The sequence below is a fragment of the Achromobacter sp. genome (assembly GCF_032102605.1).
Lineage (GTDB): Bacteria > Pseudomonadota > Gammaproteobacteria > Burkholderiales > Burkholderiaceae_B > Achromobacter.
Map to the genome: position 1 here is coordinate 1 of NZ_DAMDGT010000017.1, position 42,651 is coordinate 42,651.

Below are 42,651 nucleotides of genomic sequence, written 5' to 3' on the forward strand. Positions count from 1 at the left end.
GAAGGGGCAGTCCGGAGCGAAGGCTCCGGACCGCAATCGTAGCCCCGCGCACCCCCGGCCGCCGACGCGCCGGGCGTCTAAAGAACGCCGACCTCTGCCAGCAACCTCACTAACACGATCCGTGTCAGACACCCGCGAAGACAATCGGCAGACCGCGGCGGTGGCGCTGGGGATGTCAGACATCTGGCGAACGATGACTCAGGACCTCAATCGCTGCCCCGCCCACAACAGGCCGCCGACGTGCCGGGGCGTCTCAAGAACCCCAGCCTCCAAAACCTAACGGCCAACGCCCAAAACCATCACCCCTCAGCCGCCGAAGCCACCACCCACTTCTCCCACCCGATCTTCCTCAACTTGCAAGCCGGACACTCCCCGCACCCGTAGCCCCAATCATGCCGAGCCCCCCGCTCCCCCAGATAGCACGTATGGCTTTCCTCGACGATCGTCTCCACCAACGCGTCGCCGCCCAGCGCATAAGCCAACGCCCAGGTCTCCGACTTATCGATCCACATCAGCGGCGTCTCGATCGTCACCCGCGACCCCAACCCCAATCCCAGCGCCACCTGCTGCGCCTTGATCGTATCGTCGCGGCAATCCGGATACCCGGAAAAATCCGTCTCGCACATCCCGCCCACCAGCACGTCCAACTGCCGCCGATACCCCAGCGCCGCCGCCAGCGTCAAAAACAGCAGATTGCGCCCCGGCACAAACGTATTCGGCAGCCCGTTCGCCTGCATCTCGATCGCGCGGTCGCTCGTCATCGCCGTATCGCCCACCTGCCCCAGCACCTTCAGGTCCAGCAGATGGTCCTCGCCCAGACGCGGCGCCCAGTCCGGGAAATTCGCGCGGATCTCGCGCAGCACATTCAGCCGGGCCGACAGCTCGATGTGATGACGCTGGCCGTAATCGAACGCCACTGTTTCAACATGGGCATAGCGGTCCAGCGCCCAGGCCAGGCAAGTGGTGGAATCCTGGCCGCCCGAAAACAGCACGAGCGCGCGACGTTGATGATTTTGCATAAAGGGGGCTTCTGGAATAACGAAGGGATACCTGGCACTTTAACCGAGCGAACCGCCTCCCCCGTAAGGATCGCTGCGTAAAATCGACCGATCATTTTCAAGGTTCACCGCAACGCCCGCTTCGACTTCCCCTTCCCTACAGCCGTCAGACGGATCCCCGCACGATGAACGCCAAGCGCACGCAGTCCGATTCCGCAGAACCCTTGCGTCACGATATCCGGCTCCTGGGCCGACTGTTAGGAGAGGTCATCGAAGAATGCGAAGGCAAGCGCGTCTTCGACACCATCGAGACCCTGCGCCGCACCGCCGTCAAATTCCGCCGCGAAGGCAACGACGCCGACAGCAAACTGCTGGAACAGCGCGTCAAGCGCCTGCAAGGCAGCGACCCAAACTCCGTCGCGCGCGCCTTCAGCTACTTCCTGCACCTGGCCAACATCGCCGAAGACCGCGACCAGAACCGCCGGCAGCGCGCCCGCGCCCTGACTGACGGCACGCCCGCGCGCGGCAGCCTGCGCGAAGCCATCCAGATCCTCGGCGGACAAGGCGTCGGCGTCGCGCGCATCCGCCGCCTGCTGGCCGACGCCTGCGTCATGCCCGTCCTGACCGCCCATCCCACCGAGGTCCAGCGCAAAAGCACCCTGGACGTGCACCGCGAAATCGCCACCGCCCTGACCCAGCGCGACGCCCCGCTCACTCCCGAAGAACTGGCCGAACTCGACACCGCCCTGCTCGGCCGCGTCGCCACGCTGTGGCAGACCCGCATGCTGCGCTACACCCGCCTGACGGTGGCCGACGAAATCGAAAACGCGCTCTCGTACTATCGCAGCACCTTCCTGCAGGTCATCCCGCGCCTGTACGGCGACCTGTCCAAACTCCTCAACCGCGAAGCCGCCAAGCCCTTCGCCGCGCCACCCCCGCCGCTGGAACCCTTCCTGCGCATGGGAAGCTGGATCGGCGGCGATCGCGACGGCAACCCCAACGTCGACGCCGCCACGCTCGAACGCGCCCTGCTGCGCCAGGCCACCGTCCTGTTCGAACACTACCTGCAGGAAGTCCACGCCCTGGGCGCCGAACTGTCCATCACCACGCTGCTCATCGCCGCCGACCCCCAATTGCTGGAGCTGGCGGACAACAGCGGCGACGACTCCCCGCACCGCAGCGACGAACCCTATCGCCGCGCCCTAGTCGGCGTCTACGCCCGCCTGGCCGCCACCGCCTTGCGCCTCACCGGCCAGGACCTTGCCCGCCGCAGCACCGTCGCCGCCCCCGCCTACGACGCGCCCACCGAACTGTCCGCCGACCTCGCCACCATCGCCGCCTCGCTCGCCGCCCACCACGGCGCGCCCGTCGCCAAGCTGCGGCTCTCCGGCCTGCAACAGGCTGTCGAAGTCTTCGGCTTCCACCTTGCCACCGTCGACCTGCGCCAAAGCTCCGACGTCCACGAAAGCGCCCTCGCGGAACTGTTCTCGCGCGCCGGCGTCATGCACAACGGCAAGCCACTGGACTACCTGGCGCTGACCGAAGAAGAACGCGTCCAGCTGCTGCGCACCGAACTCGCGCAGGCGCGCCCGCTGGCATCCCCCTGGATCGCCTACAGCGAAGACACCACCCGCGAACTCGCCGTCCTGCGCGCCGCCGCCGCCGGCCGCGCGCGCTACGGCAAACAGGCCGTGCGCCAGACCATCGTGTCGCACACCGAAACCCTCAGCGACCTGCTCGAAGTCATGGTGCTGCAGAAAGAAGCCGGCCTCATCGCCCCCACCGGCCAGGACATCTCCGCCGAAGACGGCCTCATGGTCGTGCCCCTCTTCGAAACCATTCCCGACCTCCAGCGCGGCGCCGACATCATGGCCGCCTGGCTGGACCTTCCCGAAGTCCGCCAGCGCGTGAAACTCGCGCAGAACGGCGCACAGGAAGTCATGCTGGGTTACTCCGACAGCAACAAGGACGGCGGCTTCCTCACGTCCAACTGGTCGCTCTACCAGGCCGAACGCGCCCTCGTCGACGTCTTCTCCAGCCGCAACGTCCGACTGCGCCTCTTCCACGGCCGCGGCGGCTCCGTCGGACGCGGCGGCGGCTCCAGCTTCGACGCCATCCTTGCCCAGCCCCCCGGCACCGTCGCCGGCCAGATTCGCCTGACCGAACAGGGCGAGGTCATCCAGAGCAAATACAAAGACGCCGAAGTCGGCCGCTGGCACCTTGAACTGCTGGTCGCCGCCACCCTCGAATCCAGCCTCGCCCCACGCGCCGAAGCCACCAGCGCCGAAGACGCCCACATGGCCCACCACGGCCCCGCCATGACCTTCATGTCCGACACCGCGCAGCGCACCTACCGCGGCCTCGTCTACGACACCCCCGGCTTCGCCGACTACTTCTTCGCCGCCACCCCCATCAGCGAAATCGCCGGCCTCAACATCGGCTCCCGCCCCGCCTCCCGTAAAAAAGGCCAGCGCATCGAAGACCTGCGCGCCATCCCCTGGGGCTTCTCCTGGGCCCAATGCCGCCTCATGCTCACCGGCTGGTACGGCATGGGCTCCGCCATCGAGGCCTACCTGGAAACCGGCGCCCCCGACGCCCCCCGCTCCCGCCGCGGCCGCCTCGCCCAACTGCGCGAAATGGCCCGCGACTGGCCCGCCTTCCGCACCCTCCTGTCCAACATGGAAATGGTGCTGGCCAAATCCGACCTGGCCATCGCCGCCCGCTACGCCCAGCTCGTCCCGCAACGCGCCCTGCGCGAACGCATCTTCGGCTCCATCAGCGCAGAACACGGCCGCACCCTCGCCATGCTCAAACTCCTGACTCAGCGCGAACTGCTGGCCGACAACCCCACCCTGCAAATCTCCCTGCGCGAACGCTTCGCCTACATCGACCCGCTGAACTACCTGCAAATCGACCTGATCCGCCGCCACCGCGCCGCCGCCAACCGCTCCAACGCCGCGACGGACACCCGCGTGCAACGGGCGATTCATCTGACGATCAACGGGATTGCGGCGGGGCTGCGGAATTCGGGGTAGCCACCCATATGAATGCAACCCAGAGGGTCGCCTCCGGCGCCGCCAGCATTGCCGTGGAGACGGCTGGCAGCGGCGCCCCCATCGTGTTCCTACACGCCAACATCTGTGACAAGCGCATGTGGCACGCGCAGATCGCAGCCAGTGGGACGCACTATCAGGCGATCGCCTACGACCGGCGCGGCTTTGGGCAAACACAGGCCCAAGCGGAAGACCATTCGGCAGTGGCGGACCTGCTTGCCGTCATCGATGCCACGGTTGGCTCCGCTCCCGTAATCCTGGTTGGGTGCTCACAAGGCGCCAACATCGCATTGAATGCAGCACTGGCGCACCCCACAAGGGTTAGTGGCCTGATGCTGATTGCGCCTGCTGTGAACGGAGCCCCCGAGGCCGTCTACAGCCCCGAATCGCAGGCGATGCTGGAGCAGCAACAACCGGCGGAAGCATCGCGTGACCTCGCGCGGCTCAACGAGATAAAGGCGCGATTGTTCCTGGATGGTCCGCTGGCTTCTCCCGGACGCGTGACCGGCCCCATGCGACGCCTGTTTCTAGAGATGAACGCCATTGCACTGGCCGCTGCGCCATCGGGGGCCAATCGCGACACTGGACGCCCTTTTGATCGTTTGAAGACCATCGGCGCGCCTTCATCCGTCATATGGGGGAATCTGGACTTCCCGCATATCCAAAGCCGCGCGAAGCGGGTCGCGCAACTGCTGCCAAACGCTGAAGCGCACGAATTGCAGGACGTCGCCCATCTGGCGGGTTTCGAACAGCCGGACAAGGTTACCGACCTGATCAGACAGTTGGTCAAGCGTTGCAATTGATCGCATAGCGTCCAAAAAGTCTATCGGTGGAGCGATTCCACGGGGAGCAATCCACGGCGCGGTACGTCCCCCAACGACAATGACCGCAGGCGCGCAGCGTCCGCGCCTCGCCGCAAGACACCGCGTAAGCCCCACAAGGCCGCCCGCGCGGCCGCCGTGGGGCGGGCCCCGCAAGACATTCCAATCCCGCGCCAACGCCAAGAAGAACCTCAAGAACCCCGTCTGCCCCAGCGACCGGCAAGGTCTAGTCATCAGAGCCCGGCGCGTCGGCGGCCGGGGGTGCGCGGGGCGTGTAGATGCGCCCGAGGGAATCGGAAGGAGCGGCCGCAGGCCGGGACGACGATGACGAAGGGGCAGTCCGGAGCGAAGGCTCCGGACCGCAATCGTAGCCCCGCGCACCCCCGGCCGCCGACGCGCCGGGCGTCTCAAGAACGCCGCCCTCGGCCAGCAACACCTCGGCAACGCGATCGGTGTCAGACACCTCGGCCAGCACTCCCCACACCGTCCACCCCACGAACACCCACCCCCCCGATTTGTCCACCCCCCGCGACTTTTAGTACTATCCCCAACAGAAATTCTATACACGCACAAATGTTCGTATATAGAACACAAAGATTTTTCTGGCCAAGCAAGCACAGAAAGGCACCCTTGGACGAGACAGAGTTCCCTTGGCGTGCCCGCCTGCAAGCAGCAGCCGCAAGCACCAAGCGAGCCATCATGGACACTCCCCTCAAGAATCTCGCCATCATCGGCGCAGGCGCCATGGGCAGCGGCATCGCCGCCTTGTTTGCCTCCAAGGGACTCAACGTCGTCCTGATCGACCCCATGGAAGGCGCCCTAGAGCGGGCTCTGAAAACCATCGACCGGCAGTTGAATGTCTACGCTCCCGGCCAGGTCCAGGAAGCCATCCAGCGCATCCGTCTTGAGCCCGGCCTGGAAGCCGCCGCCACCAGCGACCTCGTCATCGAAGCCGTCCCGGAAAACCTGGACCTCAAGCGCGGCATCTTCGCCAAGCTCGACTCCCTGTGTCCCGCGCACACCCTCTTTGCCACCAACACCTCCGGCCTGTCCATCAACGCCATCGCCAGCGCCGTCCTGCGCCGCGATCGCTTCGTCGGCACCCACTTCTTCACCCCGGCTGACGTCATCCCCCTCGTCGAGGTCGTCCGCAACGACGACACCTCCGAAGACACCGTCGCCAAAGTCATGGCCACCTTGCGCTTTGCCGGCAAGCGCCCCGTGCTCGTGCGCCAGGACATCCCCGGCTTCATCGCCAACCGCATCCAGCACGCCCTCGCGCGGGAAGCCATTTCCCTCCTGGAAAAAGGCATCGCCAGCGCCGAAGACATCGACGAAGTCGTCAAGTGGAGCCTCGGCATCCGTCTCGCCCTATCCGGCCCGCTGGAACAGCGCGACATGAACGGCATCGACGTCCACTACGCCATTGCCAGCTACCTGTACAAAGACCTCGAAAACCGCACCGAACCGTCCGACCTGCTGAAAAGCAAAGTCGAAAGCGGCCAGATCGGCGCCAAGAGCGGCCAGGGCTTCTACACCTGGAGTCCCGAACGCCGCGAACGCGTCCTGCGCGAAAAAAGCGCCGCGCTCGGCGAACTGGCCGCCTGGCTCACCGGCAAGGCCGGCGGCTCCTGAGCAGGTTCTCCCGAATCCACAAAACAAGGCGCGGCGGCCACGACCGACCGCGCCACCGGGCCACGAGCCCAACCACACAAAGAAAAGCAATCGTCCCGCCCGCGCCCGTCGCCACCCGATGCGCCGCGGTAAAGGACATCAGAGAACCCGCCTTACGGAGTTGTTGGAGGCACCATGAATAAACTGGCTTCATTCTTTACCGAGCTGATGCGCAAGTATCTGCCCGATCCCTTCGTCTTTGCGATCGCGCTGACCTTGCTGACCGTACTGCTGGCCATGGGCATCGAAGGCCAGGGCATCGGCGACATCACCCGCGCCTGGGGCAAAGGCTTCTGGAGCCTCCTGGCTTTCACCACCCAGATGGCCGTCATCCTGGCCATGGGTTACGTGCTGGCCACCGCGCCGCTGACCGACCGCCTGCTCAACCGCATCGTCAGCCACGTCCACAAGCCGCACACCGCCATCATCGTCGCCACCCTGGTCGGCGGCATCGGCAGCTACCTGAACTGGGGCTTTGGCCTGGTCATCGGCGGCATCGTCGCCAAGAAACTGGCTCTGAAGGTCAAGGGCGTTCACTACCCCCTGATCATCGCCGCCGCCTATAGCGGCTTCACCATGTACGGCCTGGGCCTGTCCGCCAGCATCCCCGTGCTGGTCGCCACCCCCGGGCACCCCACCGCCAAGCAGATGGGCACCATCCCGCTGACGGAAACCATCTTCTCCGTGCCCATGCTGATCACCAGCCTCGTCATCATCGTCACGCTGCCGCTGCTCAATGCCTGGCTGCACCCCAAGAAGGGCGAGGCGATCGTCGAGGTGGACCCCAACATCGACCGCGACGCCAACGCGTCCAACGCGGCCGAAGACATGCTGGAAAAGGGCACCATCGCCTCCAAGCTGAACAACAGCCGCATCCTCAGCCTGCTGATCGGCGCGCTGGGCGTCGCCTACGTCGTCTTCCACTTCATGGACGGCGGCTCGCTGGACCTGAACCTCATCAACTTCATCATCCTGTTCCTGGGCATCATCCTGCTGGGCACGCCGGCCGCCTACGTGGCCAAGCTGACCGAAGGCATCAAGACCATCTCCGGGATCATCCTGCAATACCCGTTCTACGCCGGCATCATGGCCATCATGGCGGCATCGGGCCTGGTCACCACGATCTCGAAAGTCTTCGTCGACGTCGCCACGCCGGAAACCCTGCCGTTCTGGGGCCTGATCAGCTCGTTCGTCATCAACTTCTTCGCGCCGTCCGCAGGCGGCCACTGGGTCATCCAGGGTCCCTTCATGATCGACGCCGCCAAGGAAATCGGCAGCGCCCTGAATCAGACCACCATGGCCGTCATGCTGGGCAACGCCTGGAACGACCTGGTGCAGCCCTTCTGGATCCTGCCGGCGCTGGCCTTGTCCAAGCTGAAGCTGCGCGATGTGATGGGCTACACCGTCATCATGATGCTGTGGGTGGGCGTGATCCACATCACCGCCGTGCTGGCCTGGGGCTATCTGACTCATTGAGCTCCCCGTACGCGCTGGCGCGCGCGCAGGACTATCGTCGTAGCTGTGTTTTCTTGAATTGAACGGAACGGAAACTGATATGAGCAAACCGACCGCATATCTCGTCACCGGCGGCAGCGCCGGGATTGGGGCCGCCATCATCCGCATGCTGCTCGATGCCGGCCACAAGGTCGTCAACATCGACTACAAGCTGCCCGAGAATCCGCCGGCGGGGTTGGTCTCGTATCAGGCCGACCTGACAGACGAAGCGCGCACCCAGGAAGTCGCCCGCGAAGTCACCAGCGCCTACAACATCGTCGGCCTGGTGAACAACGCCGGCGCGACGCGTCCCGGCACGGCCGACACGGCCACGCTGGCGGACCTGGACTACGTGGTGAACCTGCATCTGCGCACCGCGCTCATCCTGGTGCAGGCCGCGCTGCCCGCCATGCGCGAGGCCGGCTTCGGCCGCATCGTGAACATGTCGTCCCGCGCCGCGCTGGGCAAGCCGGACCGCGTCGTCTATTCGGCAACCAAGGCCGGCCTGGTCGGCCTGACCCGCACGCTGGCCATGGAACTGGGCGGCGACGGCATCACCGTCAACGCCATCGGCCCCGGCCCCATCGCGACGGACCTTTTCACCAAGAGCAATCCGGCCGGCGCTCCGCAGACAGAACGCATCATCAACAGCATCGTCGTCAAGCGCCTGGGCACGCCCGAAGACGTGGCACGCGCCGCGATGTTCTTCCTGTCGCCCGACAACGGCTTCGTCACCGGACAGATGCTGTATGTCTGCGGCGGCACGACGCTCGGCGTCGCGCTCATCTGAGCGACACCGCCATGTCCGCCCGGATCGCCCCCGTGCTTGCCCGCAGGCCTTGCCTAGCGGCGCAGCAGCGCGTGGTTGATCTGGTCGGCGGCGTGGCGCAGCGGCGGCAGAAAGGCATCCAGCATCGCCTCGCGCGAAAACCGGTTGGCATGGCCGCTGACGTTCATCGCGGCGATCACGCGGCCGCTGCGGTCGATGATGGGAACGGCCACGGACTGCAGGCCCGGCTCCAGTTCCTGCGCCACGCAGGCGTAGCCGTCGGCGCGCACGCCGGCCAGCACGCGCTTGATCTCGGCGATGTCGGTGACCGTGTCGGCGGTGTAGGCCTGGATCTGGCTCATCGCCAGCACCCGGTCCAGCTCCGCCTCCGGCAGGCCTGCCAGCAGCACGCGGCCCATCGAAGTCACCCATGCCGGCAGGCGGCTGCCCACGGCCAGGTTGATCGTCATCACCTTGTGGGTGGACAGGCGCAGGATGTACACGATGTCCGCGCCTTCCAGCACCGACACGGAACACGATTCACGCGTCTGCTCGGCCACTTCTTCCATGTAGGGCAGCGCCAGGTTCCACAGCGGCGTGCCCGACAGATAGGCATAGCCCAGTTCCAGGATGCGCGGCGTCAGCGCGAACTTGCGGTCGTCGACCGTGACGTAGCCCAGATGCTCCAGCGTCAGCAGGATGCGGCGCGCGCCGGCGCGGGTCAGTCCCGTCACGGCCGCGACTTCGGACAGCGTCATCTGCGATCGGTCGGGGCCGAAGGCCCGGATCACCGACAGCCCGCGTGCGAAGGATTGCACGTAGCTGTCGCTGGGTTGCTGGGGATCTTGCTCGGCCATCCGTCTGGTCCCAAGAGTAAAAGGCCCGCCGCGGGCGGGCCCTGCGTCGCCCCTGTGCGGGCGACTACGAACGATGGAGAGTGCGGCGTCCGGGCACGTCTTGACGCCCTCGCATTCCCCATGAAACGATGTTCTTCAGAAGAACGAAAGTTCTAATGAAGAACAAATTATGACACGCCACCTATGAGCGAACATCATGATCTCTAAGCTTGTTGCAAGCGCGGCGGCCGCCCTGGCGGACGTACCCGACGGCGCCACCGTCATGATCGGCGGCTTCGGCACCGCCGGCCAGCCCATGGAACTGATCGACGCCCTGCTTGAGCAGGGCGCGAAGGACCTGGTCATCATCAACAACAACGCCGGCAATGGCACCACGGGCCTCGCCGCCCTGCTGGGCGCCAACCGCGTGCGCAAGATCATCTGCTCGTTCCCGCGCCAGGCGGACTCGCAGATCTTCGACGGCCTGTACCGCAGCGGCAAGCTGGAGCTGGAACTGGTGCCGCAGGGCAACCTGGCCGAGCGCATCCGCGCCGCCGGCGCCGGCATCGGCGCGTTCTTCACGCCCACCGGCTACGGCACCCCGCTGGCCGACGGCAAGGAAACCCGCGAAATCAACGGCCGCCAATACGTGCTGGAATACCCGCTGCACGCCGACTACGCGCTCATCAAGGCCGAGCGCGGCGACCGCTGGGGCAACCTGGTGTACCGCAAGACCGCGCGCAACTTCGGCCCCATCATGGCCAGCGCCGCGCGCGTCGCCGTGGCCCAGGTGCGTGAAGTCGTCGAACTGGGCGAACTCGACCCCGAAACCGTCGTCACGCCCGGCATCTTCGTCCAGCGCGTCGTGCAGATCGCAGGCCAGCCGGCCGCCAAGGAGCAGCAATGAGCACCAAACTGACCCGCGACCAGATCGCCGCCCGCGTCGCGCAGGACATTCCCGAAGGCGCCTACGTCAACCTGGGCATCGGCTTGCCCACGCTGGTGGCCAATCATCTGCCGGCCGGCCGTGAAGTCATTCTGCACACCGAAAACGGCATGCTGGGCATGGGCCCCGCGCCGGCCAAGGGCAAGGAAGACTACGACCTGATCAACGCCGGCAAGCAGCCCGTCACCGAACTGCCCGGCTGCTCGTTCTTCCACCACGCCGATTCGTTCGCCATGATGCGCGGCGGCCATCTGGACATCTGCGTGCTGGGCGCCTTCCAGGTCTCGCAGCATGGCGACCTGGCCAACTGGCACACCGGCGCGCCCGACGCCATTCCGGCCGTCGGCGGCGCGATGGACCTGGCCATCGGCGCGAAGGACGTCTTCGTGATGATGGAACTGCAGACCCGCGAAGGCCAGAGCAAGCTGGTCGAGGCCTGCACCTATCCGCTGACCGGCGTGCGCTGCGTGTCGCGCGTGTACACGGACGTGGCGGTGTTCGACATCAACAAGGACGGGGTGACGGTCACCGACATCTTTGGCGACACCACCCCCGACGATCTGCTGCGCCTCACCGGCCTGCCGCTGAAGTTTTCCCGCTGAGTTTTCAGCCGCCAATTTTGCCGATACGCCGCCCTGTTCATCGGGGCGGCCTCATGGAGAGTCCATCATGTTGTTCATGGTTCAAATGCAGGTCAATCTGCCCGTCGACATGCCCGCCGAACGCGCGGACAAACTGAAGGCCGACGAAAAAGCACTGGCGCAGCAACTGCAGCGCGACGGCAAGTGGAAGAGCCTGTGGCGCGTCGTCGGCCGCTACGCCAACGTCAGCATCTTCGACGTTGAAAACAACGACGAACTGCACACGCTGCTGTCCTCGCTGCCGCTGTTCCCGTACATGGATATCGAAGTCACCGCGCTGGCGCGCCATCCCTCGGCGATCTGACAGGAGCATCGCATGCCCTACATCATCGAAACCTTCGACAAGCCCAACCACCAGGAAGTGCGCCAGCAGCACCGCGCCGCGCACCTGGAATACCTGGACGCCAACAAGCAGCTGCTGCTGGCGTGCGGCGCCAAGCTGCAGGACGACGGCAAGGACGCCGGCGGCGGCCTGTACATCGTGGACCTGGAAACGCGCGAAGCGGCCCAGCAGTTCATCGACGCGGATCCGTTCGCCCAGGCCAACCTGTTCGACCGCGTGACCATCACGCGCTGGCGCAAGGCCTACGTCGACGGCGTCTGCCACCTGTAATACCCGCGCGGCCGCCCATCGCGCGGCCGCGGCTTTCCCCAAGGAATCCCACATGTCTTATGCCGATCTCAGCCAGGCACGGCTGTTCTACGTCATCGATGGCCCCGCCGACGCGCCGGTGCTCGTGCTCTCCAATTCGCTGGGCACCTGCTCCGACATGTGGGCTCGCCAGATCCCCGAACTCACCAAGCACTTCCGCGTGCTGCGCTACGACACCCGCGGCCATGGCAAGTCCTCGGTGCCGGAAGGCGAATACAGCTTCGAGCAGCTTGGCAACGACGTCGCGGAGTTGCTGGCGCACCTGAACATCAAGCGCGCGCACTTCTGCGGCCTGTCCATGGGCGGCCCCACGGGCCTGTGGCTGGCGCTGGCTCGCCCCGAACTCATCGGCAAGCTGGTGCTGTGCAACACCGCCGCGCGCATCGGATCGGCCGAAGGCTGGAGCGCCCGCATCGCCGCCGTGGCCGACCAGACCCTGGAAAAAATGGCGCCCACGCTCGTCGAACGCTGGCTTACCGACGGCTACCGCGCAGCCGAGCCGGGCTTGACGCAGGTGCTGATCGACATGCTGCGCCGCACGCCGGACGCCGGCTATTCCGGCAACTGCGCCGCGCTGCGCGACGCCGACTTCCGCGAACAGGTCTCGTCCATCAAGGCCCCCACGCTGGTCATCGGCAGCACGCACGACCTGGCCGCCACGCCCGCGCAAGGCCGCGAACTGGCCGCCGCCATCCCCGGCGCGCGCTACGTTGAATTGAACACCTCCCACATCTCTAACTGGGAGCAACCGGAAGCCTTCACCCGCGCGGTCGTCGACTTCCTGACGGAGTAAGCCGCATGCAACGCTGGAAGCAACGGCCCGAAGGCTCCAACTGGGGCGACTTCGGGCCCGACGACCAACTCGGCCGCCTGAATCTCATCACCGAAGAACAGGTCCTGAAGGGCGCGCGCGAGATCCGCGCCGGCAAGACCTTCTGCCTGTCCCTGCCGCTGGACCTGCCGGGCGGCAACGTCCTGAATCCGCGCCGCCATCCGCCGCGCCTCAGCCCCACCACGCTGAAAGACACGCCGTACCTGAACTTTCCGCTGAAGAACGTCAATCCCGATGCGCTGGACGTGCTGAGCGATGACCAGGTGCTGCTGTCCATGCAGTATTCGACGCAGTGGGATGCGCTGGCGCACGTGGGCGCCCTGTTCGACGCCGACGGCGACGGCAAGCCCGAGCTGCGCTACTACAACGGCTACCAGGCCGGCGTGGACGTGGTGGGCCCGGCCGACGGCGACCACACCGGTTGCGGCTGCAACAGCGGCGGCCCGTCCGCGGCGCTGAAGCTGGGCGTCGAAATCCTGGCGCAGAAAGGCATGCAGGGACGCGGCGTGCTGGTCGACCTGTTCCGCCACTACGGCCCGGGCCGCACCCTGATCGGCCACGCCGAGCTGATGCATGTGCTGGAAACGGACGGCATCACGGTCGAATCCGGCGACATGCTGGTGCTGCGCACCGGCTACGCCGAAGCCGTGGTCGCCATGAACGGCACGCCTGACGCTGACGTGCTGCACACCTACGGCGCCGCGCTGGACGGCACCGACGACGCGCTGCTGCAATGGATCACGGACAGCGGCATCGCCGCCATCTGCGCCGACAACTACGCGGTCGAGGCCTATCCCGCCCGCGAAAAGACCGGCGCGCGCGCCATGCTGCCGCTGCACCACCACTGCCTCTTCAAACTGGGCCTGCCGCTGGCGGAACTCTGGTACCTGAAGGACCTGGCGGACTTCCTGCACGCGAACGGCCGCCACCACTTCATGCTGACGGCCCCGCCGCTGCGGCTGCCCCACGCGATCGGTTCGCCGGTCACGCCGATCGCGACGGTCTGATACGAGCCGCCAAAGCCGGCCTGCGTCCGGTGTCTGACACCGGCACATAGGCTAAGTCTCGGGTGTCCCGCATGCGCCGGCGGCACAAAAAAGCGCCAGACATCCGTCTGGCGCTTTTTTCATGCCCGGGCGCTCAGCCCTTCAAGCAGGTGCTCATGAACGTCTTGCGCGCATCGCCAGTCAGCTTCTGGTCGCCCGCCTTCGCGTTGCAGTCCTTCATCTTCTGCTGCTGCGGCGTCAGTTGCTTGGCGGGCTCCTCGCCCTTCAGGCAACTGCTCATGTAGGCCTTGCGATCATCGCCCTTCTTGCCTTCCGCCGACTTGTTGCAATCCGCCATGCGCTGCTGCTGCGCGGTGGGCGTCTTGGTGGTGGAGGGAGTGGCGGGGGTCTGCGCCTGGGCGCCGGCAAAACACGCGGACAACAGGATGGCCGAAGCCAGTTGGCTGGTACGGGAAAGCATGAGTTCCTCCCTTGAGCGCCCGTGGGCGTGGCGACACGCGCAACGCGGGCGGCACGGTCCGCCGGCCAAGGCGCCGGCCCGGTCATCATCGGATAATCCGCGCCGCTTCGCAATGTCAGCCGCAACCTGTTACCCATTCATCCATCTGGCCCGTTGTATCGGTGGGCGAAAGGGAGTGAGATACGCGTAACCCGCTCCGGACGCAGTCCGCGCTCCGGGTTCCAGGAGACCACCATGAAACACTACGCCCTTGCCGCGCTTGCCCTGCTGGCGGGTCTGTCCGGCGCTGCCGACGCGCAAAACCTGGCCTACGGCATCACCCTGGGCAACGTCCAGGCGGTGCGCGACACCACGCGCAACGTGTCCACCATCAGCGGGTTCCTGGCCAACCAGTCCGACCGCGCGGTCACCAGCGTGCTTCTGACCTACGTCCTTTATGACGCGCAGGACCGGGAAGTGGGCAGAGTGCGCGAAGACGTCGTGGGACCATTCGCCCCCGGCCAGATCAAGGTGGTCAAGGCCATCACGCCGCTGGAATTCGCCCGGGTGACGGCGCTGGACGTCGCCGCCCGGTAGGATCCGGGATCGTCCACCGGGACGAAAAACCCTGACCCGATCAGGGTTTAGACAGGCGGCTATCAGGCCAGTTATGGGAAAATCCAGACTGCCGGCTCGATAAAAGGGGCTTCCACACGAAGCCCCTTCTTGCGTCTGCCGGCGCGCCAGCAAGCCTGGCCTCGATACTAGGAAGTGAAGATCATGTTTCCCAAAAGACTCTCCGAAGGCTACCAATCTTTCCTGGACGGCCGCTTCCAAACTGAAAGCAGCCGCTATCAAAAGCTGGCCGAAATCGGCCAAAGCCCGGAAATCCTGATCATCGGCTGTTGCGATTCGCGCGTCTCGCCCGAAGTCATCTTCGACGCCGGGCCCGGCGAAATGTTCGTCGTGCGCAACGTGGCCAACCTCGTCCCGCCCTGTGACCCCGACTCCGAATCGTCGTACCACGGCACCAGCGCCGCCATCGAATTCGCGGTCAACGGGCTGAACGTCAAGCACATCGTCGTGCTGGGCCACGCGTCCTGCGGCGGCATCCGCTTCTTCTTCGACGACGCCAAGCCGCTCAGCAAGGGCGACTTCATCGGCAAGTGGATGTCGCAGATCGAGCCCGTGGCCGAACGCATGGCCCCCGGCACCGAAGACCGCCAGGCCAGCCTGAAGCGCCTGGAATTGGCCACGGTCGAGCACAGCCTGAACAACCTGATGACGTTCCCGTCCATCCGCCGCCGCGTCGAAAAGGGCGAGCTGGAACTGCACGGCACGTACTTCGGCGTCGCCACGGGCGTCCTGTTCCTGCGCGATCCCGAAACCGGCGAATTCAATCCTTGCCTGGAGACGGGGATCACGGGATAAGCGGCGGGCCGGGCCCATTGCCGGGCCCGAACGCGCGGGCCGGGTGGTTCAGACCCGATAGGCCTGCGCCAGCCGTTCGTAATTGTTTTTCAAGATGATGCCCGCGTAATACACGTGTTCGCGCATCAGATCTTCCGCCCGCGCGCCGTCGCGGGCGATGATCGCGCTGACGATCCGGTGATGATCGTCGTGCGAGCGCAGGATGATCCCGTGGTCTTCCCACAGGATGATCCTGTCCGACGCATAGGGAATCGCCTGCGCCTGCGTGGCGAAGCGCTTTACCCACGGATTGCCCGCCGCCTCCAGGATGCCGTTGTGCAGCGTGATGTTCACCTGCTGGTACGGCAGGTGGTCTTCAGGCAGCAGTTCGCCCTTCGCCAGGATGCGGTCTCCCTCGTCCAGGCAGTTCTTCAACACCGCCACCGCATCGTTCGATAGCCCGCGCAGCGCCGCCTGCCGGCAGGCCAGCCCCTCGAGCGCGGCCCGCACCTCGTACGCCGCCACGATTTCCCCGATGTCGTATGCCCGCACGGTATAGCCGCGCTTGGGCAGGTGCTCGAGCAGCCCCTCGTTGCCCAGCGTGGCCAACGCCGCGCGCACGGGCGTGCGCGACACCCCCAGTTTTTCGGCCAGGGGGATTTCTTCCAACCGCGCGCCCGGGCTGAATTTGCCGTGCAGCACCCAGTCCCGCAGCGTGTCGGTGACGTGTTGAGATAGCGTGTCCATGCGCCAATTGTATACATGAAGGATACATGCGACATCCTCCGCAACCCGGGGATTAGGACTTTCCTTAGTGCGACTGGCGTAAATCAAACGATGTTCAGGGTAAGCCCCTATACCTGCACCCTATCCATGTATACATAATCGCAAAAAATCAGACCAGCGGCCTACGCCATCCCTACGCGTTCGGCACGCCCAAGAGGAGACAGCATGCCCAATGTATCCACACCGGCTGCGACCGGCCCGGCGTCCCGCCTTGCCCTGGTGACCGGCGGCGGCGGCGGCATCGGCGCGACGATTTGCCGGGAACTGGCCCAGGCCGGGTTCCACGTCGTGGTGTCGGACGTCGACGCGCAGCGCGCGCGCCGCGTGGCGGACGAACTGGGCGCGCCGCACGCGGCGCACGGTTTCGACGTCAGCGACGAAGCCGCCGTGGAAGGCGCTTTCGACCAGATCGAACGGGAACATGGCCGCATTGCCGTGCTGGTCAGCGCCGCTGGCCTTCTGCTGTTCCAGGAAAACGGCGAACGCCCGCTGATCAAGGACACATCCCTGGACATCTGGGAACGCAGCTTCGCCGTGAACGCCCGTGGCGTGTTTCTGTGCGGCCGCGCCTATCTGCGCAGGCGCGAAGCGGCGCCGCTCGCGCACGGCCGCATCGTCACGTTCACGTCGGTAGCCGCGCAACTGGGCGGCTACCGCTCCAGCGCCTCGTACATCGCCGCCAAATCCGCCGTGCTGGGCCTGACCAAGGCCATGGCGCGCGAAGCGGCTCACCTGGGCGTCACCGTCAACGGCATCGCGCCGGGCCTCATCGACACCGACATGTTGCGCAGCACCGTGACCAGCAGCGGCGCACTGGCCGCCGCCGCGCAGGCGATCCCGCTGGGCCGCATCGGCACCGTGGAGGACGTGGCCGCCGCCGTGCGGTTCCTGACCTCCGAGGAAGCGGGCTACATCACCGGCAGCGTCATCGACGTGAACGGCGGGTACCGCATGCAGTAAGGGTTTCGGGCGGCGTGGCCGTCAACGCAGCAAAGCGTCATCCAACAAAGACGCGCATTCAATAAGAACGGGAGACAAAGCATGAACCAACGTAGTCGCTACGCGGCCGCCGCCGCGCTGTGCGCCTTCGCCTTCGCGGCGGGCGCGCAGGCCCAGCAGGAGCCGGGGATCACGGACAAGACCATCAAGATCGGCGTGTTCGCGCCGCTGTCGGGCAGCGGCATGGCCTATGGCTTTGACGTGCTGAACGCAGCCAAGATGTGGTACGCCAAGGTCAACAAGGAAGGCGGTGTGAACGGCCGCCAGATCGAACTCGTTGTCGAGGACGACCGCTGCAACGCCAACGACCTGGTCGCTGCCGTGAAAAAGCTGAACGAACAGGACAAGGTCTTCCTGCTGAATGGGGGATCCTGCTCGGCCGCGGTCGTCGCCTCGCGCGAATACATCGAGCGCGAAAAGGTGCCGCTCGTCATGCTCAACGCATCCGGGGACGGCGCGCTCTACCCGCCCTCCAAGTACATCTATGGTGCCTTCTCGATTTCGCAGCATGCGGTCGGCGGATCGATGGTGCAGTTCGCGTCGGAACACCTGAAGGCGAAGAAGATCGGCTACATCAACCATGACGACGCCTATGGCGGCTGGAACCTGGAAGCCGCCCAGGCCCAGGCCAAGCAGCTTGGCGATCCGGCCCTGCAGGTGCAGTCGGTCAACCCGAACATCACCGACGTGACCGCGCCCATGCTGAAGATCCGCGCGGCCAATCCCGATGTGCTGCTGCTGACCACCTATGCCCGTCCCGCCGCGCTCATCATCAAGAAAGCCCACGAACTCGGCTGGAACAAGCCCATCGTGCTGGCGGTCAACGGCACCGCGGACCTGAAGCAGCTCGTTGAAAACGTGGGCAACAAGGACGCCTTCAAGAACGTCTACATCCAGGATGTGCTGTCCGACCTGCCCGGCGGCCCGAAGCTGACCTGGGTGTACGACATGTACAAGCAGTCCTACCCCGACCTGGCCGCCAAGCCGGGCCACCCCCAGACCTACATGCCCTACGGCCTTCCGCCCGCCATGGCGGTCGTGAACGCGCTGAAGGCCGCCGGCCCGCAGCCCACGCGTGAAAAGGTGCTGCAGGCGCTGGAAACCATGAAGTTCGATTCCGGCGTCATGGCGGGTCCGATTGAATTCGGCCCCGGCGACCGCGCCGCCCAGGAGGCCGCCATCTACATCAAGTTCGACGGCTCCAGCATGTCGCTCGTGCCAGGCGCTTTCAAGAGCACCTGGCAGTACCAGAAGTAAACCCGCGGCCTGACACAGGCCACGCCCGCGCGATGGCGCAGCATCGCGCGGGCCGCCGGAGACCATCATGAGCTTTGCCGATATCTGGTTGTTCCTGCAGCAGGGGGTGCTGTCGGGACTGGTGACGGGCAGCGTGTACGCATTGCTGGCCGTCGCCGTCGTGATCATTTTCAAAACCACGGACGTGCCCAACTTCGCCCAGGGCGAGATCTTCATGGTCGGCGGCTACGTCGCCCTGTTCCTCATCCTGGTGATGGGCTGGCCCTACCTGGCGGTCATCCCCGTCACGCTGGCGGCGGTGGCCCTGCTGTCGGGCCTGTTCCAGCGCGTCGTCATGGAACGCGTCATTGCGTCCAAGGGCGTCGGCGTCCAGATGGTGATCGCCACCCTGGGGCTGGCGTATGCGCTGAAGGGTCTGGTCCGCACGTCCGGACTGGGCGACACGCCGCGTTCCCTGCCGCCGCTCGCGTCCACCGACGCGATCATCATCGGCGACGCCGTGCTGACCCGGCTGGACCTGGTGATCTTCGCCGTGGCCGTGGGCGTCATGTTGCTGCTCTTCGGCATGTTCGCCTACACGCGCGTCGGCCGGGCCATGCGCGCGGTGGGCATGAATCCCAAGGCCGCGCGGCTTGCCGGCGTCAACCTCACCCGCATCCGCATGATGGTGTGGGCGCTGTCCGGCCTGATCTCCGCCGTCGCCGCGCTGCTCATCACGCCGAAGATCCTCATCACGCCGGACATCGGCCACATCGCGATCCTGGCCTACGCGGCCGCCATCGTGGGCGGCATCACCAGCGTGCCGGGCGCGGTGGTCGGGGGCTTTGTGATCGGCGTGGCCGAAAACCTGGTGGGACTGTTCATTTCGACCAACGCCATCGTGGTGGCGCCGTTCGTGGCCATCATGGTCGTGCTGCTGCTGCGCCCGCAAGGGTTGCTGGGCGGCAAACTGCAGGTGAAGAAAGTATGAGCAACAAGATCGATCGCGTCCTGCTGGCGCTCATGGCCATCGTGCTGGCCGCCTTGCCGTTCATGGCCAGCGGCTACGTCATCTATGTCGTCAACCTGCTGATGGTGTTCGTGGTGCTGGCGCTGGGCCTGCACCTGGTCATCGGCGAAACCGGGCAATTCGCGCTGTCCCATGCCGCCTTCTATGGCGTGGGCATCTACACCGCAGGCCTCATCAACAACCTGTGGCACCCGCCCTTCTTCGTGTCGATCATCGCCGGCGGCCTGCTGGCCGCCGCGCTGGGATACCTGATCGGCGCCCTGGCGCTGCGCATGCGGGACATCTATCTTGCGCTGTCCACCTTCGCCTTCGGCGAAGCCATGCAGTGGGTGTTCCTGAACTGGCAGTCGGTCACCAACGGCTCCAACGGGTTCCGCATATCGCCCGCGACGCTGTTCGGCTACGAACTGGTATCGGACGTGAAGGCCTACCCCTTCGTTGTCGTGATTGCCGCGCTGCTGCTGTGGACCACCGTGGCGCTGTCGCGCTCGCAACTGGGATCCGCCTTCCGCGCCGTGCGCGAAAGCGACGTTGCGGCGCAGGCGATGGGCGTGAACGTCAATGCCATCAAGCGCACCGCCTTTACGCTGTCGGCCGCCTACGCCGGTATCGCAGGGGGCATGTACACGTTGTTCGCGTCCTTCATCCACCCGGAAAGCCTGGGCTTCCAGACCACCATCCTGATCCTGACGATGGTGGTGGTCGGCGGCATCGGCTCGGTTCGCGGCGCCATCGCGGGCGCGCTGGCGTTCGGCCTGATTTCCGAGCTGCTGCGCCAGGCCCTGTCCTTTCAGGAAATCATCTATGGCTTCATCCTGATGGGCTTCATGATGTTCGCGCCCAAGGGCCTCTTCGCGGGCCGCGCGCCACCGCCGGCCGCGCCCTTGCCGGCAGCCTCGCGGGCTGCGGCGGATGCGGCCAAGCCTGCGCAAAGGAGCGCAGCATGAGCACCCACCCCTATCTGGACGTGCAGGGCCTGACGGTGAAGTTCGGCGGGCTGACCGCCATCAACGGCCTGTCCATGCAGGTGGAACGCGGCCGCATCCATGCGCTGATCGGACCGAACGGCGCCGGCAAATCCACCACGTTCAATTGCATTTCGCGCTACTACCGCCCGACCAGCGGCAGCATCCTGTTCGACGGCGTCGACATCACGAAAAAGAAGCCGCACGAAATGGCGGCCCTAGGCGTGGCGCGCACCTTCCAGAACCTGGAGCTCTTCGGCGCGCTCAGCGTGCGTGAGAACGCCCTGCTGGGCACGTATGCGCACGGCGCCGATACGGCGGGCAAGGTGCTGCGGCCTGCCGGCGCCGAGGCGCGCGAACGGACCGAGCATTTGCTGGAGCGCGTGGGCCTGGCCGATTTTCTGGACACGCCCGCGTGCAGCCTGGACTTCGGCCGTCAGAAAATGCTTGAACTGGCGCGTGCGCTGGCGATATCGCCCCGGCTGCTGTTGCTGGACGAACCCGCGGCCGGCCTGCGCAACCGGGAGATCGAAACGCTGGACCGTCTGCTGACGGAGCTTTGCGAGCGCGACGGCATCACCGTGCTGCTGGTGGAGCACGTGATGCAACTCGTGATGTCGATATCGGATCGCATCACCGTCATGTCGTTCGGCGAGAAGATCGCCGAAGGCACGCCCGCGGAAGTGCGCAGCAACGCCCGCGTTATCGAGGCCTATCTGGGCAAGGGAGCCGCCGGTGGCTGAAATTCTTCTGGAAGTCGATGCGGTTTCCGCCGCCTACGGCAATATCCGCGCCTTGCAGGATGTGTCGCTGAAGGTGCCGCAAGGCGCCATCGTGGCGCTGCTGGGCGCAAACGGCGCCGGCAAGTCCACGACGCTGAACGTCGTCTCGCGCCTGGTCGCGCCAACCGCGGGCAGCGTCCGCTTTGCGGGAGAAGCCATCCATCGCCTGCCCGCCGACGCGATCGTCGGCCGCGGGATCGTGCAGGTGCCCGAGGGCCGCGAGATCTTTCGCGAGATGAGCGTGCGCGAGAACCTTGAAATGGGCGCCTACCTGCGCAACGACCGCCCCGCCGTCCGCCAGGACATGGACATGGTGTGCCACACCTTCCCCCGCCTGCGCGAACGTTTCGAGCAAAAGGCCGCCACGTTGTCCGGCGGCGAACAGCAGATGCTGGCGACCGGCCGCGCAATGATGGCCAGGCCGCGGATGATCTTGCTGGACGAGCCGTCCATGGGACTGTCTCCGCTGGTGGTGGAACAGATCTTCGACATCATCCTGCGGCTGAACCGCGAACAGGGCATCACGATTCTGCTTGTGGAACAGAACGTGAAACTGGCGCTGTCCGTGTCCAGCCACGCGTACATCCTGGAGAACGGCGAGATCGCGCTGGAAGGCCCGTCCGCCACGCTCGCAAGCGACGAAGGCGTGCAGCGCGCCTATCTGGGCGCCTAACGCGCCGCAAGGAACGACCATGATATCGATGCAAGACAAGCGGGTCCTCGTGACGGGCGCCGGCCGCGGACTGGGCGCAGCCATCGCGCAAGGCTTTGCCGCAAAGGGCGCCCGGGTGATCGTGGCCGACGTGGACGGCGCGCTGGCAGCTGCGTCGGCGCAGGCCATCATCGACGCCGGCGGCCGCGCGGCGCATGTTGTGCTGGATGTCACGGATGCCTCCGCCGTCCGCGCCTTTGCCGCCGAATCCGCGGCCCGTCACGGCGACCTGGACATCCTCGTCAACAATGCAGGGATTTCCGCGCGGGCGCCGTTCGACGACCCGCAGACGCCCGAGGTCTGGGACCGTGTCATGAGCGTGAATCTGCAAGGCACGTTCAACGTCACGCACGCCTTTGTCGAGCAGCTCAAGGCCACGCGGGGAGCCATCGTCAACCTTTGCTCCATCGTGGCCTACGGCTGCGGCATATCGACGGCCGGATACGTCGTCTCCAAGGGCGGCGTGCGTTCGTTCACGGAAGTGCTGGCGCGGGATCTGGCGCCGCATGGCGTACGCGTGAACGCCGTGGCGCCGGGTTTGATGGAAACCGACATGACTGCCGGCCAGCGCGCGCAGGCGCACGGCACCGACTGGTACATGCAACGGGCGCCGATGGCGCGCGCCGGACGGGCAGAGGAAATCGTCGGCCCCATTCTGTTCCTGGCCTCGGATATGGCCAGCTATGTCAATGGCGTGGTGCTGCCCGTGGATGGCGGCTACCTGGCTGTCTAAGGAGAAAACATGAGTCTGGGAACCGCACTGGTCACGGGCGGCGCAAGCGGAATGGGCCTGGCGATCGTGGAGCGGCTGGCGCGCGACGGCTTTCGCGTCGTGATGGCCGACCGCAACGCCGCGCTGGCGGAAAGGGAGGCTGGAGCGCTCGCCGGCCTGGGTCTCGCCGTCGAACACCGCGTCGTCGACCTGACCGACGAGGCCGCCACGCGCGACCTTGCGCGCTCGCTGTCGCCGCTGGCCGCGCTGGTCAACAACGCCGGGCTCTTTGACGAACGCCGATTCTTCGACGTCAGCAGCGATGATTACCGCCGGGTATTCGACGTGAACCTGCTGGCGGTGGCGACGCTCACGCAAGAGGCCGCGCGCGACATGCTGCCCGGCGCAAAAATCGTGAACATTGCCTCGCGCGCATATCTGGGCGCAAAGAACCACCCGCACTACGTTGCGTCGAAGGCCGCGCTGGTGGGCTATACGCGCGCTTCGGCCATGGAGCTTGCCGCGCGCGGCATCCTGGTCAACGCCATCGCCCCCGGCCTGATCGACACCCCGTTGCTGCGCAATCTGACGCCCGAGCGCATGGCCGCTCAACTGGCGCTGCAACCCACCGGCCGCGCGGGCCGGCCCGAAGACATCGCCAACGCGGTCTCTTTCCTGGCCGCTCCGCACATGGACTTCATCACGGGCCAGGTCATATTCGTAGACGGCGGAAAGTCGCTGGGCGGGTCGGGAGCATAGGCAACATGGACCGTATCGAGTGGGACAAGGAAGTCGACGCGCTGGTGGTGGGATCCGGCGCGGGCGGCATGGCGGCGGCGCTTACCGCGCACGAGGAAGGCCTTAGTGTGCTGCTGGTCGAGAAGACGGACCGCATCGGGGGCTCAACCGCGATTTCCGGCGGCGCGGTGTGGATACCGCTCAATGCGCAGTCAGCGCGCGCCGGCCACCCCGACACCCTGGAACAGGTCTGGACCTACCTGGAACAGACCGTCGGCGCAGCGGCATCCGACGACATGAAGCGCGCCTACCTTGACGCTGGGCCGAGGATGATGGATTACCTGGTGTCGCGCGGACTCCTGCAGCTGGCCGCGCGCACCGCGTCGCCCGACTACTACCCTGATCGTCCCGGCGCGGCCATGGGCGGGCGTTCGCTGGATCCGGTGGAGTTCGATGGCCGCAAGCTGGGCTCCCGATTTGCCTCGCTACGCGACCCGCTGAAGGAATTCACCGTGCTGGGCGGCATGATGGTCAACATCACGGACGTGCGGCACCTGCTCCGCGCCACACGTTCGTTTTCCGCCTGGCGGCACAGCATGGCGCTGGTGCTGCGCTATGGCTGGGATCGTGCGCGCGGCTATCACCGCGGCACGCGACTGCTACTGGGAAATGCCCTGGCGGCGCAGCTTTTCCATGGCCTGCTGACCCGCGGGATCGAATACTGGCTGGATGCGCCTGCGCACGCGCTGCTGCGCGACGCCGAGGGCCGGGTGCTGGGCGCCGCGATATCGCACGAAGGAAAGACGGTGAACGTCCGCGCCCGCCGCGGCGTGGTGGTGGCGACCGGCGGCTTTCCTTGGGATCCCGAGCGGCGCGCCCGGACCTATCCCCAACCCACCGGCAATTGGTCCATGTCGCCCCGCGACAATACGGGAGACGGCATCCGCCTGTCGGAGCAGGCGGGCGCCGCATTGGAACGGGACTACGCCAGCCCCGCGTTCTGGGCGCCCGTGTCAATCCTGGCGTCCGGCAATGGGGCGCCGCTGCACTACCCCCACCTGGTATGGGACCGCGCCAAACCCGGGCTCATCGCGGTCAACGGCGCGGGGGAACGCTTCGTGAATGAATCGACGTCGTATCACGAGTTCGTGCAGGCCATGTACCGCAGCCATGCGGACACACCCAGCATTCCGGCCTTCCTGGTCTGCGACCAGCGGTTCATCGACACGTGGGGCCTGGGCCTGGCCTTGCCCGGCGGACGGCCGCGGCAGCATCTGATCGACCAGGGCTACCTGTTGCAGGCGCCCACGCTGGCCGCGCTGGCCGGCAAGCTTGGCACGCCCGCCGACGCGCTGCAGGCCACCGTCGAACGCTACAACAGCCAAGCCGCACAGGGAACCGACCCTGACTTCGGTAAAGGAAGCACCGCCTACAACCGCTACCTGGGGGATCCGGAACACCAGCCCAACCCGTGCCTTGCGCCGCTGGGCGATGGCCCGTACTACGCCGTCAAGGTGTACCCGGGCGACATTGGCACCGCCTGCGGCATCGCGGCCAACGCGAACGCCCAGGCGCTAGACACGGCCGGCGCGCCGATACCCGGCCTGTACGTGGCCGGCAACGACATGCAGTCCGTGATGGGCGGGGCCTATCCGGCGCCCGGCATCACGCTCGGCCCCGCGCTGACCTTTGGCTGGGTGGCTGGACAGCACCTGGCCCATGCGCAACACTGACGCCTCCTTACCGACAGGGAACCCCATGAAAATCTTCTTCTCGCCTGCTTCGCCTTTCGTACGCAAGTGCATGGTCATCGCCCATGAACTCGGCCTTGCCGATCGCATCGAAAAGCTGCCCAGCGCCGCTGGTCCGGTCCAGCGCGACCAGACCATCATTCCGACCAATCCGCTGGGCCAGGTGCCGACGTTCATCACCGACGACGGCCAGGCCCTGTTCGACAGCCCCGTGGTCTGCGAATATCTGAACGACCTGGGCGGCGGATCCCTCTTCCCCACCGGCAAGAACCGCTGGCAGGTGCTGACGGAACAGGCCATGGGCGACGGCATCCTGGGCGCCGCGCTGCTGGCTCGCTACGAGACCGTGCTGCGCCCCGAGGCGCTGCGCTGGGACGGCTGGATCGAGGGCCAACTGGGCAAGGTCCGCGACGGCCTCGCGCTCATCGAGAAGAACGCCGCCAGCCTGGAAGGCCGGCTGGACATCGGCACCATCACCATCGGCTGCGCGCTGGGCTACCTGGACTTCCGCTTCCCCGACCTGGACTGGCGTACGTCGCACCCGGCTACCGCCGCGTGGTACGAGGGCTTCAGCCAGCGCCCGTCGATGCAGGCCACCAAGCCCTGATCGATTACGGAACCACACCCACACCTGCAGCCCCCGCCGACTCCTGCGGGGGCTTTTTTATGGACGAGCCTTCAATGACGTGACGGATTTCGCAGATGGGAATCGGCCATATGGGCTAGGAGCGCAAGGGCCGCGGACGGGTATTCCTCTGTTACAGTGAACTTGTAACTGGAAGGATGGACCAACCTGCAGGTCAACCACGACAGGGAGCCCCGCATAAGCATTGCTGCGATCTCCGCCATTCCCCGCGTTGCCGCGCCCTATCCCGCGCGCGTGCCGATGCTGGATGAGACCCGTCCCAACTGGGAAGCCGAACGCCTGGCTCAGAACCAGGCCGCGCGACAGGCCCAGCGCGCCGCGCAGGCCCAGGACGCCCGGGAAGCCAGACGCATCGAACGCGCCCAGGCCGCGAAGTCGGCCGAGGCCGATCATGCCGCAGCGCGCGTCCGCGACAAAAACTTGTCCAGGGCGACGCCCCTTCTCATTGCCGCGCCGTCCGCCAACATCGACGAATTGCGCGAGCTGTACGCCGAATCCCGGATGCGGCGCGCGGTTGAAGAGTTTTCCGCCCGCCCGGACCCGGTGGCGCAACGCGCTGATACCGCCAACGATTGGGGCACCATCGACGGACTGGCCCCGCTGCAGCCCTATCGTGTCGCGATGAGCAATCCCCAGGTGGAACTGCAGGCCGCCGTCGCGCTCAAGGCCGCCGGCATCGGCATTCCCAAGGTAGCCAACATCGGCGCCACTGAAAACGTCACCGACAACGCGCGGTACCGGCCGGGCCGCGCGCCCTGAATGCCGCATTTTCTTGCTGGATGCGTGTGGGTCTCCGCGCGCCACGCCAATAAAAAAGCCGCCTGGTTCAGGCGGCTTCTTCGTCATGCGCAATCAGATCAGTGGAAGAATTCCGCGATCATCGTGGCGCCCATGAAGGTGCCTGCGTTGGCGGCCAGCGAGACCACCACGATCTTCCAGCCCAGTTTGCGGAAGGCGGGCAGGTCCTTCAGGATCGACAAGCCGGCCATGGCCAGGATCACCGTCGTGAACGGCAGGAAGTTGACCTTGCCGACCAGCGCGATGATCTGGTCCGAGTACGGCAGCACGCCGGGGCAACCGGCCGTCATGGCGATCAGCGACAGCACGAACACGGCCGGCAGCTTGGGAATGACGCGCAGGACCAGGTCGGTGATGACCACCAGCAGGATGATGATGCCCATGCCGGGCAGCGCATCCATGAACGGCACGTTGTAGCCCAGGCGGTTGCCCACCAGCGCGAACAGGCCGCAAATGACGTAGGCGGTCAGGCGGTCGCCGAAACCCATCTTGGTGCTGTGCGCGGGCACGTCTTCCGACACGCTGCCATCCACGACGGCGTCGTCGCCCTTGCCGCGCGAGAAGCGGCCCAGCACGGGTTCCAGCTTGCCGTACAGGAAGATGGTGGTCGGCAGCGAGATGAACAGCGTGAAGTACACGCCCACCACGGTCGTCAGCAGGTTGGCCGCGGCGGCCAGGGCCGCGACCTGATGCGCCATTTCAGGCGTCTGCTGCGAGGCGATGGCGCCCACGCCGGCCGCCATCATGCTGCCCGAGCCCACGCCGGCGCCCATGGCGAGCGAGCGCGGATCGAAGATGTTCAGGCTGGTGATGAAGCCCGCCATCAGCGCAACGAAAAGCGCGCCGATCACGGTGCCGGTGATGTACTCGGCCATCACGCCGCGGCCTTCCGGCGAATTCATGCCGTAGCGTTCGCCGATGATCGCCAGGCTGGGCTCGCGGCCCACCGAGAACGTGGCGCCGATGGCTTCACGCTTGATGCCCAGCAACAGCGCCAGCGGCAGGCCGATGGCCATGGTGCCGAAGAAGTGGCCGAATTCCTGGAACACCAGCGCCCAGCCGGCCTCGCGCACCTGCGGCAGCGCGCCGCCCACCATCAGGCCCAGCTTGGCCAGGAACGGCAGCAGCGCGTATTGCAGGTAGCCGCTGATGCGCGTCTGCATGGCCTTGTCGATGCCGGCGTTCGCCGGCAGGCGCTGGCCGAAGGCGGCGACGACGGCGCCGATGAAGATGGCCCACAACATCGGCTGCAGAATGATCTTGCCCGGTCCGACGGCAAAGGTGACGCTGCCGATCGCTTCGGAAATGACCACCACCAGCAGGATGGCGGCGAGCATGCGCACCCGGCCCGATAGCGGCATGGAAGGCAGGGCCAGGCTTGCGCTGGCATGAGACATTCGATTTCCCCTGAGACGTGAATAATGTTCGTGACGCGGGCGGGTCAGGCCGGGAATGGCGGGACGGGCCCGACGTGTCTTGGCAATTCGCCGCGATGTGCGGCAAAGGCGCCGCAATCCCCGCGAGCCGGTCGCGATCCTGCGGGCCGGTCGGGTCGCACAGCCGGGTCAGCACGGGCGCTGGGACGGCGTTGGGCGGCCGATACGGATGACGCCCCCACCGGCGATCGCGTAGCGTGCGCAATTTTCGCCCACCCCTTCCACGCGCAACCATGACAACCGAAACCCATAAGCGTTGCGTAAAATGCAACGGACGGCACCTTCCTGGGAAAGTTTTGCAGTGATGCTTATATAGCTAGGGGTAAACCCTAGTCCCTCTAGTGAAGAATTCGCCGCAATTCCGCCACGGAGCCCTGCCCACATGGACGAAAAACTGGACGCACGCCGCACGCACTACTTCATGCAGGTCATGAGCCGGGGTTCCGTGCGCGGCGCGGCCGAAGCGCTGGAAATGGACCCTTCCGCCGTCAGCCGGGCCATCGCCGCCCTGGAGCGCGACTGCGGCATGGCGCTGTTCGAGCGCCGGGGACGGGGCGTCGTTCCCACGGACGCCGGACATATCCTGGCCCGCTACGTGAAGCGCCAGCAGAATATCCAGGAAAGCTTCTTTTCCGAGATCGACAGCCTTCGCAAAGCCGAGCGCGGCCACATCGACCTGGTGCTGGGCGAGGGCTTCGTCGAACTCATGTTCGACCAGGTCCTGCCCGGCTATTGGCGCAGCCACCCGGAAGTCACGCTGGACATCGATGTCGCCCGCACGTCCGAGATCGTCCAGCGCATCGTGGACGACCGCGCCTATATAGGACTGGTGTTCCAGCCGCCCAACGATGCGCGCCTGCGCACGCATTACTCGCGGCCCGAGCCCATACGCGCCATCGTGCGCCAGGACCATCCGCTCACGCGGCTGAACCGCCCGCTGCTGCTGACGGACCTGGCCGACTATCCCGGCGCGTCGATGCAGGAAGGTTTCGGGGTGCGCCAGCACATCCAGGCCGCCGAGATCAGCGAACAGGTCCGGCTGCACAACGTCCTGACGACGTCGTCGTTCAAGGCGCTATGGCAGTTCGCGGCGGCCGGCATCGGCTATGCGCTGACGCCCCCCATCGCCGTGACCGCGGACATGCGCGCCCAACGGCTGGCCAGCCTGCCGCTGGCCAATCCGATCCTGAACCAGGGCAGCCTGCACGTCCTCAGCCGCGCCGGCCGCCACATCTCTCCGGCCGCGCGCGAACTGCTGGAACACATCGTCCGCGGCATCGGCGCGCAGGCCGCCTCGCCGGCTGATACGGTCAGCTGACGCGAAACTGCATCTGTCGGCCCGCCGCCCCAGCGACTACAGTGGCCCGGTACGCCATTTCGTCAGGAGTCGCACATGCTTGGTTTCCTGCGCACGGTCCGCTCCGTGCTCTGGGCCTTCTTCGGCGTCCGCCGCGGCCGCGGCTACGACGCCGACATCGCCCACAACAAACCCGCCCCCCTCATCGCCACAGGCCTGCTCCTGGCCGCCTGCCTGGTAACCATCCTGGTCGTAGTGGCGCGCTGGGCGGTGAACGCGGCGTTGTAGGCGCGCGCAGGCGCCAAGGCGTGCGCATCTGTTTTGCGAGTATCTATATAAGTAAGTGCAGACCAACCGCCAGTGCGTGTGGAACCATCGCTACAAGTTCGGACCCGTCAGCGCCAGAGACTTACGTCACGGTTCACCACACGTTCCCGCAAAGGGCGTATCGCCCCACCCTCCGCAAAAATAGCCGCCCCGCCGCCGGGCCGCCCCAAGGCGGGGCAGCCCCCTCGGGGGGCAGGAAGCACGCGCAGCGTGCGCACCGTGGGGGCATGCATACCCTTATTACCAGAATGACTTAGACGGTCGCGATGGGTGGCTGTTACGGTTATGAATCCCCGTTTTGCCGGCGCCGTGCGCCCGCCCCGTCCCGGGGCTCTGATCGAGAAGACTTCAAGGGCAGTAGACATGTACGTGTATGACCCCGTCGACCAACAGCTTGTCGAGCAGCGTGTGGCGCAATTCGCCGACCAGACGCGCCGCTTCCTCGACGGCCAGCTTACCGAAGATGATTTCCGCGTCCTGCGCCTGCAGAACGGCCTGTACATCCAGCGCCACGCGCCCATGCTGCGTGTCGCCATCCCCTACGGCCTGCTGGCGTCGCGACAGCTGCGCACCCTTGCGCACATCGCGCGCAAGTGGGACCGCGGCTACGGCCACTTCAGCACCCGCCAGAACATCCAGTTCAACTGGCCCAAGCTGGAAGACGTGCCCGACATCCTGGCCGAACTGGCCACGGTCCAGATGCACGCCATCCAGACCAGCGGCAACTGCATCCGCAACACCACCACCGACCACTTCGCGGGCGTCGCGCCGGACGAACTTGTGGACCCGCTGGTCTGGTGCGAGATCATCCGCCAGTGGTCCACGCTGCATCCGGAATTCGCCTTCCTGCCGCGCAAATTCAAGATCGCCGTCAGCGGCGCTGTCGAAGATCGCGCCGCCGTGGGCGTGCATGACATCGGCCTGCAGGCCGTCGAACGCGACGGCAAGCTGGGCTTTCGGGTCTGGGTGGGCGGCGGCCTGGGTCGCACGCCCATCGTCGGCAAGCTGATCAACCCGTTTGTGGAATGGCAGGACCTCCTGACCTACCTGCAGGCCGCGCTGCGCGTCTACAACCTGCACGGCCGCCGCGACAACAAGTACAAGGCGCGCATCAAGATCCTGGTCAAGGACCTGACGCCCGAAGTCTATGCGCAGCAGGTCGACGAGCAATGGCAGCTCATCAGGGGTGGCCCGGACACCATCACGCAGGAATTCGTCGACAGCATCAAGGCCCGTTTCGTGTGGCCGACGTACGACGCGGCCGCCGAGTCCGACATCGACAACACCGCCGCGCTGGCCGCGGGCGACAAGCGCTTCGCGCGCTGGCTGCGCACCAACGTGCATGCGCACAAGGTGGCCGGCTACGCCGCCGTCACGGTGTCGCTCAAGCCTACCGGCGTGCCGCCGGGCGACATCACGGCCGACCAGATGGACGCCGTGGCCGACCTGGCCGACGATTTCGGCTTTGGCGAACTGCGGGTGTCGCACGAGCAGAACCTGATCCTGGCCGACGTGCGCCGCGCACGCCTGCACGAACTCTGGCAGAAGCTGGACGCGCTGAATCTCGCGACGCCCAACATCGGCCTGCTCACCAACATCATCGCCTGTCCGGGCGGAGACTTCTGCGCGCTGGCCAACGCGGTCTCCATTCCCGTTGCCGAGGCCATCCAGCGCCAGTTCGACGATCTGGACTATCTGTTCGAAATCGGCGAGCTGGACCTGAACATCTCGGGCTGCATCAACTCCTGCGGCCACCATCACGTCGGCCACATTGGCATCCTGGGCGTCGATAAGGCCGGCGAAGAGTGGTATCAGGTCACGCTGGGCGGCCGCCAGAACGGCGCCGCCAAGCCTTTGCCGGACATCGAATCCACGCACGGCGGCGGCGCGGCAGTGGGCCGCATCATCGGCCCGTCTTTTGCGCGCCATCAGGTGCACGGCGTGGTCGACCGCCTGATCCGCACGTACCTTGGCCTGCGCGACAGCGATGCCGAACGCTTCATAGACGTCGTCGACCGCGTCGGCATCGAGCCCTTCAAACAGGACGTCTACGCGGATCCTGCCTTCGCCAAACCCACCCAGGTCGCAGAGGCCGCCCATGTCTGAGATCTACGCCCACGACGCCCCCGGCCCGCACCTCATCCGCAACGGCAAGCTGGAAGCCGACACGTCGCGCCCCTTCGTGCCCGAACCCGAAGTGCCCGCCGAGGGCCAGGTGCCCGGCGACGAGCCCGGCTGGATCGTGCCCCTGTCCGTCTGGAAAGCGTCGCGCAACACCCTGCGCCGCCACAAGCATCCGGTTGCCGTGCTGCTCAATCCGGACTCCAACCTGACCGACCTGACGGACGCCGACGGCACGTTGAACCCCGAGGGCATCGCCTTCATCGCCGTGGACTTTCCCGTCTACACCGACGGCCGCGGCTACTCGCTGGCGCAGCTGCTGCGCACGCGCTACCAGTGGCAAGGCGAACTGCGCGCGGTCGGCGACGTGATGATCGACACCATCCACTACCAGGCGCGCGTGGGCTTCGACAGTTTTCTCGTCAAGCCCGGCCACGACCCGCACAAGGCGCTGGACGCGTTCAAGACGTTCACGGTGCATTACCAGAAGACCTACCGCGTTCCGGTTTCCGCCGCGACTTGAATGACGCAAAACGGCCCCCGGAAACGGGGGCCGATTGCATTGGGGACCGCGGCTTACTCCGCCTTGATGCCCCCGCGCCGGATCACGCCCGTCCACTTCGCCACATCGTCCTGGATGCGCTGCGCAAACTGGGCCGGCGTGCTGCCGACGGGCTGGAAGCCCAGTCCCGCCAGCTTGCCGCGCAGTTCACCATTTCGCACGGATTCCGCCAGCGTCGCCGACAGGCGTTCGATGATGGGCTGCGGCACGCCGGCTGGCGCAATCACGCCGAACAGAGGCGAAATGTCCACGCCCGGCAACCCGGCCTCCGCGAACGTAGGCACGTCGGGCAACTGGGCCACGCGTTGCGGGCTGGTGACCGCCAGCGCACGCAGGCGTCCGCCCTTGATGTGTTCGAGCAGCGTGGGCACGGTGGCGAAGGCAAACTGTACCTGCCCGCCCAACAGGTCCGTGATGACCGTTCCACCGCCACGGTACGGCACGTGCAGCACGTCCACGCCCGCCTGCTGGCGCAGTTGTTCGCCCGCCAGGTGCGGCCCGCTGCCGACACCTGCCGACCCGAACGACAGCGTGCCCGGCTGCGCCTTGGCCAGCGCCACGAACGACGCAATGTCCGTCGCCTTCACGGATGGGTGCACCACCATGACGAAGGGCGCCGTCGCCATCAGCGATATCGGCGAAAAGTCCTTGATGGCGTCGTAGGGCTGGCGATCTCCCAGCAGCGCGGGATTGATCGTGAACGTGGAGTCCACCATGCCGATGGTGTAGCCGTCGGGCGCAGATACCGCCAGCGCGCGCGTGCCGATGGTGGTGCCGCCGCCGCCGCGGTTCTCCACGACGAACGGCTGGCCCAGCGCCTCGGCATACACCTGGCCCGCCATGCGGCCCAAGGTATCGGTTGCCGCCCCGGGCGGATACGGGATGTACAGACGGACCGCCTTGTCGGGATACTCGCCGGCCCGCGCGGCGGGCGCCCAAGGCAGGATGGCCGCGCCCAGGGCTGCGGCGGCGCCGTTGATCAGGAACGCTCTGCGCGATTGGTGCATGTCTTTGTCTCCGTGTTTGTATTTTCTGTGCGGTCGGTTGCGCGCCGCGATGCGAGGGGTTCAGGCGCTGTAGCGGCCCTCGGCAAGTTCGGTTTCCGGATCCGCGCCCAAACCGGGCGCGTCCGGCACGGCCACCCACCCGTCCACGATCGGCACGCTGCGCCCATAGGGCAGGTGCGCGAGTTCGACGTAAAGGCGCTCCAGCGACACCTCGGCCTGCTGCGCGGCGATCAGGTGCAGGCTGGCCAGGTAGCCCGGGCCGAAGAACGCCACCTGCGGCGCGCAGACAACGTTCGTCCCCGCGCACTTCTCTGCGATGCGCCATGCGGCGGTCAGGCCCAGCTTGATGACGCTGGGCTGCACGTACTGGGCGGCCTCGTTGTCCACCACGCGCTCCAGATCGGTGGCGCTGCTGGCGTTTTCGCCCACGGCCAGGGGAATGCCGCAGGCGCGTTTCAGCCGCGCCAGCGCGCGGTCGTCCTCGGGCGGCCAGAGCGGCTCCTCGATCCAGTACGGATCATGCGGACGCATCGCGTCGATGGCGGCCTCCGCCTCGCCAGGCAGCCACGCGCAGTTGGTGTCCACCATGATGGGCACGCCCGCGCCGGTGCTGCGCCGCACCGCGGCCAGCGCGGAGGCCGTGCGTTCATGCAGCTTGATCTCGGTGTAACCCTCGTTCAACGCGCGCGTCGTCACCGCGTCCAGGCGTTCCTCGTTGCCGTAGTACTGCAGCAGCGACGCGTAGACGCGAACGCGCTCGCGCCGCTTGCCGCCCAACAGCTGGTACAGGGGAACGCCGGCGCGCTTGGCGCGCAGGTCCCACAGCGCAATGTCCAGACCCGCCAGCGCATGCACCACCGGCCCGGACCGTCCCAGGTTGTGCAAGGTGCGCTGCATGCCGGGCAGCAACGTGTCGTCGTCCGCATCGCGTCCGCACGCCAGCGGCGCGATCAGGGTCTCGAAGATGGCCGGCAAGGCGCGCGGCTCCACGCAATACGACTCGCCCCAGGCCACCGTGCCATCCTCGGTCTGCACGCGCACCAGCGCGCTGTCCAGCTTGTCGCGCGGACGGCCGGCGAACAGCGGCGAAGGACTCCAGTGGTGGAACGGCAGGCGCAGGGGAATGCAGGTGACGGAAACGATGGTGTTGGCGGACATGGAGGTGGGCGGCTGGATAGGCAAGATTCGACCCGGCTATTCTGGAGGCCGCCAGTTCATATGGTCAAATAGATGAATTGACTATTTCCATATGAATTTCATATGTTCAACCGTCGCGAACTTCTGCTGCTGCGCGCCATGTACCGGCACGACACCGTCACCGCCGCGGCGGCGTCGGTCAACATGACGCAGCCCGCCGCCAGCGCCCTGCTGCGCGACATGGAAACACGCCTGGGCTTCGCGCTGTTCAGCCGCGAGAATCGCCGGCTGCATCTCACCAGCCAGGGTCGGTCACTGATTCCCGAGGTGCTCAACGCGCTGGCCGGCATCGAAGCCGTCGACCGGCTCGCGGTCGATATCCGCCAGGGCGCGCTGGCTCGGCTGGACGTGGGCGCCGTCGCCATCGCGGCGTCCAGCCTGCTGCCCGCCGCATTGGCCGGCGTGCGGCAGGCGCATCCGGCGGTGGCCGTCACCGTCCGCGCCGGCACCGCGCTGGAGATCATCGAAATGGCGGTGGATCATCGCATCGACCTGGGCATCATCATCGGCTCGCCGCCGGACATCGAGCGCGTCGCTAGCCTCCGGCTGGCGCCCCTGGGACTGCACGCCGTGATGCGCCAGGACCATCCCTGGGCGACGAAGAAAGCGCTGACGCTTGAAGAGGTGGCGGCGGCCGGCCCCATCGTGCTGGCCCCCGCACTGCCCGCAGGCCGCGCGACACGCCTGGCGCTGGAATCGCGCGGCCTGCCCTATCGCCCCATCATCGAGGCGGCCCAATCGTCTGCAGCCTGCGCGCTGGCCGGAGAGGGCCTGGGCGTGGCCATCGTGGAAAGCCTGGGCGCCCATTACGCCGAACGGCAAGGCCTGGCATCCCGCCATCTTCTGGCGCTGGAGGACCCGGTGCTCGCGGTGGTGTGGTCGCGCGACCGGGCAATGAGCGCGCCGGCGCAATTGCTGCAGGAAGGTTTGGCTGAACAAGCGCAGACCTGGCTGTTCCGCACACCGGATGCGGCCGGGCGCAAGGCTTCAGGCAAGTCCCGCCGGAACGCCTAGGGCAAGCCCGGAACCCGCATGGCGATATCGTCGCCCGTGAATTGCGCCGCCGATCCCGCGGAATCGTTGAACAACGCAACGCCTGCGGCGCGGCTTCGGCATAGATCGTCAGCGTCGACGTGGAGCTGTTGGCTTACCAGGACGTCGTATACGCGCCGGGGAACTGCTTGGCGACGAAAGCCTTCACCTCATCTGACTGGTAGGCCTTGATGAAGCGGGCGATGCGCGGATCGTTCTTGTTGTCTTCACGGGCGGCGATCACCACCGCCGCGAACGGTGCTTCCTTGCTTTCCAGCGCCAACGCGTCCTTGGCGGGCGACAGGCCGGCCGGAATGGCGTACGCGGAATTCACGGCGGCGGCGTCCACGTCCTTGAGCGAATGCGGCAGTTGCGCGGCCTCGATCTCGACGAACTTCAGGTTCTTGGGGTTCTCGGCGATGTCGAAGATCGACGCCGTCACCGTCACGCCGTCCTTCAGCTTGATCAGCTTTGCCGCTTGCAGCACCAGCAGCGCCCGCGCGCCGTTGGTCGGATCGTTCGGGATGGCCACCTTGCCGCCTTGCGGCAGGTCGTCCAGCGACTTCACGCGCTTGGAATAGATGCCCATCTGCTGCACCACGGCCGTGGCCACGGGCACCAGCTTGTAGCCGCGCGCCTTGTTCTGCGATTCCAGGAAAGGCTTGTGCTGGTAGATGTTCACGTCCAGCTCTTTGGCGTCCAGCGCGGCGTTCGGCTGGATGAAGTCGCTGAATTCGATCAGCTTCACCTTCAGGCCTTCCTTGGCGGCGACCTGCTGCACGACCTCGCCGATCTGCGCATGCGGGCCGACGGTCACGCCAACCTTCAGTTCGGCGTCCTGGGCCATCGCCGCAGTGCTGGCAAAACCGATCAGGGTGGCAAGGGCGGCCAGGGAATGGCGAAGGCGCATGGCAAGATCTCTGCAGGTAGGGAAGAATGACCCCGGATTCTAGTGACCGTCCCTCAAAACCGGAAGCAATGAATATTCATATTGATATGCGGATTTCGATATAAAACCCGTCGCGATGACAGCGCCGGCGCATCCGGACACAATAGAGCCTGCTTTCATCACCTTGATCCGAGCGCCATGTCCACCCACACCGAACTTCATCCCCACGCGCGCGCGCTGCTGGCCGACCACTACGCCGCCGTCGACTCCGATCTGCCTGCCCTGCTGGATTTGCTGTTCGCGCGCAGCGCGGGCGAAGACTGGCACAAGGCCGGCACGTTCAAGCATCACCTGCTGGGCGTCTACCGCACGCTGGCGCTCTGGAACCAGCCGCGCGAGGTGCGTCTGCTGGGCCTGTTCCACAGCGTGTACGGCAATGAATACGTCGACCTGACGCTGTTCGACCGCGAACGCGAGCGCAACACGCTGCGCGACGTGCTGGGCGCGGAGGCCGAGGAATGGGTCAGCCTGTTCTGCGCGATGCCGCGCACGAAGTTCGTGCAGGTCATCCTGCAAGGCCAGGGCACGGGACCCGAAGGCTTGACGCTGGAGGGCGCAAACGGCCAGGTCTTCACGCTCACCCCCCGCCAGGTCGCAGCGTTCATCGTCGTGTCCGCCGCCGACATGGGCGAGCAATGGCATAGCTGGCAGGACGAGATCTTTGCTGGCTATCCGCACCAGCAGCGCCGCGACCTGAAGACGAACTGGGCCTCGTCGCTATGGCCCGGCCCGCTCAAGCCGCCGTCGAACATCCTGTCGATGCTGTCGCACCTGCTGGCGCCGCTGTCGCGCATGCCGCAGGACACCGGCATTCCCATTCCGCCCGCGTTCGACGACTGCCGCGCCACGCTTTCCCCGCGCGACGAAGCAGCCGCCAGCGCACTGTACTGGCAGGTCATCACCCGCATGCATCCGCTGACCGAAATGGACAGCGCCCGCCACATGCTGGAAGCGGCGGTGGAACACAATCCCTGGGTGGGTGAACCCCGCTTGCTGCTGGCGCAACTGGCGCTGACGACGGGAGATTTCGAGTCCGCGGAACGCCACGCGGCCGCCGGCCTGGCCGCGCTGCAGGCCTGGGGCACCGCATGGGACAAGCGCATCGAATGGGCCGGCTGGATGGCCTGGGCGCGCATCGAACTGCAAAACGCCCGCGCGCGGAAATGGCCGGAAAACCTGGCAGCGCTGAACGGATTGGGATTGGTGGAGTAAGCGCGCCCGGGGCTACTCGCCCCAAACTTTTCGCCGCTACGGCTACGTGCCTTCCCAGTGCGGTCCGGGCACGACGATGTCGAACATCTCCAGCACGCGCGCCACGGTGTGGTCCACCATTTCGTCGATGGACTTGGGCCGGTGATAGAACGCGGGCAGCGGGGGAAACACGATGCCGCCCATTTCCGTCACCGCCGTCATGTTGCGCAGGTGGGCCAGGTTGAAGGGCGTCTCGCGCACCATCATCACCAGGCGCCGGCGCTCTTTGAGCGTGACGTCGGCGGCGCGCGTGATGAGGTTGTCCGACAGGCCGTGAGCCACGGCCGCCAGCGTGCGCATCGAGCACGGCACGATCACCATGCCCGCGGTCTGGAACGCGCCGCTGGCCAGCGTGGCGCCCACGTCGCGGATGCTGTGGACATGATCGGCCAGCGCGTAGACATCCTGGCGGCTGACGTCCAGTTCGTGCTTGATGTTCAGCACGCCCGACGCCGACACGACCAGATGCGATTCGACGTCATCCACGCCGCGCAGCGCCTGCAGCATGCGCACCGCGTAGAGCGCGCCGGTGGCGCCCGTGATGCCGACGACCAGCCGCCGCATGATGGCCTTAGGCCGTGGCGCCGGATTGCTCCAGCAGCGTCTTCAGTTCGCCGGACTCGTTCATTTCATTCATGATGTCCGAGCCGCCGATGAACTCGCCGGACACGTAAAGCTGGGGAATCGTGGGCCAGCTGGAGAATTCCTTGATGCCCTGGCGGACTTCGTCGTCCTCCAGCACATTCACGGTAACCAGCTTCTTGACGCCACAGCCCTTGAGGATCTGGATGGCCTTGCCGGAAAAGCCGCATTGCGGGAATTGGGCGGTGCCCTTCATGAACAGCACGACGGGGTGCTGGGTAACGGTTTCGCGGATGAATTCTTGAACGTCGCTCATGGTGGTCTCTTGGACAGGCAAAACGGAATAGGTCAATTATAGGTACAGCCGGGAAAACCACCCGGATTACCCCGGCGCGGCGCCGGTATATCCCGAGGGAGGCCAGCGCCGGCGCGCGGGCCGCACTCTCGTCAGCGGCCTCCACGGCCCTCAGCGGCCCTCAGCCGCCCTTGCGCCCGCCCGAGATCCGCTCGATGCCAGCCAGATCCCGCCGGCTGTGGACGTCCTGGAAGCCCGCCTGGACAAGCATAGCCCGCACCGCCTCGGCCTGGTCCCAGCCATGCTCCATCCAGAGCGCGCCGCCCGGCTTCAGGTGGGCGCCGGCCCCCTGCACGATGCGCGCCAGGTCGTCCAGCCCGCCCGCGCCGTCGGTCAGCGCCCCGCGCGGCTCGAAGCGCACGTCGCCTTGTTCCAGGTGAGGATCGTCGCTGGCCACATAGGGCGGATTGGACACGATCAGGTCAAAGCCTTCGCCCGCAGGCACGGCCTGGTACCAGCTGCCTTCCACGAAACGCACCGCCGCCGTCAACTCCCAGGCATTGCCCGCCGCGACGGCCAGTGCGGCGGGGCTGACATCGGACGCCATCACCCGCGCGTCGCGGCGCGCCAGCGCGATCGAAATCGCGATGGCCCCGCTGCCCGTGCCCAGGTCCAGCACCGCGGGGCCAGCCACGCCGGCCACGCATTCCAGCGCCGTTTCGACCAGCACCTCGGTATCGGGACGGGGGATCAGCACGTCGGGCGTCACCCGGAACAGGTGGCCCATGAACTCGCGCTTACCCACCAGATAAGCCATGGGCTCGCCGGCGATGCGCCGCAGCGCCAGGGCCTCGTAGGCGGCGGCCGTCTCCGGCGCCAGCGCGTCCGTGTCATGCGCCAGCAGCCACGCGCGCGGCTTGTCCAGCACGTGCTCCAGCAACATCCGCACCTCCAGGCGCGGCAGCCGCGTGTCGAGCAGCAGGCTTTTTATCTGGGGCGAGGTCATGGCGCCCGCCTCAGATGTCGTCGCCCAGCGCCGCAAGCTGTTCGGCCTGATGCTCGGAAATCAGCGCGCCGGTCAGTTCTTCCAGGTCGCCTTCCATGATCTGCTGCAGCTTGTACAGCGTCAGGTTGATGCGGTGGTCCGTCACCCGGCCCTGCGGGAAGTTGTAGGTGCGGATGCGTTCCGAGCGGTCGCCCGTGCCGATCAGGCTCTTGCGCTCGGCGGCTTCCTTGCTCTGCCGCTCGCGCTCTTCCTTGTCCTTCAGCCGCGCGGCCAGCACCTGCATGGCCTTGTCCTTGTTGCGATGCTGCGAGCGGTCGTCCTGGCATTCCACCACCAGACCGGTCGGCAAGTGCGTGATGCGCACGGCCGAGTCCGTCTTGTTGATGTGCTGGCCGCCCGCGCCGCTGGCGCGGAAAGTATCGATGCGCAGGTCGTTGGGGTTGATGACGATCTCGGACATCGCGTCGGCTTCGGCCATGATGGCCACGGTGCACGCCGACGTGTGGATGCGGCCCTGCGCCTCGGTGGCGGGCACGCGCTGCACGCGATGCGCCCCCGATTCGAACTTCAGGCGGCCATAGGCGCCATCGCCATCGATGCGCGCAATCACTTCCTTGTAGCCGCCCAGCTCCGATGCGCTTTCCGACATCAGCTCAACGCGCCAGCCGCGCTGTTCCGCATAGCGCGTGTACATGCGCAGCAGATCGCCCGAGAACAGCGCGCTTTCGTCGCCGCCCGTGCCGGCGCGGATTTCCAGGAACACGCTGCGCCCATCATTGGGATCGCGCGGCAGCAACAGAAGCTGCAACGCGGATTCCAGCGATTCCAGCTTGACGCGCCCGGTCTTGATCTCGTCTTCGGCCATGGCCTTCATGTCGGGATCGGCCAGCATCTCCTGGGCCGTCGCGATGTCTTCCTCGGTGCGCGCAAAGGCGGTGAACGCCTCGACCACCGGCTCCAGTTCGGCGCGTTCACGGGAAAGCTTGCGAAAGCGGTCCATGTCCGACGCGGTTTCCGGTTCGGCGAGCAGTGCGTCGACCTCGATCAGGCGATGGCACAAATGCTCCAGCCGGCTGCGCATGGAAGATTTCATGAGGGGATGACCAAAGAGAAGACAGGAAAAGCGGGCGCCCACAAAGCGAACGCCCGCCATGAGGCGGGACGTGGGGCAGAGCCGCTAACGGCGGGAATCGCGGCCGGGGAAGAGGCGCGGCATCCAGGCAAGCAGCTGCTTGCGGTCGTCGCCTTCGCTGCGGTTCAGCGCCGCCAGCGGGCCGTGCAGGTATTTCTGGGTCAGGCCGTGAGCCAGCTGTTCAAGCACGGCTTCAGGCGATTCGCCCCGCGCCAGCAGGCGGCGGGCGCGTTCCAGTTCAGCGGCGCGGACGTCTTCGGCGGCCTGATGCAGGTCGCGGATGACGGGCACCACTTCGCGGGATTGCATCCAGTGCATGAAGCCCTGGACGCGGGTTTCGATGATGGCTTCCGCCTGCACCACCGCGGCGCGGCGCGCGTCGGTGCCGGTCTGCACCAGCCGGCCCAGGTCATCCACTGAATACAGGTAGACGTCGTCCAGGCGGCCGACTTCGGGTTCGATGTCGCGCGGCACGGCCAGGTCGATCATGACCATGGGGCGGTGGCGACGCAGGCGCGTAGCCCGTTCCACCATCCCCAGGCCGAGGATGGGAAGGGAGCTTGCCGTACAGGAAACGATGACGTCGAACTCGGACAGGCGGTCCGTCAGGTCGGACAGCTTCATCGTGCTGGCCGAAAAGCGGTTGGCCAGGAGTTCGGCGCGTTCGGCCGTGCGGTTGGCCACGACCATGCTGCGCGGACGCTGCGCGGCAAAGTGCGTGGCGCACAATTCGATCATTTCGCCCGCGCCGATGAACAGCGTGCGGGCCTGGTCCAGGTTGCCGAAGACGCGTTCGGCCAGGCGCACGGCGGCGGCGGCCATGGATACCGACTGCGCGCCGATGGCGGTCTGGGACCGGACTTCCTTGGCGACCGAAAAGGTACGCTGGAACATCTGGTGCAGCAGCGTGCCCAGCGAACCGGCTTCGCCGGCGGCGCGCACGGCGTCCTTCATCTGGCCCACGATCTGGGTTTCGCCCAGCACCATGGAATCCAGGCCGCTGGCTACGCGGAAAGCGTGGCGGACGGCGTCGTCCTGGTGATGGCGATAAAGATGCGGACGCAGCGTGCCGGCGTCCAGGCGGTTGTGTTCGGCCAGCCAGGCGGGCAATTGATCCGCCACGTGGCCGTCGGCCGCGCAGTAGATCTCGGTGCGATTACAGGTGGACAGGATGGCGGCTTCGCGGACGGAGCCGCCAAATGCCGAACGCAAGCCTTCCAGGGCGGGCTTGACCAGATCGACGGGCATGGACACGCGTTCGCGGACCGAAACCGGCGCGGACGTGTGATTCAGACCGAAGGCAAGGACAGCTACCGACATGAGAGAGAGATGACCAAGGCCATCAGCGGCTAAGCGTTATGTACTGCGCGTTAGTACTGCGAACGACGTACTGCAAACCCAAGTACTGCCACTATAAGAACAATGTGTCGCAACCGGCTTGTCGCGCATCAAGCGCTGGGAACCATCCGGCTGTAACAACAAACCACTAGTGATTATACCCCTGCGGGTTATCCCCAGGCCACTCCCGTAACCATCCCGGGCGTTGTGGCGCGGCTTTCGTCCCATCGAGCCAACAGTCCAGCCCGGTCGGGCCCTTTGATGCCGGGGCACAGCCGCTGTCGCTGGCCGGGCGCAAAAAATAGTGCCCCGTCCCCCTTGGACTGGCACAAGCTCCAAAAATTGTGTATAGTTGCGGACTTCGTTGGCCTGGTAGCTCAGTCGGTAGAGCA

General features: G+C 66.3%; 43 protein-coding genes. 30 read left to right on the forward strand and 13 right to left on the reverse strand.

Annotation, left to right across the window (positions count from 1 at the left end; translation table 11 throughout):
• Positions 1 to 299: 299 nt before the first annotated feature.
• Positions 300 to 1,019, reverse strand: a complete 720-nt coding sequence (queC, locus tag RT614_RS25325) for a 7-cyano-7-deazaguanine synthase QueC (RefSeq protein ID WP_313624973.1) — start codon at positions 1,017 to 1,019, stop codon at positions 300 to 302.
• A gap of 164 nt (positions 1,020 to 1,183) precedes the next feature.
• Between queC and ppc the strand changes: the two genes are divergently transcribed.
• The 5 genes from ppc to RT614_RS25350 all read left to right on the forward strand — a co-directional run bounded on the left by ppc (position 1,184) and on the right by RT614_RS25350 (position 8,830).
• Positions 1,184 to 4,033: a phosphoenolpyruvate carboxylase gene (ppc, locus tag RT614_RS25330; RefSeq protein ID WP_313624974.1), complete on the forward strand. Its 2,850-nt coding sequence runs from the start codon at positions 1,184 to 1,186 to the stop codon at positions 4,031 to 4,033.
• Between the two features lie 8 nt (positions 4,034 to 4,041).
• Positions 4,042 to 4,854, forward strand: coding sequence for an alpha/beta hydrolase (locus tag RT614_RS25335; RefSeq protein ID WP_313624976.1), 813 nt, complete (start codon positions 4,042 to 4,044; stop codon positions 4,852 to 4,854).
• Positions 4,855 to 5,571: 717 nt separating this feature from the next.
• Complete coding sequence (locus RT614_RS25340) at positions 5,572 to 6,507, forward strand: 3-hydroxyacyl-CoA dehydrogenase family protein (RefSeq protein WP_313624977.1); 936 nt, start codon at positions 5,572 to 5,574, stop codon at positions 6,505 to 6,507.
• Positions 6,508 to 6,681: 174 nt separating this feature from the next.
• A complete protein-coding gene (locus RT614_RS25345; protein WP_313624978.1) occupies positions 6,682 to 8,022 on the forward strand; it encodes a TIGR00366 family protein in 1,341 nt (446 codons plus the stop codon).
• A 79-nt stretch (positions 8,023 to 8,101) separates the two neighbouring features.
• Positions 8,102 to 8,830 carry an SDR family oxidoreductase gene (locus RT614_RS25350; protein ID WP_313624979.1) on the forward strand — a complete coding sequence of 243 codons (729 nt, stop codon included), beginning with the start codon at positions 8,102 to 8,104 and terminating at the stop codon, positions 8,828 to 8,830.
• Between the two features lie 53 nt (positions 8,831 to 8,883).
• Here RT614_RS25350 and RT614_RS25355 read toward each other — a convergent pair whose 3' ends face one another.
• Positions 8,884 to 9,666, reverse strand: a complete 783-nt coding sequence (locus RT614_RS25355) for an IclR family transcriptional regulator (protein WP_313624981.1) — start codon at positions 9,664 to 9,666, stop codon at positions 8,884 to 8,886.
• Between the two features lie 196 nt (positions 9,667 to 9,862).
• On the opposite strand from RT614_RS25355, the gene RT614_RS25360 reads away from it, so the two are divergent.
• The 6 genes from RT614_RS25360 (at position 9,863) to RT614_RS25385 (ending at position 13,723) form a co-directional block, all read left to right on the forward strand.
• Positions 9,863 to 10,552, forward strand: a complete 690-nt coding sequence (locus tag RT614_RS25360; protein WP_313624982.1) for a 3-oxoacid CoA-transferase subunit A — start codon at positions 9,863 to 9,865, stop codon at positions 10,550 to 10,552.
• Positions 10,549 to 11,193, forward strand: coding sequence for a 3-oxoacid CoA-transferase subunit B (locus RT614_RS25365; protein ID WP_313624983.1), 645 nt, complete (start codon positions 10,549 to 10,551; stop codon positions 11,191 to 11,193). Before RT614_RS25360 ends, RT614_RS25365 begins: the two co-directional genes overlap by 4 nt.
• A gap of 67 nt (positions 11,194 to 11,260) precedes the next feature.
• The gene (catC, locus tag RT614_RS25370; RefSeq protein WP_056559790.1) at positions 11,261 to 11,536 is read left to right on the forward strand and encodes a muconolactone Delta-isomerase; all 276 of its coding nucleotides are present in this window, start codon (positions 11,261 to 11,263) and stop codon (positions 11,534 to 11,536) included.
• A 12-nt stretch (positions 11,537 to 11,548) separates the two neighbouring features.
• A complete protein-coding gene (locus tag RT614_RS25375) occupies positions 11,549 to 11,845 on the forward strand; it encodes a YciI family protein (protein WP_313624984.1) in 297 nt (98 codons plus the stop codon).
• A gap of 52 nt (positions 11,846 to 11,897) precedes the next feature.
• Positions 11,898 to 12,677 carry a 3-oxoadipate enol-lactonase gene (gene pcaD, locus RT614_RS25380; RefSeq protein ID WP_313624985.1) on the forward strand — a complete coding sequence of 260 codons (780 nt, stop codon included), beginning with the start codon at positions 11,898 to 11,900 and terminating at the stop codon, positions 12,675 to 12,677.
• A gap of 5 nt (positions 12,678 to 12,682) precedes the next feature.
• Complete coding sequence (locus tag RT614_RS25385; RefSeq protein ID WP_313624987.1) at positions 12,683 to 13,723, forward strand: cyclase family protein; 1,041 nt, start codon at positions 12,683 to 12,685, stop codon at positions 13,721 to 13,723.
• 133 nt (positions 13,724 to 13,856) lie between these two features.
• Here RT614_RS25385 and RT614_RS25390 read toward each other — a convergent pair whose 3' ends face one another.
• Positions 13,857 to 14,183, reverse strand: a complete 327-nt coding sequence (locus RT614_RS25390) for a PsiF family protein (protein ID WP_313624988.1) — start codon at positions 14,181 to 14,183, stop codon at positions 13,857 to 13,859.
• Positions 14,184 to 14,417: 234 nt separating this feature from the next.
• Between RT614_RS25390 and RT614_RS25395 the strand changes: the two genes are divergently transcribed.
• Complete coding sequence (locus RT614_RS25395) at positions 14,418 to 14,759, forward strand: FxLYD domain-containing protein (protein WP_313624989.1); 342 nt, start codon at positions 14,418 to 14,420, stop codon at positions 14,757 to 14,759.
• 183 nt (positions 14,760 to 14,942) lie between these two features.
• Positions 14,943 to 15,593 carry a carbonic anhydrase gene (locus RT614_RS25400; RefSeq protein WP_313624990.1) on the forward strand — a complete coding sequence of 217 codons (651 nt, stop codon included), beginning with the start codon at positions 14,943 to 14,945 and terminating at the stop codon, positions 15,591 to 15,593.
• Between the two features lie 48 nt (positions 15,594 to 15,641).
• Here RT614_RS25400 and RT614_RS25405 read toward each other — a convergent pair whose 3' ends face one another.
• Positions 15,642 to 16,319, reverse strand: coding sequence for a GntR family transcriptional regulator (locus RT614_RS25405; protein ID WP_313624991.1), 678 nt, complete (start codon positions 16,317 to 16,319; stop codon positions 15,642 to 15,644).
• Between the two features lie 204 nt (positions 16,320 to 16,523).
• Between RT614_RS25405 and RT614_RS25410 the strand changes: the two genes are divergently transcribed.
• From RT614_RS25410 to RT614_RS25460, 11 genes are all read left to right on the forward strand, one after another.
• The gene (locus RT614_RS25410) at positions 16,524 to 17,318 is read left to right on the forward strand and encodes an SDR family NAD(P)-dependent oxidoreductase (RefSeq protein ID WP_313624992.1); all 795 of its coding nucleotides are present in this window, start codon (positions 16,524 to 16,526) and stop codon (positions 17,316 to 17,318) included.
• A gap of 81 nt (positions 17,319 to 17,399) precedes the next feature.
• Positions 17,400 to 18,614, forward strand: a complete 1,215-nt coding sequence (locus RT614_RS25415; protein WP_313624993.1) for an ABC transporter substrate-binding protein — start codon at positions 17,400 to 17,402, stop codon at positions 18,612 to 18,614.
• Between the two features lie 67 nt (positions 18,615 to 18,681).
• On the forward strand, positions 18,682 to 19,584 hold the full coding sequence (locus tag RT614_RS25420; RefSeq protein WP_313624995.1) for a branched-chain amino acid ABC transporter permease: 903 nt from the start codon (positions 18,682 to 18,684) through the stop codon (positions 19,582 to 19,584).
• Complete coding sequence (locus RT614_RS25425) at positions 19,581 to 20,570, forward strand: branched-chain amino acid ABC transporter permease (RefSeq protein ID WP_313624996.1); 990 nt, start codon at positions 19,581 to 19,583, stop codon at positions 20,568 to 20,570. The genes RT614_RS25420 and RT614_RS25425 overlap by 4 nt, the downstream gene beginning before the upstream one ends.
• Positions 20,567 to 21,331 (forward strand): ABC transporter ATP-binding protein, encoded by a 765-nt coding sequence (locus tag RT614_RS25430; protein WP_313624997.1) that lies wholly within the window; start codon positions 20,567 to 20,569, stop codon positions 21,329 to 21,331. Before RT614_RS25425 ends, RT614_RS25430 begins: the two co-directional genes overlap by 4 nt.
• Positions 21,324 to 22,043 carry an ABC transporter ATP-binding protein gene (locus RT614_RS25435; RefSeq protein ID WP_313624999.1) on the forward strand — a complete coding sequence of 240 codons (720 nt, stop codon included), beginning with the start codon at positions 21,324 to 21,326 and terminating at the stop codon, positions 22,041 to 22,043. The genes RT614_RS25430 and RT614_RS25435 overlap by 8 nt, the downstream gene beginning before the upstream one ends.
• 19 nt (positions 22,044 to 22,062) lie before the next feature.
• The gene (locus tag RT614_RS25440) at positions 22,063 to 22,815 is read left to right on the forward strand and encodes an SDR family NAD(P)-dependent oxidoreductase (RefSeq protein ID WP_313625001.1); all 753 of its coding nucleotides are present in this window, start codon (positions 22,063 to 22,065) and stop codon (positions 22,813 to 22,815) included.
• Positions 22,816 to 22,824: 9 nt separating this feature from the next.
• A complete protein-coding gene (locus RT614_RS25445; RefSeq protein ID WP_313625003.1) occupies positions 22,825 to 23,553 on the forward strand; it encodes an SDR family oxidoreductase in 729 nt (242 codons plus the stop codon).
• A 5-nt stretch (positions 23,554 to 23,558) separates the two neighbouring features.
• A complete protein-coding gene (locus tag RT614_RS25450) occupies positions 23,559 to 25,265 on the forward strand; it encodes an FAD-dependent oxidoreductase (RefSeq protein WP_313625004.1) in 1,707 nt (568 codons plus the stop codon).
• Positions 25,266 to 25,290: 25 nt separating this feature from the next.
• Positions 25,291 to 25,890 carry a glutathione S-transferase gene (locus tag RT614_RS25455; RefSeq protein WP_313625005.1) on the forward strand — a complete coding sequence of 200 codons (600 nt, stop codon included), beginning with the start codon at positions 25,291 to 25,293 and terminating at the stop codon, positions 25,888 to 25,890.
• Between the two features lie 216 nt (positions 25,891 to 26,106).
• Positions 26,107 to 26,688: a hypothetical protein gene (locus RT614_RS25460; protein WP_409558520.1), complete on the forward strand. Its 582-nt coding sequence runs from the start codon at positions 26,107 to 26,109 to the stop codon at positions 26,686 to 26,688.
• 98 nt (positions 26,689 to 26,786) lie between these two features.
• Here RT614_RS25460 and RT614_RS25465 read toward each other — a convergent pair whose 3' ends face one another.
• On the reverse strand, positions 26,787 to 28,124 hold the full coding sequence (locus tag RT614_RS25465) for a DUF3100 domain-containing protein (protein ID WP_313625007.1): 1,338 nt from the start codon (positions 28,122 to 28,124) through the stop codon (positions 26,787 to 26,789).
• Positions 28,125 to 28,545: 421 nt separating this feature from the next.
• On the opposite strand from RT614_RS25465, the gene RT614_RS25470 reads away from it, so the two are divergent.
• The 4 genes from RT614_RS25470 (at position 28,546) to RT614_RS25485 (ending at position 32,431) form a co-directional block, all read left to right on the forward strand.
• Positions 28,546 to 29,481 carry a LysR family transcriptional regulator gene (locus tag RT614_RS25470; RefSeq protein ID WP_313625009.1) on the forward strand — a complete coding sequence of 312 codons (936 nt, stop codon included), beginning with the start codon at positions 28,546 to 28,548 and terminating at the stop codon, positions 29,479 to 29,481.
• A 75-nt stretch (positions 29,482 to 29,556) separates the two neighbouring features.
• Positions 29,557 to 29,748 carry a DUF2970 domain-containing protein gene (locus RT614_RS25475; protein WP_313625010.1) on the forward strand — a complete coding sequence of 64 codons (192 nt, stop codon included), beginning with the start codon at positions 29,557 to 29,559 and terminating at the stop codon, positions 29,746 to 29,748.
• 402 nt (positions 29,749 to 30,150) lie between these two features.
• Positions 30,151 to 31,893, forward strand: a complete 1,743-nt coding sequence (locus RT614_RS25480) for a nitrite/sulfite reductase (RefSeq protein ID WP_313625117.1) — start codon at positions 30,151 to 30,153, stop codon at positions 31,891 to 31,893.
• Entirely contained in the window at positions 31,886 to 32,431 is a 546-nt protein-coding gene (locus RT614_RS25485; RefSeq protein WP_313625012.1) for a DUF934 domain-containing protein, read from the forward strand. Before RT614_RS25480 ends, RT614_RS25485 begins: the two co-directional genes overlap by 8 nt.
• A 53-nt stretch (positions 32,432 to 32,484) precedes the next feature.
• On the opposite strand, the gene RT614_RS25490 is transcribed toward RT614_RS25485, so the two are convergent.
• Both RT614_RS25490 and RT614_RS25495 read right to left on the reverse strand, forming a co-directional pair.
• Entirely contained in the window at positions 32,485 to 33,477 is a 993-nt protein-coding gene (locus RT614_RS25490) for a tripartite tricarboxylate transporter substrate binding protein (RefSeq protein ID WP_313625014.1), read from the reverse strand.
• A gap of 60 nt (positions 33,478 to 33,537) precedes the next feature.
• The gene (locus RT614_RS25495; RefSeq protein ID WP_313625016.1) at positions 33,538 to 34,635 is read right to left on the reverse strand and encodes a mandelate racemase/muconate lactonizing enzyme family protein; all 1,098 of its coding nucleotides are present in this window, start codon (positions 34,633 to 34,635) and stop codon (positions 33,538 to 33,540) included.
• 102 nt (positions 34,636 to 34,737) lie between these two features.
• Between RT614_RS25495 and RT614_RS25500 the strand changes: the two genes are divergently transcribed.
• Positions 34,738 to 35,688, forward strand: a complete 951-nt coding sequence (locus RT614_RS25500; protein ID WP_313625018.1) for a LysR family transcriptional regulator — start codon at positions 34,738 to 34,740, stop codon at positions 35,686 to 35,688.
• A gap of 133 nt (positions 35,689 to 35,821) precedes the next feature.
• Here RT614_RS25500 and RT614_RS25505 read toward each other — a convergent pair whose 3' ends face one another.
• Positions 35,822 to 36,616 (reverse strand): MetQ/NlpA family ABC transporter substrate-binding protein, encoded by a 795-nt coding sequence (locus tag RT614_RS25505; RefSeq protein WP_313625019.1) that lies wholly within the window; start codon positions 36,614 to 36,616, stop codon positions 35,822 to 35,824.
• 177 nt (positions 36,617 to 36,793) lie between these two features.
• Here RT614_RS25505 and RT614_RS25510 point away from each other — a divergent pair, with 177 nt between their 5' ends.
• A complete protein-coding gene (locus RT614_RS25510) occupies positions 36,794 to 37,867 on the forward strand; it encodes a DUF6817 domain-containing protein (RefSeq protein ID WP_313625020.1) in 1,074 nt (357 codons plus the stop codon).
• Between the two features lie 42 nt (positions 37,868 to 37,909).
• On the opposite strand, the gene RT614_RS25515 is transcribed toward RT614_RS25510, so the two are convergent.
• The 5 genes from RT614_RS25515 to hemA all read right to left on the reverse strand — a co-directional run bounded on the left by RT614_RS25515 (position 37,910) and on the right by hemA (position 42,241).
• Positions 37,910 to 38,470 (reverse strand): UbiX family flavin prenyltransferase, encoded by a 561-nt coding sequence (locus RT614_RS25515; RefSeq protein WP_313625021.1) that lies wholly within the window; start codon positions 38,468 to 38,470, stop codon positions 37,910 to 37,912.
• A 7-nt stretch (positions 38,471 to 38,477) separates the two neighbouring features.
• Positions 38,478 to 38,804, reverse strand: a complete 327-nt coding sequence (grxD, locus tag RT614_RS25520) for a Grx4 family monothiol glutaredoxin (RefSeq protein WP_056319914.1) — start codon at positions 38,802 to 38,804, stop codon at positions 38,478 to 38,480.
• A 160-nt stretch (positions 38,805 to 38,964) separates the two neighbouring features.
• The gene (prmC, locus tag RT614_RS25525; protein ID WP_313625023.1) at positions 38,965 to 39,789 is read right to left on the reverse strand and encodes a peptide chain release factor N(5)-glutamine methyltransferase; all 825 of its coding nucleotides are present in this window, start codon (positions 39,787 to 39,789) and stop codon (positions 38,965 to 38,967) included.
• A gap of 10 nt (positions 39,790 to 39,799) precedes the next feature.
• Positions 39,800 to 40,882 carry a peptide chain release factor 1 gene (gene prfA / locus RT614_RS25530; protein ID WP_313625024.1) on the reverse strand — a complete coding sequence of 361 codons (1,083 nt, stop codon included), beginning with the start codon at positions 40,880 to 40,882 and terminating at the stop codon, positions 39,800 to 39,802.
• 84 nt (positions 40,883 to 40,966) lie between these two features.
• A complete protein-coding gene (gene hemA, locus RT614_RS25535; protein ID WP_313625026.1) occupies positions 40,967 to 42,241 on the reverse strand; it encodes a glutamyl-tRNA reductase in 1,275 nt (424 codons plus the stop codon).
• Positions 42,242 to 42,651: the final 410 nt, after the last annotated feature.

Coding starts and splice junctions, on each gene's coding strand:
- queC (WP_313624973.1), bottom strand. CDS start 1,019: ATGCAAAATCATCAACGTCGCGCGCTCGTGCTGTTTTCGGGCGGCCAG.
- ppc (WP_313624974.1), top strand. CDS start 1,184: ATGAACGCCAAGCGCACGCAGTCCGATTCCGCAGAACCCTTGCGTCAC.
- RT614_RS25335 (WP_313624976.1), top strand. CDS start 4,042: ATGAATGCAACCCAGAGGGTCGCCTCCGGCGCCGCCAGCATTGCCGTG.
- RT614_RS25340 (WP_313624977.1), top strand. CDS start 5,572: ATGGACACTCCCCTCAAGAATCTCGCCATCATCGGCGCAGGCGCCATG.
- RT614_RS25345 (WP_313624978.1), top strand. CDS start 6,682: ATGAATAAACTGGCTTCATTCTTTACCGAGCTGATGCGCAAGTATCTG.
- RT614_RS25350 (WP_313624979.1), top strand. CDS start 8,102: ATGAGCAAACCGACCGCATATCTCGTCACCGGCGGCAGCGCCGGGATT.
- RT614_RS25355 (WP_313624981.1), bottom strand. CDS start 9,666: ATGGCCGAGCAAGATCCCCAGCAACCCAGCGACAGCTACGTGCAATCC.
- RT614_RS25360 (WP_313624982.1), top strand. CDS start 9,863: ATGATCTCTAAGCTTGTTGCAAGCGCGGCGGCCGCCCTGGCGGACGTA.
- RT614_RS25365 (WP_313624983.1), top strand. CDS start 10,549: ATGAGCACCAAACTGACCCGCGACCAGATCGCCGCCCGCGTCGCGCAG.
- catC (WP_056559790.1), top strand. CDS start 11,261: ATGTTGTTCATGGTTCAAATGCAGGTCAATCTGCCCGTCGACATGCCC.
- RT614_RS25375 (WP_313624984.1), top strand. CDS start 11,549: ATGCCCTACATCATCGAAACCTTCGACAAGCCCAACCACCAGGAAGTG.
- pcaD (WP_313624985.1), top strand. CDS start 11,898: ATGTCTTATGCCGATCTCAGCCAGGCACGGCTGTTCTACGTCATCGAT.
- RT614_RS25385 (WP_313624987.1), top strand. CDS start 12,683: ATGCAACGCTGGAAGCAACGGCCCGAAGGCTCCAACTGGGGCGACTTC.
- RT614_RS25390 (WP_313624988.1), bottom strand. CDS start 14,183: ATGCTTTCCCGTACCAGCCAACTGGCTTCGGCCATCCTGTTGTCCGCG.
- RT614_RS25395 (WP_313624989.1), top strand. CDS start 14,418: ATGAAACACTACGCCCTTGCCGCGCTTGCCCTGCTGGCGGGTCTGTCC.
- RT614_RS25400 (WP_313624990.1), top strand. CDS start 14,943: ATGTTTCCCAAAAGACTCTCCGAAGGCTACCAATCTTTCCTGGACGGC.
- RT614_RS25405 (WP_313624991.1), bottom strand. CDS start 16,319: ATGGACACGCTATCTCAACACGTCACCGACACGCTGCGGGACTGGGTG.
- RT614_RS25410 (WP_313624992.1), top strand. CDS start 16,524: ATGCCCAATGTATCCACACCGGCTGCGACCGGCCCGGCGTCCCGCCTT.
- RT614_RS25415 (WP_313624993.1), top strand. CDS start 17,400: ATGAACCAACGTAGTCGCTACGCGGCCGCCGCCGCGCTGTGCGCCTTC.
- RT614_RS25420 (WP_313624995.1), top strand. CDS start 18,682: ATGAGCTTTGCCGATATCTGGTTGTTCCTGCAGCAGGGGGTGCTGTCG.
- RT614_RS25425 (WP_313624996.1), top strand. CDS start 19,581: ATGAGCAACAAGATCGATCGCGTCCTGCTGGCGCTCATGGCCATCGTG.
- RT614_RS25430 (WP_313624997.1), top strand. CDS start 20,567: ATGAGCACCCACCCCTATCTGGACGTGCAGGGCCTGACGGTGAAGTTC.
- RT614_RS25440 (WP_313625001.1), top strand. CDS start 22,063: ATGATATCGATGCAAGACAAGCGGGTCCTCGTGACGGGCGCCGGCCGC.
- RT614_RS25445 (WP_313625003.1), top strand. CDS start 22,825: ATGAGTCTGGGAACCGCACTGGTCACGGGCGGCGCAAGCGGAATGGGC.
- RT614_RS25450 (WP_313625004.1), top strand. CDS start 23,559: ATGGACCGTATCGAGTGGGACAAGGAAGTCGACGCGCTGGTGGTGGGA.
- RT614_RS25455 (WP_313625005.1), top strand. CDS start 25,291: ATGAAAATCTTCTTCTCGCCTGCTTCGCCTTTCGTACGCAAGTGCATG.
- RT614_RS25465 (WP_313625007.1), bottom strand. CDS start 28,124: ATGTCTCATGCCAGCGCAAGCCTGGCCCTGCCTTCCATGCCGCTATCG.
- RT614_RS25470 (WP_313625009.1), top strand. CDS start 28,546: ATGGACGAAAAACTGGACGCACGCCGCACGCACTACTTCATGCAGGTC.
- RT614_RS25475 (WP_313625010.1), top strand. CDS start 29,557: ATGCTTGGTTTCCTGCGCACGGTCCGCTCCGTGCTCTGGGCCTTCTTC.
- RT614_RS25480 (WP_313625117.1), top strand. CDS start 30,151: ATGTACGTGTATGACCCCGTCGACCAACAGCTTGTCGAGCAGCGTGTG.
- RT614_RS25485 (WP_313625012.1), top strand. CDS start 31,886: ATGTCTGAGATCTACGCCCACGACGCCCCCGGCCCGCACCTCATCCGC.
- RT614_RS25490 (WP_313625014.1), bottom strand. CDS start 33,477: ATGCACCAATCGCGCAGAGCGTTCCTGATCAACGGCGCCGCCGCAGCC.
- RT614_RS25495 (WP_313625016.1), bottom strand. CDS start 34,635: ATGTCCGCCAACACCATCGTTTCCGTCACCTGCATTCCCCTGCGCCTG.
- RT614_RS25500 (WP_313625018.1), top strand. CDS start 34,738: ATGTTCAACCGTCGCGAACTTCTGCTGCTGCGCGCCATGTACCGGCAC.
- RT614_RS25505 (WP_313625019.1), bottom strand. CDS start 36,616: ATGCGCCTTCGCCATTCCCTGGCCGCCCTTGCCACCCTGATCGGTTTT.
- RT614_RS25510 (WP_313625020.1), top strand. CDS start 36,794: ATGTCCACCCACACCGAACTTCATCCCCACGCGCGCGCGCTGCTGGCC.
- RT614_RS25515 (WP_313625021.1), bottom strand. CDS start 38,470: ATGCGGCGGCTGGTCGTCGGCATCACGGGCGCCACCGGCGCGCTCTAC.
- grxD (WP_056319914.1), bottom strand. CDS start 38,804: ATGAGCGACGTTCAAGAATTCATCCGCGAAACCGTTACCCAGCACCCC.
- prmC (WP_313625023.1), bottom strand. CDS start 39,789: ATGACCTCGCCCCAGATAAAAAGCCTGCTGCTCGACACGCGGCTGCCG.
- prfA (WP_313625024.1), bottom strand. CDS start 40,882: ATGAAATCTTCCATGCGCAGCCGGCTGGAGCATTTGTGCCATCGCCTG.
- hemA (WP_313625026.1), bottom strand. CDS start 42,241: ATGTCGGTAGCTGTCCTTGCCTTCGGTCTGAATCACACGTCCGCGCCG.